The following is a 55,903-nucleotide window of genomic DNA, read 5'->3' on the forward strand; positions in this document are numbered from 1 at the left end:
CTGGATGCTGGGCAGCTGGCTGCCTGCCGAGGTGGCCGAGGAGTGGGTACCCAGGCTCGCCAGCGGCGAGCTGCTGGGCTCCTACTGCCTCACCGAGCCGGGGGCGGGCTCCGACGCTGCGGCCCTCAAGACCCGCGCCGTGCGCGATGGCGAAGATTACCTCCTCGACGGCAGCAAGGTGTTCATCTCGGGCGCCGGCAGCACCGACGTGCTGGTGGTGATGGCCCGCACCGGTGGCGAGGGGGCCAAGGGGATCTCTGCCTTCATGGTACCGGCCCAGACCCCTGGCGTGAGTTACGGCAAGGCGGAGGAAAAGATGGGCTGGAACAGCCAGCCGACCCGGGAGGTGAACTTCAATGCCGTGCGCATTCCCGCTCGCTTCCGGCTGGGGGAGGAGGGGGAAGGGTTCAAGTTCGCCATGCAGGCGCTCGATGGGGGGCGCATCAACATCGCCAGCTGTTCGCTGGGCACAGCCCAGCAGGCTCTCAACGATGCCCTGGCCCATGTGCAGCAGCGCCAGCAATTTGGACACCCGATCAGCGAATTCCAGAGCGTGCAGTTTCGCCTGGCCGACATGGCCACCGAGCTCGCCGCCGCCCGCCTGCTGGTGCGCCAGGCGGCCGCCAAACTCGATGGGGGCAGCCCGGACAAGAGCGCCTGGTGCGCCATGGCCAAGCGTTTTGCCACCGACGTGGGTCACCGCATCTGCGACGACGCCCTGCAACTCTTTGGCGGCTATGGTTATATCCGCGAGTATCCGCTCGAGCGCTATCTGCGCGACACCCGGGTGCACCGCATTCTGGAAGGGACGAATGAAGTGATGCGGCTCATCATCGCCCGCCGCCTGCTGGCCGACCCTGGCCTGTCGCTGGAGTAGCGGGAGGGGCCTGCTCTGAGGACGCAGTCGGCGCGTCCTCAGGCTTTGTGAGCCAGGTGCAGGTTGGCTCCATTCAACCCTGTCATCATGGGGCAGGTTTTTTGACAAGGACAACGCAATGACAAGGATCAGGCTCGAATATCACGGCCACGTGGCCTACATCACCCTCGATCACCCACCCGCCAACACCTGGACGCTCGCCAGCCTGAAAGCCTTCTTACAGATGATGGTGGAGCTGGATGGTCGCCCCGACGTGGTGGCCCTGGTGATCCGCGGTGCTGGAGAGAAATTCTTCTGCGCCGGCGCCGATCTCAAGATGTTCGCCGACGGCAGCCTGGCGCATGCCCGCGAGGTGGCCGAGGCCTTTGGCCACGCCTTCGAGGCGCTGGCCCGCTTTCACGGGGTCAGCATCGCCGCCATCAACGGCTATGCCATGGGAGGGGGGCTCGAAGTTGCGCTGGCCTGCGACATCCGCATCGCCGAGCAGCAGGCCAAGCTGGGGTTGCCAGAGGCCTCGGTGGGTTTGTTGCCCTGCGCCGGCGGCACCCAGCGCCTCACCGAGCTGGTGGGGCCGGGCTGGGCCAAGCGGATGATCCTCTGCGGCGAGAAGGTGAGCGCCACCCTGGCCTACGAGATGGGGCTGGTGGAGGAGGTGGTGACCGAGGGGCACGCCTGGGAGGCGGCGCAGCAGATGGCCCAGCTGGTGGAGCGCCAGAGCCCGAGCGCCCTGCGCGCCTGCAAACAGCTCATCAATCAGGGGCGAAGCACCCACAGGGACGCGGCGCTGCCACTCGAGCGCAGCCTCTTTCTCGCCCTGTTTGACGATGCCAATCAGCGCGAAGGGGTGGCGGCCTTCCTGGAGAAGCGGGCCCCGCGCTGGCGTTACGACCAATCCAAACCGAAAGAGTGAGGGAGCGAAGGATGAATGAGGTATTGATGGCGACCCGCCATGTCGCAGGGGCAGATACCCGGTCTACGGGGGCTGCCCATGAGTGAGCCCGTGCTCATCGAGACCCACCCCACGGCGGATGGCCGCCACATCGGCATGCTGACTCTGGACAGCCCCGCCTCCCTCAACGCCCTGAGCCTTGAGATGATCCAGTTGTTGCAGGGGGCGTTGACCCGCTGGGAGCAGGATCCGGCCATCGTCTGCGTGTTGTTGCAAGGGGCCGGCGAGAAGGCATTCTGCGCCGGTGGTGACATCCGCTCCTTTTATTACCGCAAGCAGGAGGCGAGCCACTCTGAATTGTTCGGCTATGCCCGCGACTTCTTCCTGCAGGAGTACCGGCTCGATCATCACATCCACTGCTACGGCAAGCCCCTTGTCTGCGTGGCGGACGGCATCTGCATGGGGGGCGGCATCGGCCTCTTTGCCGGGGCCGCTTTTCGGGTGGTGACAGAGAAGAGTCTGTTCGCCATGCCGGAGGTGACCATAGGCCTCTATCCGGATGTGGGGGCCAGCTGGTTTTTGAGCCGGATGCCGGGGCGGCTCGGACTCTGGCTCGGCCTCACCGGTGCCCGCTTCAACGGGGCGGACGCCATCGGCCTGGGGCTCGCGGATCACGCCATGGGGAGCCGCGAGCGGGTGGAGCTGCCGGCGCGCCTCGCCGCCCTCGACTGGTCCGCAGGCGACCCCTGCGAGCAGATCGAGGTGCTGCTTACCGATTTGCAGGAGGTCCCTGGTCAGGCATTGCCCCCTCCCGTACTGCTGCCCCACCAGGCCCGCATCGATGCGCTGTTGGCTGGCCGCTCTCTGCAAGGGGTGCTGGCACGCCTCGAGGGCGCCGAGCTGGACGAACCGGCGCTGACTCAGGGGCGGGAGACCTGCCTTCGCGGCAGCCCCATCAGCCGCGCCATCCTCTGGCGCCAGTTCTGGCAGGCACGGCGCCAGTCCCTGGCCGAGGTGTTTGCCGACGAGCTGACCCTCTCGGTCAATTGCGTGCTCAGAGGGGACTTCGTGGAAGGGGTGCGGGCTCTGCTCATCGACAAGGACAAATCCCCTCGCTGGCAGGCCCCGCAGGCGGGCGAGGCCTGGCTGGATGCCTTCTATCGCTGGCCCGAGGGGGACAACCCCTTGCGCCTCCGCTGACGCGTGATCACACACAAGGAGCACACCATGACAAGGATTGGGTTTATCGGGCTTGGCAACATGGGGGGCCCCATGGCCGCCAACCTGGCCAGGGCGGGGCACAGGATGCAGGTGTTTGATCTGGTGCCCGAGAGCCTGAGCCGGGCCATCGAGGCTGGCTGCATTGCCGCCGGGAATGCCCGGGAAGCGGTGAGCGGCTGCGAGCTGGTCATCAGCATGCTGCCAGCGGGGGAGCACGTGCGCAGCCTCTGGCTGGGGGAGAGTGTCGGTGAGCGGGGTGGCCAGGATCTGCTGGCGGCCCTGTCGCCCGGCACCTTGGTCATCGACTGCTCCACCATAGACGTGGCCTCGGCCCGTCAGGTGGGGGCGGCGGCGAAGGCGAGCGGCATCCGTTTTCTCGATGCCCCCGTCTCGGGAGGGGTGGCCGGTGCGGCGGCGGGCACGCTCACTTTCATCGTCGGCGGCGAACAAGCGGATTATGAAGCGGCCAGACCCGTGCTCGCCTGCATGGGGCAGAACCTGTTTCACGCCGGGGCGCTTGGCGCCGGCCAGATCGCCAAGATGTGCAACAACATGCTGCTCGCCATCCACATGGCGGGCACCGCCGAGGCGCTGGCGCTCGGGGTCAAGGAGGGGCTGGATCCCGTCGTGCTCTCCACCATCATGGGCAAGAGTTCGGGCAACAACTGGAGCCTGGAGCGCTACAACCCCTGGCCCGGTGTGATGGAGAACGTGCCGGCGTCCCGTGGGTATGCAGGGGGCTTTATGACCCGGCTGATGGTCAAGGATTTGGGGCTCGCCATGGCGTTGGCGGAACATGCCCACAGCGCCGTGCCCATGGGGGCCCTGGCCCGCAACCTCTTCAACCTGCACGCGAGCCTGGGCCAGGAGAACAAGGATTTTTCCAGCATCCTCGAGCTCTATCGGGACAAGACAGCGCCGGGTTAAGGGCCGCTATCTACCTATTTACCCGATAGTCTTTGACTCGACAGTCACCGGCCATCTCACCAGGAGCATTTATGGATATCACACGGAAAGTCATCGCCATCACGGGGGCGGGTAGGGGGCTGGGCCGCGCCATCGCTCTGAGTCTGGCGGAGCAGGGGGCCGTGCTTGCGCTCATCGATGTCAACCGCACCGATCTGGAGGTGACCGAGGCAGAAGTGCGCAGCCGTGACGGCCGCTGCGCCCTGTTCGTCTGCAACGTGGCAAGCGAGCCAGAGGTCGAGGCGACCTTCGCCGCCATCAAGGATCAGTTCGGTGCGCTGCACGGCCTCGTCAACTGTGCCGGCATCCTGCGCGACGGCATGCTGATCAAGGTGAAGGAGGGGGCACTGACGGAGAAGATGAGCCTGGCCCAGTGGCAGAGCGTCATCGACGTCAATCTCACCGGCACTTTCCTGTGCGGGCGCGAGGGGGCGGCGCTGATGGCCACCGGCGGGGAGGGGGGCGTCATCATCAACATCTCCTCCATCGCCCGGGCCGGCAACATGGGCCAGAGCAACTATGCCGCCAGCAAGGCGGGGGTGGCCTCTCTGGTGGTCACCTGGGGGAAGGAGCTGGCCCGTCACGGCATCCGGGTGATGGGCATCGCCCCCGGCGTCTTTGCCACCGACATGACGGCGGCGATGAAGCCCGAAGCCATGGCCCGCATGCAACAGGCCATCCCGGTGGGCACCCTGGGGCAGGCGGCGCAGCTGGCCCAGACGGTGCAGTTCATCCTTGCCAACGACTATCTGTCCGGGCGGATGATCGAGCTGGACGGCGGCTTGAGGCTCTAGTCCCCCCTGCATATACCCTCTCTGACGCCCCTCCTGCAGGGGCGTTTTTGCAGGGGAAAGGCCCCAGTGCAAGGGTGCATAGCCATGCAGGTCCGGCTTTTGAAAAGCGGGGCGACATCATGAAAAGTCGTGAAATATCAACGGGTCTTTCTTAATTTGAACCAGCTCACAGGCACCCCGGGTCAGTGCTGTAAAATTGCGCGCGGTCAAGGCGGCTCATGATTGACGGCAAGAGGGATTGCGGCCGGAATAGTCATGCAATATAGTTGCCGCCTTTTTCACGGGGTACGGATTTCTAGCCCCTCCCATGTCGCGCGCTGTATGAATACGGATGCTCAGCCGCCGCCTAATAAAACAGGTTTGAGATGGACAAGAAACTGGGGCTGGGTGCCCTCATTTCGCTGGTGATCGGCTCCATGGTCGGTGCCGGGGTTTTCAGTCTGCCGCAAAACATCGCAGCGCACGCCAGTGCCGGGGCAGTCGCCCTGGGATGGGCCATCACGGGGATCGGCATGATCTGCCTCGCCCTGGTCTACCAGAATCTCTCCATGCGTCGACCGGATCTCGATGGCGGCATCTTCAGCTACGCCAAGGCGGGGTTCGGGGATTTCGTCGGCTTCAACGCCGCCTGGGGTTACTGGCTGTGCCAGCTGCTGGCCAACGTCTCCTACGCCATCGTGGTGTTCAGTGCGCTGAGCTACTTCTTCGACACGCCGGACAATGTCATCTTCGGTGACGGCAACACCCCGGTCGCCATCACGCTCGCTTCCCTGCTCATCTGGTCGGTGCATGCCCTGGTGCTGCGCGGCATCCAGGTGGCGGCGCTGGTGAACATCGTCACCACCATCGCCAAGATGGTGCCCCTCATCGTCTTCTGCGTGGCCATCCTGCTCGCTTTCAACATGGAGACCTTCACCCTGGATCTCTGGGGGCAGGGGAGTCCCGAGCTCGGCTCCGTGATGGATCAGGTGAAGTCCACCATGAAGGTGACCCTCTGGGTCTTCATCGGCATCGAGGGGGCCGTGGTGGTCTCCGCCCGTGCCCGCCATCGCAAGGACGTGGGCCGCGCCACCGTGCTGGCGCTGCTGGGGGCCCTGGCGCTCTACGTCATGGTGACCCTGTTCTCCCTGGGGGTCATGAACCAGCCGCAACTGGCGGCCCTCAAGAACCCCTCCACCGCCATGATCCTGGAAGCCGTGGTCGGCCCCTGGGGCGCCTGGCTCATCAACATCGGCCTGGTGATCTCGGTGATGGGGGCCCTGCTGAGCTGGACCGTGCTGGCGGCGGAAGTGCCCTACATCGCGGGCAAGACCGGGGTCTTCCCGGCCTGGTTCGCCAAGGAGAACAAGAACGGCTCCCCCAAGGTGTCGCTCTGGTGCTCCACCTGCCTGGTGCAGATCTTCCTCATCATCATCTACTTCCAGAACAGCACCTATCTGGCGTTGGTGAACATCGCCACCTCGGCGGCCCTGGTGCCCTATGTCTTCTCCGGTGCTTACGGCCTCAAGCTGGCGTTGAAAGGGGAGACCTACGCGGGCCAGCCCCATCAGCGCAAGCGCGACCTGCTGTTGGCCCTGGTGGCCACCGTCTATGGCTGCTGGCTGGTCTATGCCGCCGGGGTGGAGTACCTCTTGCTGGTGGCGCTGCTCTACAGCCCGGGGATCTTCATCTACTGGAAGGCGCGCCAGCACCACGGCCTGCGCAGCCTCAACCGGCTGGAGCAGGGGATGACGGCAGCCCTGCTCGGTTGCGCCGTGCTGGCGTTCTACAAGGTGATGGACGGTACCATTCCCCTGCATTAATCGGCACAATAAAGGGATGGCAAGATGCCATCTCTTTTTTTATGGGCAATGGCGGTCAAGTTGACCGCTGTTTCGTTATTGAAGGAATGTTTATGCTGTTTGTGGGCTATCTGGTGTTGGGGGCCTTCGCGGGCATGCTGGCCGGGCTGTTCGGTATCGGCGGCGGCCTCATCATCGTCCCCGTGCTGGTCCTGAGTTTTCACGCACAGGGCGTGGCGCCGGAGATCATCACCCATCTGGCCCTCGGCACCTCGCTGCCCACCATGATCTTCACCGGTTTCAGCTCCCTGCGTGCGCACCAGGAGGCAGGAGCGGTGGACTGGGGGATGATTCGGCGCCTGGGCGCCGGCATGCTGGTCGGTGCCTGGCTCGGCGGCATGACCGCCAATCTGCTGAGCGCCAGCACCCTCAACATCATCATCGGCTGCTTCGCCTGGACCATGGCCCTGCAGATGGGGCTCAATTTGAGGCCAAAAGCGGAGCGACACATGCCGGGCCCCCTTGGTACCGGGATCGCCGGCACCGTCATCGGCTGGATGTCGGCCTTGTTCGGCATCGGTGGCGGCTCGCTGACCGTGCCTTACCTCACCTGGAACTCGGTGCCCATGCGCAACGCCGTGGCCGCCTCCGCCGCCTGCAGCATGCCCATCGCCCTGGCAGGCAGCCTCAGCTACCTCTATGCCGGTTGGGGAGACGCCGATCTGCCCGAGTGGAGCGTCGGATTCATCTATCTGCCGGCCCTGCTTGGCATCGTGCTCACCAGCACCCAGTTTGCCCGTCTGGGCGCCAGACTGGCACACAGTATGTCACCCCGGCGGCTCAAGCAGGCCTTTGCCCTGCTCATGTTGCTGGTGGGTGCCAAATTCATGCTCTTTAGCTGAACCCTTGGCCAGATTGTTGAAAAATAAGGCGAACGGCTCGCGATGCGGTAGAAAGCCATTGCATTGAGGGGCCAGTTTGCCTATTCTCCTCGCCGGTGGTCCTATTGGTCCTCTCGCATTGATAACCCGTCGACCTGGTCAGGACCGGAAGGTAGCAGCCAAGGCGGGGGACTCGAGTGCCGGGATGTGGCTGGTAGGGCCACCACCTGTTTCTGCCATTCAACAAGTTACAGCTAATACCCCCTTCAGACCTCTTGGTAATCCACTTCATGTGGATGAATCAGGAGTCTTCAAAGTGCATTTTCAGCTCTCTTCACATGCTATTTGCTCTACCGCAAGGTGAGCCTGTGCCCTATGGGCGTTCATCAGGCTTCAGACCGCGCCTGGCTCAAACTTCCTCTTGATCTTCAGCACTGTCCCCTTGAGATCATGCTTTCCCTCAGTCACCTCCCGTGGCCTCTATGGCCCAGCCATCTTCTGACTTTCAGCACTGCAAGCTCTTGCAGTACGCCATCTGACGCCTCCTTTTGTTGGCGCCGGCAGAGCAGGTGAGGCCATGCGCTTGATGCGACACCATGCCGGGGCCACGCGGCAACGCGAACCCCTCTGGTGGCGGGAGCCCGGGCAGGCTATCTTGCCGTTACTGGAGACGCCGGGAACCGGTTTCATACCGTGCGACTCTCCCGTTCTGTTTTATGGATGGTGAGGCCCCGTGCAGGGGCTGCTCTCGACTCACCAGAGACCAGGCTGACAGGCGTGGCATGAATGCAGACCCCGTCAGCCTCTTTTCGCGCCCCTGAGGGGCGCCGTTTTCTGTGGTTGCTCAAAGGAGCCCTGATGATTGGCATGATCGCATCTCTACTCAAACCGGGCCTGCCCGAACACCCGGACTCCTCGCAATATCATGGGGGCCGGTTCAACAATGCCGTGACACCCCAGGCGCGAAGTCTGTGGGAAGGGGCCAGGCTCTGGTGGGACTTTCTGTTCGCCAAGCCTGAGGGCACGGTGCCGGATCGCGCCATTCCGGTACAGGTCATGACCCGGGAGGGGCTCATCGCGGCGCCGGACAACAGCGTGTGGCGCCTCGGCCACTCCACTCTGCTGCTGAAGTTGCAGGGCACGTTCTGGCTGACGGATCCCGTGTTCAGCGAGCGGGCCTCGCCGGTGCAGTGGTTCGGCCCCAAGCGCTGGCATCAACCGCCCATCACCCTGGAGGCGCTGCCCCCCATCGAGGGGGTGATCCTCTCCCATGATCACTACGACCATCTCGATCACGGGGCCATACTGGCGCTGCAGGAGAAGGTCGACCACTTCATCACGCCCCTCGGGGTGGGGGCGCGCCTCATGGCCTGGGGGATTGCGAAGGAGAAGATCCGCGAACTGGACTGGTGGCAGCAGACCCGGGTGGGCGGTGTCACCCTGGTAGCGACCCCGGCCCAGCATTTCTCCGGCCGTGGCCTCGGGGACGGCAACCAGACCCTCTGGGCCTCCTGGGTCATTCGCGGCGAGGGGGTCAACCTCTTCTTCAGCGGTGACAGCGGCTACTTCGACGGTTTCAAGGAGATTGGCAGGCGCTACGGTCCGTTCGACGTGACCTTCCTCGAGACCGGGGCCTACGACAAGCGCTGGGAGCTGGTGCACATGCTCCCGGCGCAGACGGCGCAGGCGTTTCACGATCTCGGGGGGAAATGGCTCTATCCGGTGCACAACGGCACCTTCGATCTGGCCATGCACCGCTGGAACGACCCGCTTGAGCAGATTGCCCGACTGGCTGCCGAGCAACAGATCCCCCTGACCACGCCTGTCATGGGGGAGCCTCTGGAGGTGCTGAGCCCCCATGAGGGTAGCCCCTGGTGGCGCGATTGACCTGAGTGCCTTCCAAAGACGGTGTCACCCCTCAAAGGGGCGTGCGGGAGGTTGGGGCCGGGCCCTGTGAGCGCCCCCGCTGCCTCCCCATCCTCTGCGCCGGACCCGCGACGGCCAGGCGGGGAGGGCGCACGGGAGCGCCTTGCCGCGTTATCTTCTGCCACCAGAGTCTTGCTGATACCTCACTCGGGCTGGGCGGCAACCTGGCGCTTGAAGGGACCTGGCTTGTTGGCCTTGCGGTGTTCCGAAACCAGGATCAGCAGGCGCTGCAGGGCGATGAAGCTGAACAGCAGCAGGCCGATGATGATCTTGGTCCACCAGGAGCTGAGGGTGCCGTCGAAGTTGATGTAGGTCTGGATCAACCCCTGGATCAGCACCCCGAACAGGGAGCCGAAGACGGTGCCCACCCCGCCGCTCAGCAGGGTGCCGCCGATGACAACGGCGGCGATGGCATCGAGCTCGACCCCGACGGCGGCGAGCGGGTAGCCCGCCGAGGTATAGAGCGCGAACACGATGCCTGCCAGGGTCGCCAGGGTGGTGGAGAGCAGGTAGATGCGAATGGTGGTGTGGCGCACCGAGATCCCCATCAGGGCTGCCGAGGTGGCGTTGCCGCCGATGGCGTAAACGTTGTTGCCAAAGCGGGTGCGGTTGGCGAGCAGGATGCCGAAGACCACCACCGCCAGCATGATGAGGGCCAGCAGGCTCAGGCGACCGCCCCCCGGTATCTTCCACGACAGGCTCGACAGGTAGGTGAAGGTGGGGTGATCGATGGGCAGGGACTGCTCGGAGATGAGAAAACTGGCCCCCCGCAGGAAGAACATGCCCGCCAGGGTGATGATGAAGGCGGGGATCTTCAGGGTGTCGATCAGCCAGCCCATGAGGGCGCCAAAGCCTGCCCCGAGCACCAGCACCAGAGGGATGGCCAGCACGGGGCTGACGCCCAGCTTCCCGATGAGGGTTGCCAGCAGCACGCCGGTGAAGGCGATGACGGCCCCCACCGACAGATCGATGCCCCCCGAGAGGATGACGAAGGTCATGCCCACCGCCACTATTCCCAGAAACGCGTTGTCCGTCAGGATGTTGCAGATGATGCGGGTGGACATGAAGGCTGGGAAGGAGGCCAGGCAGAGCAGATAGCCCAGCACGAAGACCATGATGGTCACCATCAGGGGGAGGTTGCGTTTAAACATGGCGAGTCCCTCGCTGGAAGAGGTGGTTGAGGGCCGGTGACTGCATGACCAGCACCGCCAGCACCACCAGGGCCTTGACGATCTGGTTCCACTGGGGCTGGTAGCCGGAGAGCAGGATCCCGGTGTTCACCCCCTGGATGATCAGTATGCCGATCAGGGAGAGGGCGAGGTTGAAGCGCCCCCCCATCAGGGAGGTGCCCCCTATCACCACCGCCAGAATGGCGTCCATCTCGAGCCAGAGTCCGGCGTTGTTGGCATCGGCACCCCGGATGTCGGCGGCGACTATCATGCCGGCGACGGCGGCCATCATGCCGCTCAGCAGGTAGGTGGCGATCACCACCATGGGGGTGTTGAGCCCGGCGTTCTTGGCGGCCTTGATGTTGATCCCCACCGCTTCGATGAAGAGGCCGAGGGCGGTGCGCTTGGTCAGCAGCCAGAGCAGCAGCGCCATGCCCAGGGTGATGATGACCGGGGTGGGCAGATAGAAGAGGGAGCCGCTGCCGATCCAGGCGAGTGCGTCGTTGTTGAAGGTGATGATCTGCCCCTCGGTGATGAGCTGGGCGATGCCCCGGCCCGCCACCATGAGGATCAGGGTGGCGACGATGGGCTGGATCTTGAACACCGCCACCAGCAGGCCGTTCCACAGGCCGCACAGAAGGCCCACCCCGATGACAGCGGCGAAGATGACCGGCAGGCTGTGACCGCCGGTGGCCAGGCTGGCCATGGTGGCCCCGCTGATGGCCATGACGGCTCCCACCGACAGGTCGATGCCGCCGGTGGCGATCACCAGCGTCATGCCGAGGGAGAGCAGGGCCACCGGGGCACAGCGGTTGAGGATGTCGATGAGGCTGCCAAACAGCCGCCCATCCTGGATGTGGATGGCGAAGAAGTTGTCGGCGACCAGGGCATTGATGAGCAGCACGCACACCAGGGCGGCGCACTGGGCCGAGCCCGTGGGCCACTCCCTGCGGGCGCGCGACCCCTTGGCGAGGGGGAGAATGGATGACGTCATATCAGGCCTCACATGCAATGGCGTTCATGATGGCAGGGACGCTCAGGGCGTCCGTCGCAAGCTCTGCCACCTGTTTTCTGTCACGAAGGACGATCACCCGATCGGCATAGCCCACCAGCTCCTCGAGCTCGGAGGAGATGACCAGCAGGGCCAGCCCGTTGGCGCAGAGGGATTCGATGAGGCGGATGATCTCGGCGTGGGCCCCCACGTCGATGCCCCGGGTAGGCTCGTCCAGGATCAGGAACTGGGGTTTGGTGAGCAGCCAGCGGGCGAGCAGCACCTTTTGCTGGTTGCCCCCGGAGAGAAACTGGATGGGCTGCTCTGGTCCCGGGGTCTTGATGGCCAACTGCTCGATGAGGCGGGCGGTGATCTCGTCCTGCTCCTTGCGAGACAGGGGATGCAACCAGCCCCGCTGGGCTTGCAGGGCCAGCACCATGTTCTCCCGCACCGAGGCCGAGGCGATGATGCCGGCGCTCTTGCGATCCTCCGGGCAGAAACCAAAGCCGTTGGCGGCCGCCTGGCGTGCAGAGCGGATGGTCACCGGCTTGTCCCGCACCCGGCACTCGCCGCTATCGCTCGGGACTATGCCGAACATCAGCTCGGCGGTCTCGGTACGACCGGACCCGAGCAGGCCGGCGAGGCCCACTATCTCCCCGGGCATGACGTCGAGACTGAAAGGGGTGATGACTCCCCGCTTGCCATAGTCCCTGAACGACACCATGGGCTGGTTGCTGCGCAGTGTTTTGCCCGCCCGCTTGAGGGCATTGTCGTCCAGCTCGCGTCCCAGCATCATCTTGACCAGCTCCAGTTGTGGCAGTGCCTGGGTGTCGCGGGTGCCGACCAGCTCGCCGTTGCGCAGCACTGTGATGCGATCGCTGATGGCGTAGACCTGATCGAGAAAATGGGTGATGAAGATGAGGCTCACCCCCTGATCCCGCAGGCGCGTCATCAGGGAGAAGAGCATCTGGACTTCGCTGGCATCCAGGCTCGCGGTGGGCTCGTCCAGGATCAGGATCCTGGCGGAGAGTGACACCGCCCGGGCGATGGCCACGATCTGCTGCATGGCGACCGAGTAGTGGTCGAGGGGCAGGGTGACATCCATCTCGAAGCCGTGGCTGGCCATGATGGCGCTGGCCTGCCGGGTCATGGCGCCCCGGTCGATGAAGCCGAAACGGCGTGGCTCGTGGCCGATGAAGAGGTTGTCCGCCACCGACATGTTCGGCAGCAGGTTGACCTCCTGATAGACGGTGCCTATCCCCAGACGCTGGGCATGGGCGGTGTCCGTCGGGGAGATGGGGACGCCATCGAGTTCGATACGGCCAGCGTCTCGCTGATAGACACCGGTGAGGGTCTTGATCAACGTGGACTTGCCGGCCCCGTTCTCGCCGAGCAGCGCCATGATCTCTCCCCGGCGCAGGGAGAAGTCCACCTGATGCAGGGCTCGTACTCCGGGAAACGCCTTGCATATTCCGCGGGCATTCAATACGACATCGTGAGTGTTCTCTGACATGAACATTGGCTCTCCGATATAGCGCGCCATACAAGTTCAATCACTTATATGGCGCGCTATGTGACAGTCTGGCGGGGGAGCGGGATTAATAACCCATGTCTTTTTTCAGCTCGAGCTGCGTCTCGGCACTCCCGGGCTCAAACAGTTTGGACTCCGTCTTGATATGTTTGGGGGGCAGGGTGCCATCTTTCTTATAGGCCAGCAGGGCATCGAAGGCCGGTCCCGCCATATTCGGCGTGAGCTCCACCGAGGCATTGGCTTCGCCTGCGATCATCGCCTTGAAAATATCCGGCACGCCATCGATGGAGATGATCTTGATATCCTTGCCCGGTTTCAGCCCGGCCTCTTTAATGGCCTGGATGGCGCCGATGGCCATGTCATCGTTATGGGCGTAGACGGCGCAAATATTCTTGCCGCTATTTTCCGCCTTGATGAAGCTCTCCATCACCTCCTTGCCCTTGCTGCGGGTGAAGTCGCCGGACTGCGTGCGGATGATCTTGATGGTGGGCACGGCCGAGACGGTGTCGAGGAAGCCCTTCTTGCGATCCAGCGCCACGCTGGCACCCACCGTGCCCTGCAATTCCACCACGTTGCACGGTTTGCCATCCTGCTGCTTGATGAGCCACTGGGCTGCCACTTCCCCTTCGTGGACGCTGTCGGCGGCGACCCCGGTCATGAAGAGACCGTCATCTTTTACCGTGATATTGCGATCCAGCAGGAAGACCGGGATCTCGGCCTCTTTCGCCTCCTGCAATACTGGCTCCCAACCAGTCTGTACCACGGGGGCAATAAAGATGGCATCCACCCCCTGGGCAATAAAGGAGCGAATGGCCTTGATCTGGTTCTCCTGTTTCTGCTGGGCATCGGCAATTTTCAGGATGATGCCGCGTTTTTGGGCTTCGCTCTTGGCGACCGATGTTTCTGCAGCTCGCCACCCGGATTCAGAACCAATTTGCGAGAAGCCCACGGTCATCTCTGCAGAATATGCAGTGGCCGAGAGAATAAGGGTGCTGATAATGCTCGCCAGTTTCACTTTTTTATACATATGACACTCCTTTGTGATGCATGGTGAAATAAACTGGAACACGTCAGGTTTTTATTGTACGGGTCAAGGTTATAGGCTCTTGAATTAAACGGCGGGAGGTGGCTCACAGAAAATTTTTAGCAGCACGATGCTTCATACAAACAGCAGAAGAGTTCATATATCGAGCCCTGCCTGTATTGATTTTTATGCATATTTATTTAATTAGGCAACCATTGTGTCCAGAGTGCCACCTGCTTTTTGCCCCCGGTATCGGGGGCGCAGGCACGCAGATGAGGGGCCCTCGTCAACGAAGAGGGGGATATTCCCCTGGCACAGGCGACCCCTCTGGGTGCACCGCTGCCAGCAGATAATCCACGAAGGCCCGGACCCGGGCCGAGAGGTGACGGTGCTGTGGATAGAGGGCGTAGAAGGGGCGGGATCGCCCCGCAAAGGGGGTCATCACCTCGATCAGCTTGCCTTGCAACAGCGCCTCGGCTGCCACGAAATGGTAGATCTGGAACAGACCGCCCCCAGCCACCGCCCAGCCCAGGCCCGCCAGCACATCGTCAAGCACCCGCTGTCTGCTCTGGACATGAAGGTCGACAGGGTCCCCCTGCTCGTTCACGAACTGCCAGGGGAAGGGGCGACCCGTGCTCGGGGTGATGAACTGGATCAGATCATGTTGCGACAGCATCTCCAGGGAGGTTGGCGCGGGGCGGCGGGCGGCATAATCGGGGGTGCAGAAGACCCCGAGGCTGGCATCCTCCAGCTTGCGGGCGATGATCCGCCCATCGCGCGGCTCCCCCAGCCGGATGGCCAGATCGTAACCATCCTCCACGAAGTCGATGTTCCTGTTGGAGACATTGAGCTCCAGCTCGACCTCGGGATAGGCCGCCATGAAGCCTGGCAGCAGGGGCACCAGACGGTGGTGGGCATAGACGGTGCCCACGCTGATGCGCAGCACTCCTCTGGGGTGGCGCTGGCGGCCGGTGATGGCCCGCTCGGCCTCGGCGATCTGCTCGAGCGCCTGCTGGCACTGTTCCCGATAGAGCTCCCCGTCATGGGTGAGGCGCACGCTGCGGGTGGTGCGATGGAAGAGTTTGACGCCGAGCCTGGCCTCGAGACGCTGGATGGAGCGGCTCACCGAGGCGGGCGTTACCCCCAGTACCTGAGCCGTGGCGGTAAAGCTACCAAGTTCGGCTGCCTTGCAAAAGAGCTCTATGGTGCCGAGCTGGACGGGGTCGAAGGCACGGGACATATGTTCATCCATGTAAATAATCAAGTTCAATGGTGTGAGTTTATTCGTCCGTGTGTAATCAGTAAATTGCTCATCGAGGGCGGCCCGGTGGCCGCCCGATCGATCACTGCCATCAAAAGGAAGATCACGATGAAGAACACCCTCAAGGCCGTGCTGGCCTCACTGCTGCTGGCGACCTCCGCTGCGGCCAGCGCCTCCCCGAAAGGCGAGATCCTGGTGCTGCTCTCGAGCGAGACCGAACTGCCGCTGCAAGGGGGCAAGAGCCTGACCACCGGCTTCTACCAGAATGAACTGGGGGTGCCTGCCGCCGCCCTGCTGGAGGCCGGTTATACCCTGACCCCGGTGACCCCGAGAGGGAACCGGCCCGTTGTCGACAAACACTCCGTCGATCCCCAGTACTTTGGTGGCAACCCGCAGGAGATGGTGCGCATCGGCGCCGTCGTGGAGGGGCTGCTTGGCGCCGGCAAGGTGCTCTCCCTGAGGGAGGTGCTGGCATCCGGTCCCGAGCGCTATGCCGGCCTCTTCATTCCCGGCGGCCACGCACCCCTCATCGATCTTGCCAAGGATCCCGAGGTGGGGACCCTGCTTCGCCACTTCCATGACAACCACAAACCCACGGCCGCCATCTGCCATGGCCCCATCGCGCTGCTGGCGGCGCAGGCGGATCCGGCCGGGTTCGAGCAGTCGGTCATTGCAGGCAAGGCAGACGGCGCCAGAGAGTGGATCTACGACGGTTACAGGATGACCATCTTCTCCGACAAGGAAGAGGCGGTGTTTGAAGGCTCCCTTGGGGGTGACAAGCTGCGCTACTACCCGGCGAAGGCCATGGCCCAGGCCGGCGGCAGCATGCAGTTCGTGGCACCCTGGCAGCCTGGCGTTGTGATCGATCGCGAGCTCATCACAGGCCAGAATCCCTTCTCCGACCACGCCCTGGCGAGCGCCTTCATCGCGGCGCTGGACAAACAGCAAGGGGCAGACTGACGCCAGGAGAGGCGCAAGTTCCCCCCTTGATCAGTGCAGGCAGCCCCCATGGGCTGCCTTTTTCATGCCCCTGCCTTGGCGAGAAACGCCTTCATGGCGGGGGTGACACTGTGTTTTCGGGTGATGAAGGCGATGGTGCCTGCGCTCGCATCGCTCAAGGGGTGGCAGGGCAATTTGAAAAGCTGCTGGGCGGTGGCGGCGATGCCGGCGCTGACCACGGCGCAGCCCAGGCCGTGGCTCACCCCGTTGACCAGGTGGAACAGGGAGTCGGTCTCCAGCACCACCCGCAGGCTGATCTGCTGGCGGGCGGCGGCCTCGTCCAGGTAGCGGCGAAACTGCATGGTGGTGCTTGGCAGGATCAGGGGGAGATCTTGCAGGTCCGCCAGGGTCAGCGGCCCGGTCGGAGCGCAGTGGGCAGGCAGGGGGCCCAGCAGGGCCATGGGGTTGGGGTGGCGAAGCTGGACGTCGAGGGCCCGGCGCTGATGCTCGGTGAGCAACTCGTCAAAGCCGAGCCCGATGTCGATGCGATGCAGATCCAGCTGCTCCATCAGGGTGGCATGGGTCATCACGCAGAGGTGCAGGCCCACCTTGGGGTAGGCGTCGTTGAACCCCTTAAGCAGCGGCATGATGTCGATGCTCGACTGGGGCACGACGCCGATGCGCAGCGCGCCCGACAGCCCGCCCCGAAAGAGGCTGAGTTCCTGGCGCATGGCATCCTGTTCCTGCAGCATCCGCTCGGCGTGGTGCAGCACCACTTCCCCCGCCTGGGTCAGGGCCACGAACTGGCTGTTGCGCACCACCAGTTCGGTGCCAAGTGACTTCTCCAGAGCGGTGATGCTGGCTGACAGGGTCGGCTGGGTGATGAAGCAAGCCTTGGCCGCCTTGGCGAAGTGACGGTGCTGGGCCAGCTCGTAGAAATAGTGCAACTGCTTGATATTCATCGTGGTAATGGCAGCAGACAAAGGCAATGAGCGACAAATTTAATCAATCGACATCCCTATAGCAATAGAAGTTATCTATTGGTGAATAGATTTGTTTCATTGGTTTTGGCGCGGCGGCTTATCTAAACTTGAGGCCCGAATACAGCTTATAAGCGTCTCGCATGATCCCTTTCAATTCACGGTTGCCCAGTCTGGATGAGCTGGTGGAGGAGGTGGCCGTGTCCGTCAACATCAACGGCATCAACCATGCCGTCATGATGGCCACCCCGGACGATCTCGACGATTTCGCCATCGGTTTTCTGTTTGGCGAGGGGATCATCGGGGGCAACCACGATGTACACGATATCCAGAGCACCCCGTCCGAGCACGGCATCGTGCTCGATGTCACCATCGCCAACCGCTGTCTGGCTGTGCTGGGTCAGCGCAAGCGCCGCCTGGCCGGTGCCAGCGGCTGTGGCATCTGCGGGGTGGAGGCCATCGAACATGCGTTGCCCGTGCTCACCCCGCTGACCCCGGGCGCCCCCTTCGACACCGCCTCTTTGCAGGATCTGCGGGAGCGCATCGTCCCCTGGCAGAGCAAGGCCCGCCAGAGCGGCGCCCTTCATGCCGCCCTGGCGCTGGATGATCGCGGCGAGATCCTGGCCTGCCGGGAGGACATAGGGCGGCACAACGCCCTGGACAAGCTCATCGGCATGCAGCTGCGCCAGCCGGTGCAGGCCGCCACCCTGGCGATCACCAGTCGCTGCGGCAGCGAACTCATTCACAAGGCGGTGCAATTTGGCGCCGCTCACCTCATCAGCCTTGCTTCCCCCAGCCAGCTCGCGGTGCGACTGGCCCAAAAGTACAACCTGACCCTGATCCATGTGCCCCGATCCGATGCCCCGGTCTGCTATGCCAGCCCCCGCGCCCAGGATCACGTTGGAGACTCCCATGTCCAGTCATATTGAGAAACCGGCCAAGGCCGGCGGCTTTTCCTCCCTGCAGTCCACCTTCAAGCAGGTGCTGCGCAGCCAGAAGACCCGCCAGAACATCAAGAACCTGCTGCGGGTCAACCAGACCGACGGCTTCGACTGCCCCGGCTGCGCCTGGGGTGACAACAAGCAGGGGGCTTTCCAGTTTTGCGAGAACGGCGCCAAGGCGGTGGCCTGGGAATCCACCGGCAAGACGGTGGGGGCCGATTTCTTCGCCGAGCATTCGGTGCGCCGCCTCGCCACCCAGAGCGACTACTGGCTCGAATACCAGGGGCGACTGACCGAGCCCCTGCGCTACAACCCGGCCACCGATCACTATGAGCCGGTGAGCTGGGATCAGGCGTTTGCCCTCATCGCCGACAAACTCAAGAGCTTGGCCAGCCCCGACGAGGTGGAGTTCTACACCTCGGGACGCGCCAGCAACGAAGCCTCCTACCTCTATCAGCTGTTTGGCCGCCTCTATGGCACCAACAATTTCCCCGACTGCTCCAACATGTGCCACGAGGCGAGCGGGGTGGGGCTTATCCAGTCCGTCGGGGTGGGCAAGGGCACCGTGGTGCTCGATGATTTCGACGCCGCCAAAGCCATCTTCGTCTTTGGCCAGAACCCGGGCACCAACCACCCGCGCATGATGAACGCCCTGCGCAAGGCGGCGCGCCAGGGGTGCCAGATCGTCACCTTCAACAACCTCAAAGAGGTGGCCCTCGAGCGCTTCGCGAGCCCCCAGAGCCCGGCGGAGCTCCTGACCCCGGCGGCCACCACCATCAGCCACCAATACCTCACGCCAAAACTTGGCGGTGACATGGCAGCCATTCGCGGCATGGCGAAATACATCCTGGAAGAGGAGGGGGGGCGCATCGATCTCGCCTTCATCGAGCAGCACACCGCGCACTTTGACGACTACCTGGCCCAGGTGAAGGCTACGGAGTGGACGCAAATCGAGGCGCAATCCGGCCTCGGTCGGGAGGCGATCACCCGGGCGGCGCAGATCTTCGCAAGCAGCGAGAGCGTGATCAGCTGCTGGGCCATGGGGATCACCCAGCACAAGCATTCGGTCGACACCATTCGCGAAATCGTCAACCTGCACCTGATGTGCGGCCAGATTGGCAAGCCGGGGGCCGGACTCTGTCCGGTGCGCGGTCACAGCAACGTGCAGGGCAACCGCACCATGGGGATCAACGAGAAACCCAATGCCGCCTTCCTCGATCGCCTGGAGCGCCGCTTCCCGGTGGGCTTCAAGCGCACGCCGGGGCACAACGTCTACGAGGCCCTCAAAGCCCTTCATGGCGGCAAGAGCAAGGTGCTCATCTGCCTTGGGGGCAACCTGGCAGCCGCCGCGCCGGATACCGAGTTCACTTATGAAGCGATGCGAAGGAGCGAGCTCAATGTGCAGATCAGCACCAAGCTCAACCGCAGCCACCTCATGGTGTCAAAAGATGCCCTGATCCTCCCCTGCCTGGGCCGTACCGAGCTCGATCAGCAGCGTACCGGGGTGCAGAAGATCACCGTGGAGGACACCTTCAGCATGGTGCACGCCTCCACCGGGATGAACGAGCCGGTCTCGCCGCTCTGTCTCTCCGAGATAGACATCGTGGCCCGCATGGCCGAGGCAACGCTCGGCAGCGATCGGGTGGACTGGCTGGCGCTGCGGGATGACTACGGGCTGCTGCGGGATCTCATCGAGGAGACCATCGCGGGCTTTGGCGACTTCAACCGCCGCATCGAGGAGCCCTGCGGCTTCCATCTGGAGAACAGCGCCGCCCTGCTGCGCTGGAACACCGCGAGCGGGCGCGCCGAATTCAGGGCGAGCCGTTTGCCGGACTCCATCCTGCCCGAGTGCACCAGCCACGCGGAGCAGATGGTGGACCAGCCCGTGCTGCTGCTTCAGAGCCTGCGCTCCCACGATCAGTACAACACCACCATCTATGGCATGGATGACCGCTATCGCGGCATCAAGGGGCGACGCAACGTGGTCTTCATGAACGAGGAGGATGCCAGGAGGCTGGGGCTCGCCGAGGAGCAGCGGGTGGACATGAGTGCGGTGTGCAACGATGGGCGCGAGCGGGTGGTGCGGGGCTTTAGCGTCATCTTCTACGAGATCCCGAAGGGCAACATCGCCGCCTACTACCCCGAGACCAACCCCCTGGTGGCCATCGAGAGCATAGGGGAGGGCTCTTTCACCCCCACCTCCAAATCGGTGCCCGTACTGGTGACCCCGAACGCCGCCTCGGTCGAGAACCTGGCCGTCACGCTCTGATTCTTCATATGGATACCGTCCGACCCCTGCCATGGCAGGGGTTTTTTATGGCCGGGCGGTACCCGGCAAAGTCTGGGCCATCAGCCCAGGGCCACCACCACGCAGTTTCGGCCCTGGCTCTTGGCATCATAGAGCGCCTTGTCCGCCTCCTTGAGCACGGCGGCGATGCTGGTGGCATCCGCCCCCCAGTGGGCGACGCCAAGGGAGATGGTGATGTGGCCTGCTACCTCCATGTCGTGGCTCGCCACCCGGGTACGCAGGCGCTCGGCGATCTTCTGCGCCTGTGCAAGGGAGACCCCGGGCAGCAGCAGCAGGAACTCCTCGCCGCCGCTTCGACACAAGGCGGCATCGGAACGCAGATCCTGCTGCATCAGGGTGGCGAGGGAGACGATGACGGCATCCCCCACGTCGTGACCGAAGCGGTCGTTGATGGCCTTGAAGTGATCGATGTCCAGGGCAATCACCGTCAGGGGCTGACGCTCGACCTCGTACTCGTCCAGCATCTGCTGCATGGCCCGGCGGTTGAACAGGCCCGTCATGGGGTCGGTGTGGCTGTCGGTGTGCAGCTTGTCGATCTTGGTGTTGAGCAGCCCCAGCCCCTTGAGGATGGCCTGCTTCAACTGGGCCGCTTCGAAATACCAGGCGCGGATCCCCGAGATGCTGGTGGCGGCCCCCTGCTGATCCATGAGTCCGGCCCGGTTGGCCAGTTGTCGCAGGGGTCTGGCGATGATGGTGGCCGAGAGCCAGATGACGAAGAGAATGAAGAGGGTGACCGGGATCATCCCCTTGAGGATCTCCAGCATCTGTTCATCCAGACCGGCCAGGGTGGCGCTGCGGGGGCGCTGGGCCACTATCCCCCAGCCTGCGTCCGCCACCGGGGCAAAGCCTGCCAGCATCTCGCTGCCCCGGGAGTTGAGCACGCTTTGCGCGCCATCCTGTCCCTTGAGCACCGCATCCACCACCCGGTTCTTGCCAATCTTCTGGCCGATGCGCTCCGGGTTCGGGTGGTAGATGAGGGTGCGCTGGCGGTCCACCACATAAAGATAAGAACCATCCTGGTAGTAGTGCTGCCCCAGCAGGCTGGAGAGCACGCTGGCGGACCCCAGATAGATGGTGCCGGCGACATAGCCGAGGTAGCGCTTGTCTGCCGAGAAGATGGGGTGGGAGAGGCTGATGAGGTAGTTGCCGGAGAGGGAGACAAAAGGATCTGAGATGATCGGCTTCTGCTTCTTCAGGGTGTTTCTCGCATGGGCCGAGGTCAGTTTGGCCCCTTTCACATTCAGAGTCTCGGGGGAGACAGCAACAATGGTTGCCTCGGTGTTGACCACGACCACTGAGTTGAAGGTATTGGTACGTCTACGCAGTTGGGTTACCTCCTCCTCGAGCCCTGCGATGTCATCGGTCTGCAGCAGGGGGGCAAGTTGGCTAGCGCTGTAAGCCAGTTGTTCCTGGGCTGAGTGCAGCATGGTCTCGGCGGAGGCGGCGAGCTTGGCGGCATAGACCCGGTTCGCCTCTAGCGTGTTGTCGATGAGCAGTTGCCGTTGTGCCTGATAGATGGCGTAAAAGCTGTTGCCAAAGGTAGCCAGCACACCTATGACGGCCAGCGCAAGGATGAGGCGATGCAGATCAAACCTCAGCAGCCAGTGAGAGTGCATGAACGAAACGGATCCTTGTCATGGTGTCGGGTTAGGAGGGCATTTTAAGGGGGGCGGACTGCCTAATGCCATCGTTAATGTGATTTTCGAATGATTCCCTTTCATGGGGTGTCCCAGGTGGGAGCCCCGTCCCCTGTCGTCATGAGGCCGGTGAGGGCCGGATCCGCCAGCTCCGCCACCGTCTGCCAGAAGGGGGCGACGAGGGGATTGTCGTTGCCCGGCGGGCGAATGAGCCCGATGATCCAGCTCGCGTCGGCCTCCCCGAGGGGCAGGGTCAGCACATCGGGATGCTCAATGGTGGTGGAGGAGGGGACCAGGGTCCAGGCGATGCCGGCCGCCGCGGTGGCGATGCCGGCAGCGAAGTCGTTCACGTACTGGATGTCCTGAAAGCGCAGGCCGCTCTGGGCGAGGTAATGGATGAACTGATCGTAAAAAGAGGGGGCCTTGTCCCGGCGCAGGATGGCGAGCGGCTTCTCCTGCAGATCGGCGAGCCCTGCCACCCCCTGATAGCCTGCGGGCAGCACGGCGACGAAATGGGCGCACACCACGGGCAGCACCGGCCAGCCCTTGGGTGCGGGCAGGCGGCAGAAGCCAAGATCCAGGCGACCCTCCGCCAGTGCCAGCAACTGGTGATGGGTGGAGAGATCGTTGAGCTCGATGGCGACCCCGGGGCGGCTGGCCCGAAAGCGGGCGATGGCGGCGGGCACCAGCAGCTTGGTGGCGACCCCGAAGCCGATGCGCAGGGTACCCGCGTGGCCCGCCAGCACGTCGCGGGCGCTGCGGGCGAGCTGCTCGCTCTGGGCCACCAGGGTGCAGGCGTCGGCGTAGAGGGCGCGCCCGAGCACCGTCAGCCGGGTGCTGCCGGCGTTGCGCTCGAACAGCTCGCCGCCAAGGTCCGCCTCCAGCCGGCGGATCTGCTTGCTCAGGGCCGACTGGGTGACGTGCTGGCGCGCCGCCGCCTGACCAAAGTGCAATACCTCCCCCAGGGTGACGAAGGCTTTCAGGTCTCTCAACTCCATGGTGCCTCGCTTGATTCCAGATAGGAATGATAGGTGGCCATATTTGTCATTGGACGGAATTCTAGAAGTGTTGGATGCTGGTGCCAACTCATTTCGGGCCCCTGTACGGGGTCGACGTATCACGGGATGGCCCCCGCCATCCGCGCAGAAGGAGCAACACCAGATGCATCATCACAAGTTCAACGACTTCCCGAACGGTTTCCTCTGGGGCGCCGCCTCCGCCGCCTATCAGGTGGAAGGGGCCTGGAACGAGGAGGGCAAGGGCCCCTCGGTATGGGACAGCTTTACCAAATTGCCGGGCAAGACCTTTGAAGGGAGCAACGGAGACGTGGCGGTGGATCACTACCACAGGGTGGAAGAGGACGTGGCGCTGATGGCCGAGATGGGGCTCAAGGCCTATCGCTTCTCGGTGAGCTGGCCGCGCATCTACCCGACGGGGCGTGGCGAGGTGAACGAGGCGGGGCTCGCCTTCTACGACAGGCTCATCGACGCCCTGCTGGCCCACGGCATCGAGCCGGTGCTGACCCTCTATCACTGGGATCTCCCCCAGGCCCTGCAGGATGAGTACGGCGGCTGGGAAGACAGGCGCATCATCGACGACTTCGAGCGCTATTGCGTGACTCTCTATCAGCGCTTCGCCGGCAAGGTGAAGTACTGGGTGTCGCTCAACGAGCAGAACTACAACCTGACCAACGCCTACCAGCTTGGCACCCATCCTCCCGCGGTGCAGGACAGGAAGCGTTTCTTCGCCGCCAACCACATCGCGTTTCTCGCCAATGCCCGGGTCATCAAGGCGTTTCGCCAGCACGTGCCAAACGGCCTGATCGGGCCGAGCTTTGCATACTCCCCCGCCTATCCGGCCTCCTGCGCCCCGAGCGACATGCTGGCGTTCGAGAATGCCGAGGAGTTCACCAACCTCTGGTGGCTGGATGCCTACTGCTTCGGCCGTTACCCCCAGGCGGCGCTCGCCTATCTGCGGGAGACCGGCGAGGCGCCGGAGATCCTGCCGGGCGATCTCGAGCTCTTGCGCGAAGGCACCCCCGACTACATCGGGGTCAACTACTACTACACCCTGACCTTCACCGACAACCCCCTCGGCGGCCAGACGATGCAGCGCATCAACACCACGGGCAAGAAGGGCACTACGCCCTCCAGCGGCATTCCCGGCCTCTACAAGACGGCCCCCAATCCGCACCTTGAGACCAGCAACTGGGACTGGGCCATCGATCCCACCGGGATGCGCATCGCCCTGCGTCGGCTCTCCTCCCGCTACGCCCTGCCGCTGATGATCACCGAGAACGGCCTGGGGGAGTTCGACAAGCTGGAAGCCGGGGACAGGGTGAACGACGACTACCGTATCGCCTATCTGCACAGCCACCTCAAGGCGTGCCAGGAGGCGATGCAGGACGGGGTCGAGCTGATTGGATATTGCGCCTGGTCCTTCACCGACATCCTGAGCTGGCTCAACGGCTACCAGAAGCGCTACGGCTTTGTCTACGTGGACAGGGACGAGCAGGGAGGGTCTCTTCGTCGCATCAAGAAAGAGAGCTTCCACTGGTACAGCCAGGTCATTGCAAGCGGTGGCAAGACCCTGTAACGGGCCCGGTGCGCCGCACCTCGTCTGCCCAATGCCGGAAGGCCCCCTCATCGGAGGGGGCCTTCCTTGTTTGTGCAGCAGGCAATCATGACCGCCTAGATAAACATGCCGCCCGAGGCTTCGATGCGCTGGGCTGTGATCCAGCGGCAGTCATCGGAGAGCAGGGCGGCGATGGCGCCACCGATGTCGTCGGGCTGACCCACCCGGCCAAGGGCGGTCTGGCTCGCGAGAAAGTCGTTGACCCCCTTGTTGTCGCGCACCACGCCGCCGCCAAAATCGGTCTCGATGGCGCCGGGGGCCAGCACGTTGACCGCGATGCCCCTGGGGCCCAGCTCCTTGGCCAGATACTGGGTGAGCACCTCGACGCCCCCCTTCATGGCGGCGTAGGCGGCATAACCCGGCATGGCGAAGCGGGTGAGGCCGGTGGAGAGGTTGAGGATGCGACCGCCGTCTGCCAGGAGGGGCAGGAGCGCCTGGGTCAGGAAGAAGGTCCCCTTGAGGTGGATGTTGAGCAGGGTGTCGAACTGCTGCTCCGTGGTCTGCTCGAAGCTGGCATGAATGCCGATCCCGGCGTTGTTGACCAGGAAGTTGAAATGGGTGCGCTGCCACTCCCGGGCGAGCAGTTGCGTCACCTCCTCTGCAAAGGCCGCGAAGGTGGCGCTCTCGCCCACGTCCAGAGCCAGGGCATGGGCCCGAACGCCGAGGGCGCGGGCCTGGGTCACCACCGCCTCCGCCTCTGCGGCCTGGCTGCGATAGGTGATGATGAGGTCGACGCCTTTGGCGGCGAGGGCCAGGGCCCCGTGCTTGCCAAGGCCGCGGCTGGCCCCGGTGATGAGGGCGATGGGTCTGGTCATGGTATGACTCCTGTCAGGGTGGCGGACACAGGCTCGATACGAGCCGACCGGATCACTGTATTGTTCCTTTTAAACTGGATAAATAGCGTGATAATAGAATCACTGTTCCGTTTATCGAGACAATCAGGCCATGGATCAACTGGATGCGATGAGAGCCTTCGTGCGGGTTGCCGAGCTGGAGAGTTTTACCCGCTGCGCCGAGCAGACGGGCATCCCCAAGGCGACCCTCTCTGCCGCCATCCGTCGGCTGGAGGAGCGCATGGGGACCCGGCTCCTGCTGCGTACCACGCGGCGGGTGCAGCTCACCACGGACGGCCAGCTCTGCTATGCCAGATGCCGGGAGCTTTTGGCGGACATGGAGGAGTTTGACGGCCTGTTTCGCCAGGGGGGGCAGATCTCGGGACAACTGCGGGTCGACATGCCAAGCCGGATGGCCCGTCACCTGGTGATCCCGGCCCTGCCGGACTTTCTGGCGCAGCATCCCGCCCTGCAACTGATGCTGAGCAGCACGGACAGGCGGGTGGATCTGGTGCGCGAGGGGTTTGACTGCGTGGTGCGGGTCGGGGCGCTTGAGCCCTCCAGCCTGGTGGCCAGGCCCCTTGGTCACTATCGCCAGATCAACTGTGCCAGCGCAGGCTACCTGGCTCGCCACGGGGTGCCCCGCACCCTTGGGGATCTGGCGGGCCACCGGCTGGTGCACTATGGTTCCGGGTTTGGTGCCGGGCAGGGGCGCAGCGAGCCCGGCTTTGAATACCTGGCGGAAGATGGCCACCGCGCCCTGCTGCCCATGGCGGGGGCCCTCATGATGACAGCGAGACCTACCTGGCGGCGGCGCTGGCGGGGCTTGGCATCATCCAGATGCCGCGGGTGGGGGTCGAATCCCTGCTCGCGGGGGGCGAGCTGGTGAGCATCCTGCCCCAGTGGCAGCCGCCGCCGCTCCCCATCCACGCCCTCTATGCCCATCGCCGCCAACTGGCCCCCAGGGTCCAGCTCTTCATCCACTGGCTGGCGGGGTTGCTCGCCGCCCATCTCGGGGGCGCCTCAGAGGCGGCTGCGCCTTGAGCGAAACTCCCTCGGCGAGAGGGCAAACTCCTCGCGAAAGAAGCGGGTAAAGCTGCTCTGGCGGGCAAAACCCAGGCGCTCCCCCACTGTCTGCAGGGGGAGGGCGGGATCCTGCAACAGGCGGCAGGCCTCCTCCCGGCGCACCCGCTCCAGCAGGCCCGAGAAGTGGCACCCTTCCTCCCGCAGATGGCGGTTGAGGGTCCAGCGGGTCAGTTTGAGGTGCTCGCACACCCCATCGAGCAGAGAGGAGGCCTCGGCACTCTCTTGCCACAGCTGCTGGCGGATGAGTGTCATCACCCTGTCCCGGTAGCGGCTGCTTGGGCGAAGCTGGGCCATCTGCCGGTCGAGCTCCCCGAGCAGCAGGGGTTGCAGGGGCAGGTTGCACTGCCCGTGGGCGAGATCGAGCAAGGCGGCGGGAAAGCGCAGCTCGAAGTCCGCCCCCTGTTGCAACCGCCCTTCCAGCCAGCCTGCCAGCTCACGCCACAGCCTGGGGCGTACCGGGGTGGGCAGCACCAGCAGCCCCTGGCCCGGGTGGTAGAACTGGAGCAGGGCATAGAGGTGGCAGAGGTTGGCCAGGCTGCTCAGGGCGATGACGTCCGGGTGATCGGACTCCGAGTGGTAGCTGATCCTGGCCTGCCCCTCTTCTTCTTGCAGGCGGATCTCGTCGCTCTCGCCGATGAGGGGGCGGTAGGCGAGGAAGAAGTGCAGGGCCTGGCGAAGGGTGGCGGCGTTGCAGCACAGGCTCGCCAGCGACATGAAGTCGGCAAAGAGGCCGGGGAGGGCGGGGGGCGTCCAGTCGAGGGCCAGATCCACGTGGGGGGCTGCCCCGGCCAGCAGCCGGAAGTGGCGCCCGGTGTCGAGCCGCCCCTGGGGGATCAGCAGCTCTTCGTGAGCGATGCCGCAGGGGTGCAGGAGGGCAGCAGGATCCCGCCCGCGGGCCTGCCAGTGGTTGAGGCAGTGCAGGGCAATCCGGTTGGAGACGGTCTTCACGGCAAAAATCCTTGTCAGCGGTGGCCCACCATCATCGGCCAACGGCGGCGGATTGCCGTGAGCCAGCGCCGCTTTCATGTTTCAGATTTGTAACCAAGGGTAACCCTGCAACCCTTTTCACACTTTTCAATCCTGCTCCCAACCGGCAACTTCCTGCACCCGACGGGCAAGTGAGAGGGGCCGCTTTTGCATAGAGTGGCGACTCCTACACACACAAGGAAGATAACAACAATGAAACACCACTCGCTCTCCCGAACCCGTGTCGCCCTCGCCATCGGGGCCCTGCTGCTGGCAGGGTGCAACGACAACGATTCCACCCCCAAGCCCGAGCAGCCCGTTCTGGGCCACCGCACCGTCACCCTCATCGAGCAGGACGGCCTGCAATTCAAGGATCTCGATGGCAGCGGCACCCTGACCCCCTACGAGGACTGGCGCCTCGGCGCCGCCGAGCGGGCCCGGGATCTGGTGGGCAGGCTCACCCTGGCCCAGAAGGCAGGGCTGATGATGCACGGCACCCTGGTGCTGGACGGGGCGGGGCGGGTGAACCTCGCGGCCATGGACAAGATGCTGCGCGAGGACGGGGTCAACACCTTCATCACCCGCATGGCCGGTGATCCGGCGGCCATCGCCGCAGACAACAACACCCTGCAGGCCCTGCTGGAAGGGGTGGGATTCGGCATCCCCATGACGGTGAGCACGGATCCCCGCAACCACTTCACCCATGATCCGAACGCCACCAGCATCGGTGCCGGGGCCTTCTCCCAGTGGCCCGAGACCCTGGGGCTGGCCGCCATCGGCGATGCTGCCCTGGTGCAGCGCTTTGGCGACATCGCCCGTCAGGAGTACCGTGCCGTCGGCATCCACGAGGCCCTCTCGCCCCAGGCGGATCTCGCGACCGAGCCGCGCTGGGGCCGCATCAACGGCACCTTCGGGGAAGACAACCTGCTCGCCAAGTCCCTGGTCAAGGCCTACATCGAGGGCTTCCAGCAGGGGAGCGAGGGGATAGGCAAGGAGAGCGTGGTCACCGTGGTCAAGCACTTCGCCGGGGCCGGTCCCCAGAAGGACGGGCTGGATGCCCACAACCCCTGGGGCAAGGAGCAGGTCTACCCCGGCGGCCAGTTTGCTTACCACCTGGTGCCCTTCGAGGGTGCCTTCGAGGCCAGGGTGGCCGCCGTGATGCCCTATTACGCCATGCCCCTGGGCCTGACCCAGGATGGGCAGCCCGTCGAGGAGGTGGGGTTTGGTTTCAACCGCCAGATCATCACGGATCTGTTGCGGGGCCACTTCAAGTTTGACGGCGTGGTGCTGAGCGACTGGGGCATCGTCAATGACTGTGACAGCCGCTGCGAGCAGGGGCTGACCCAGGATGAAGTCAATGCCGGGGTGAGCCCCTGGACCGTGCCCTTTGGCATGTCCTGGGGCGTGGAGAAGCTCACCAAGGCCGAGCGTTATGCCAAGGCCATCGACGCCGGGGTGGATCAGTTCGGTGGCGTGGAAGATCCGGCTCCCCTGCTGGCGGCGGTGCAGAGCGGTCTGGTGACCGAGGCGGCCATCACCACTTCGGCCGAGCGGATCCTGGCCCAGAAGTTTGCCCTCGGGCTCTTCGAGAATCCCTATGTGGATGCCGAGGCCGCGGTGGCCCTGGTGGGCAAGGCCGAGTTCCAGCAGGAGGCCCAGGCCGCCCAGGCGGCGTCTCACGTGCTGCTGAAGAACGAGGGGGCCCTGCTGCCGCTGAAGGCGGACGGCAAGCGGGTCTATCTGCACAATGTCAACGCCGAGGTGGCCAGGGCCAACGGCTATACGGTGGTGACGAACCTGGCCGACGCGGAGCTTGCCATCGTGCGGGTCAACGCCCCGGGCGAGCAGGACCCCCGCTTCCCGTTTGGCAGCATCCACTTCGGCCAGCTCGGCTTTGCCAGCAATGCTCAGGTGGTGCAGGAGACGGCCCACGAAGGGGTCTACCGCGGCGCGGATGACTATGCCGCCATCCAGGCCATCGAGCAGGCCGGGGTGCCCCTGGTGCTCTCCGTCTATCTGGACAGGCCCGCCATCCTGACCGAGGTGGCCCCGGCGGCCCGGGTGCTGCTCGCCAACTTCGGCGCCCTGGATCAGGCCCTGTTCGATGTCATGAGCGGCACCCAGAAGGCACGCGGCAAGCTCCCCTTCGATCTGCCCTCGAGCTGGCAGGCGGTGCTGGCCCAGTCCCCGGACGTGGCCAAGGACTCACAAAGCCCGCTCTATCCCTACGGGGCCGGTCTGGCCTATTGACGGACAGGGATGTTCTGTCTCTCATCAAGGCGCCTTCGGGCGCCTTTTCCATTGCCCCCATCGACAATCCCGGTTTGGCGCAAGGGGTTGGCTTGGGCATAATGGCGCCCCGGCAACGGGTGCGGTGGCCAGTGTGGCAGGCACCCGGTCACAGTGCACAGGAGATGAGATGAAATTTATCGGAGCCCACGTCAGTGCGGCGGGCGGGGTGGAAAACACCATCGCCCGGGCCAAAGCCATCGGGGCCAACGCCTTCGCCCTGTTTACCAAGAATCAGCGCCAGTGGCAGGCGGCGCCCCTCTCCGAGGCCAGTATTCGCGCCTTCAAGGCCGCCTGCGAGAAGGAGGGCTTTCGTCCCGAGCAGATCCTGCCCCACGACAGCTACCTCATCAACCTGGGTCATCCCGACCCCGACGCCCTCGCCAAGTCCCGGGATGCGTTTCTGGACGAGATGAAGCGCTGCGAGCAACTGGGGCTGTGCTACCTGAACTTCCACCCGGGCAGCCATCTCAAGCAGATCCCCGAGGCGGTGAGCCTCAAGCTCGTGAGCGAGTCCATCAACTGGGCGCTGGAGCGCAGCGAAGGGGTGACGGCGGTGATCGAGAATACCGCCGGCCAGGGCACCAACCTCGGCTGGTCGTTCGAGCACCTGGCCACCCTCATCGACGGGGTAGAGGACAAGAGTCGGGTCGGCGTCTGCTTTGACACCTGCCACGCCTTCGCCGCCGGTTACGATCTGCGTACCCCCGAGGGGTGCGAGGCGGTGTTTGCCGACTTCGACCGCATCGTGGGGTTCGAGTACCTCAAGGGGATGCATATCAACGGCGCCAAGTGTACCTTCGGTAGTCGGGTCGACCGTCACCACAGCCTGCGGGAGGGCAACCTCGGCGAGGCGGTGTTCCACCACATCATGAACGACGACCGTTTCGACGGCATCCCGCTTATCCTCGAGACCATCGACGAGTCCATCTGGGGCGAGGAGTTAAGCTGGCTGCGCAGCCTGGCCGGGAGCCCGCGCCCGGCGTGATGCCGGGGTCCACCATTGGGTAGCAAGGAGAGACGATGCACGACGAGACAAGGGCGCCCCTGCGCTTTGGCATTGCCGGGGCGGGGGCCATCGCCCGGCGTTTTTGCCGCGATGTGAACGGGCACGCCAGGGGAGCCGAGGTGGTGGCCATCGCCGCCCGGGACCAGGGACGGGCGGACGAGTTCGCCCGGGATCTGGGGCTGCCCCACGCCTATGGCAGCTATGAGGCCCTGGCCGCCAGCCCCGAGGTGGAGGCCGTCTATGTGGCGGTCATCCACCCGGAGCACGCGGGCCTGGTGAGGCAGATGCTGCTGGCGGGCAAGCACGTACTGGTGGAAAAACCGGCGGTGACCCGGGTGGCGGATTGGGACGCCCTGGTGGCGCTCGCCCACGCACGGGGCCTGCTGCTGCTCGAGGCCATGAAGGTGATGTGCTTCCCCGCCATGCGCGCCCTGTTGCAGCGCCTGCCCCTGCTGCCGCCGCCGCGCGAGCTGCGGGCGGCGTTCGGTTCGACCCAGCCCAGGGTGGGCAAGCTGTTCGATCCTGCCCTCGACGGCGGCGCCGCCTGGGACGTGGGGGTCTATCCCCTCTGGCTCCATGCCGCCCTCTGCCATCGGCTGGGGCTGGGCTGCCCCGCCCCCGAGGTGACGCTGACGCGGGCTCCGGGGGAGGTGGATCTCACCGCCAGCTTCACGTTCGATGAGCCGTTTCGGGCCGAGCTCGGGGCCTCCATCATCGAGGATCTCGAGCGGGAAGCGTCCTTGTCCGGGGAGGGGTGGCGCCTGGTCATCGAGGGCAAGTGGTGGAATCCCCAGCACATTCGCTGGCAAGGGGGGCCTGCCCCCGTCATCTGGCCGGCGGACATCTATCTGCCGGTGGAGGGGGGCGGCATGCAGCACGAGGCGGATCACTTCGCCGATTGCCTGCGCCACCGGCTGCTGGACTCCCCCTGGGTGCCCCAGGCCGTGACCCGGCAGGTGCTCGGCTGGATTGAAGGGGGACTCGCCGGCTGAGGCCGGGGAAGGGCTGAGGGTCGAGGGGAGCATCGGCTGAACGACAAGGGCGCCAATGGCGCCCTTGTCGTATCCGAAGGGGTTCTCACGCCAGGGTCTGGGCGCGGCAGAAGGCCAGGAAGCGGCGCAGGGCGACGGAGTGGAACTTCTGCTTGTGCCAGACGAGGGAGAGCTGGCGGGGGAAGCGGCGACTCGGGGTGAGGGCCACCAGGCGCCCCTGTGCCAGCCGGTCCGCCACCGCGAGGCGGGAGATGAAGGAGATGCCGAGCCCCTTCTCCACCGCCAGCATCACCGCCTCCAGGGTATTGAGCTCTATCCCCGCCTGCCAGCGGGGCAGGTGGGGCTGGAGCTGCTGCTCGAACTGCTCGCGGCTGCCGGATTGCGCCTCGCGCAGCACCCAGGTTTCCCCGGCAAGCCGGCGCAGGGGCAGCTCGAGCTGATCCGCCAGGGGGTGACCGGGGGCGGCGATGATGAGCATCTCGTCCTCCAGCCAGGGTTCGCTCACCAGGTCCGGGTGGTGGTTCTCCCCCTCGATGAGGGCGAGATCCAGCTCGAAGTGGGCGAGGGCATGGCACAGGAGGTGGGTGTTGGCGATGGTGACCCTGGGGGCGGCTCCCAGCTCCTGGGCCCCCTCCGCCAGCAGGGCGGGCAGCAGGTAGTTGCCGATGGTCTGGCTGGCCCCGAGGTGCAGCTGGCCGCTCGGCTCGGCATCGGGGCTGAAGAGCTGCTCTATCTCCTGCATCCGGGTCAGCAGCTCCTCGGCGGCCGGTTGCAGCAGGCGCCCCTCGCTGTTGAGCTGAAGCCTCGGGTGCACCCGGTCGAACAGGGGCGTGGCGAGCTGGCGCTCCAGCTCCTGCAGCGACTGGGAGACGGCCCCCTTGCTCAGGCAAAGTTCATTGGCGGCGCCCCCCAGGTTGCCGTGGCGGGCGATGGTGGCAAACACCTTGAGTTGTTGCAGGGTGAGCTTCATATCGTTTGATTTTCCTAAATGCTAAGTTCAATTCATTTAGATATCGTAAACGATAGACCCCCTTTATCCTATGCCCATCGTCATCATCAAGAGGGTATTCGCCATGATCGCAAGAACCCGCCGCTCCCTGGCCGCCGCCCCGACCCCCATGGCCGGTCTGGCTCTGGGGATCGCCAGCCTCGGCTGGTGCTGGGAAAATGCCGGTCAGTTCGATGGCCGTCTGCAACTGCTGGGGGCCGCCATCGCCGCCGTGCTGCTCCTCGTCCTGACCTTCAAGTTTCTGATCCACCCGCGCCTGCTGTGGCAGGATCTCGCCCATCCCGTGGTGGGCAGCGTGGTGCCCACCTACGCCATGGGGACCATGGTGGTCTCCAAGGCGGTCGGCCTGCTCGCCCCGACCCTGGGGCAGGGGCTCTGGCTGTTTGCGGTCATCATCCACCTCGTCTTCCTCGCCACTTTCGTCTGGCACAGGGCCAGAGCGTTCGAAATCCATCACATGGTGCCGAGCTGGTTTGTGCCGCCGGTGGGGATCATCGTGGCTGACGTGGCCTACCCGGGCGGTCCCTTCGCATCCCTGGCCACCGGCCTGCTCTGGTTCGGCATGGCCTGCTACGGCCTGATGCTGCCGCTGATGCTCTATCGCCTCATCTTCAGCCACGAGGTGCCGGATGCCGCCAAGCCCACTATCGCCATCCTGGCCGCCCCGGCGAGCCTGTCGCTGGCCGGCTACCTCACCGTGAGCCAGGATCCCTCCCTGCTGCTGGTGGCGGTGCTGCTCGGGATCGCCGTGCTGATGACCGGCATCATCTACCTGGCCTTCATCAAGCTGCTGCGCCTGCCGTTCTCGCCGGGTTACGCCGCTTTCACCTTCCCCCTGGTGATCGGGGCCACCGCCCTGTTCAAGGTGAGTCACCTGCTGTCGCAGTGGCCGGAGGCGGCCCGCTATGCCGAGCAGCTCCATCAGCTGGCCTATCTGGAGCTGGGGGTGGCCACCCTGGTGGTGGGTTACGTGGCCCTGCGTTACCTGATGTTCTTCCTGCCGGCGGTGCAGGATGACCTGCCGGGGCAGCCCGCACGCCGCTAGGCACAAGGTTTTCATCCCCCCTCGTCATCGACCCCGCCCGTGCGGGGTCTGCCGTTCGTGATGCAGTGACACAGAGGGGAATCAAATGAAGCAGATTAATTTTGTCAATCCGTGAAGTGGCTTAAATAGTTGCCCATACAGGCGACATTCAGTTGGCGTTAACTGGTAATACCTGTCACGATGCGCGCCACTTTATCTTCCCATTGTTTTGTCGTGCCCCATGTCCTCATCTGATCCCGTGTTTGACGCCCGATTCCAGCCTCGTCTGCTGCACCCCCGTTACTGGTTGAGCTGGCTCGCCCTCGGCGCCATCGGTGTGCTCGCCTTCGTGCCCCCGCGCTGGCGGGATCGCCTGGCCGATGCTCTGACGCCCCTGGTATGCGCCATCTCGAAGAAGCAGATCTACATCGCCAGGACCAACCTCGCCATCTGCTTCAAGGAGAAGAGCGAGGCCGAGCGGGAGGCCATCCTGATGACCTCCATCCGGGTCGGCCTCAAGAGCCTGCTGGGCTTTGGCGAGTTCACCTGGCGCAGCCCCGCCCACGTGATGGGGCGGATCCAGGTCAGCGGCTGGGAACATATCGAGGCGGAGCAGGCCGCTGGCCGACCGGTGATCCTGGTGGTGCCCCACAGCTGGCCCATCGACGCGGCGGGCTACTACTTTGCCCAGCGGGGCCTGCCCATGTGCACCATGATGAAGAGCGCCCGCAACCCGGTGTTCGACTGGCACATCAACGGCGCGCGGGCCCGGCACGGCTGCCGCGTCTATGAGCGCAGTGCCGGCATCAAGCCGGTGATCAAGGCGGTGAAATCCGGTCTGAGCTTCTTCTATCTGCCGGATCAGGATCACGGCCGGGAGGCAAGCCTGTTCGCCCCCTTCTTCAACCACCCCAAGGCGACGTTGCCGGCCCTGCCACGGCTGGTGAAGCTGACCGGCGCCCGGGCCCTGCCGGTGCTGGCCTGCTATGACGAGCAGGCGCACGGCTACCGGTTGGAGGTCGAGGCTCCCTACGCCGACTACCCGAGCGGGGATCTGATGGCGGATACCTGCCGCATGAACGACAGCGTGGAGCGCCAGCTCTGCCGCCACCCGGGCCAGTACATGTGGTTCCTCAAGATCTTCGACACCCGTGAGGATCAGGTGGGGCCGGATGGCCTCTACGAAGAGGGGATCCGGCGCATCCGCCGGGGCCTTGCTCCTCACCCCTGAGCCTTGCGCTCACCCGGTGCAAAAATGTGGCCCCAAGCGGGCCACTTTTTATTTCTAACTTGTCTGATCAGTGACTTGGCGCGGGGGCGCTGTGCAGGGCAGGGTAGAAAAAGTTGTCAGGATCACTAAAATGACGCTCTGTTTTGATGATTCGATGGCGACCATGTCCGCACAAGATCCGGTGTTTGACACCTCTTTTCATCCGCGCCTGCTGCACCCCCGTCTGTGGGGCAGCTGGCTGGCCGTCGCTCTGCTCTCCCTGCTGGCCTGGGTGCCGGCAAGGGCACGGGACAAGCTGGCCGACTACCTGGCCCCCCTGCTGCTGCGCGTCTCCAGGAAGCAGGCCTACATCGCCGACACCAACCTCAAGATCTGCTTCCCCCATCTCGACGAGGCGGGCCGTCAGGCCCTGCTGCTGAAATCCATCCGGGTGGGGCTCAAGACCTTCCTGGGCTTTGGCGAGCTGACCTGGCGCAGCCCCGACTTCCTCAAGGGGCGCGTCAAGGTGAGCGGCTGGGAGCACGTGGAGGCTGAGCGGGCAGCCGGTCGCCCCATGATCTTCGTGGTGCCCCACACCTGGGCGGTGGACATGATTGGCCGCTACTTCCCCCTCCAGGGGATCAAGATGTGCACCATGATGAAAAGCCCCAAGGATGCGGTGTTCGACTGGTACATCAACCGCGAGCGCAGCAAGGGTGGGCGTATCTACGAGCGCAGCGTCGGCATCAAGCCCGCCATCAAGGCCCTGCGCAGCGGCGACAGCTTTTTCTATCTGCCGGATCAGGATCACGGCCGGGAGGCGAGCCTCTTCGTGCCCTTCTTCAACCACCCCAAGGCGACCCTGCCGGCCCTGCCCAAACTGGTGAAGCTGACCGGTGCCCGCGCCGTGCCCATTCTGGCCTGCTACGACGAGGATCAGGGGTGCTACCGGCTGGAGATCGAGGCGCCGTTCGACCCTTATCCCACCGCGGATCTGGTAGCGGACGTCAACCAGATGAACCGCATGGTGGAGCAGCAGCTTGGCCGCTTCCCCGAGCAGTACATGTGGTTTCTCAAGATCTTCGAAACCCAGGAGCACGATCAGGGCGAAGACGGTCTCTACGAGGCGGGGATCCGCCGCATCCGCCAGGGGCTGCCACCGGAACCTTGATCGACACGGCCCCCTTGCGGGCCGTTTCTGACAGGGGTGGCAGGCCACCAGCAAACAGGTGCAAACAAGGTGCAAATAGGGTAAAAGGGCGGTCATGAAAATTCCAAATCGAATCCAACCTCTGGTTGATGACGGCCTGGTGGACGATGTCATCAGCCGGCTGATGAGCGGCAAAGAGGCCGACGTCTATGTGGTGCGCTGCGGCGACGAGATCCGCTGCGCCAAGGTCTACAAAGAGGCGTCAAAGCGCAGCTTCAAGCAGGCCGTGGTCTATCAGGAAGGGCGGCGGGTACGCAGCAGCCGCGATGCCCGCGCCATGGAGAAGGGCTCCAAGTACGGTCGCAAGCAGCACGAAGAGGTGTGGCAGAACACCGAGGTGGATGCCCTGTTCAAGCTGGCGGCGGCCGGGGTGCGGGTTCCCAGGCCCTATGTCTGCCTCGATGGCGTGCTGCTGATGGAGCTCATCACCGACGCCGACGGCAACGTCGCTCCCCGTCTCAACGATGTGGCCCTGACCCGTGAGCAGGCTCTGGTGGATCATGGCAAGGTGATCCGCTACGTGGTGCGCATGCTCTGCGCCGGTCTCATTCACGGGGATCTCTCGGAGTTCAACGTGCTGGTGGACGAAGAGGGGCCCGTCATCATCGACCTGCCCCAGGTGGTGGATGCCGCCGCCAACAACCAGGCCAGGGCCATGCTGGAGCGGGATGTCGACAACATGCGCAACTACTACGGCATGTATGCCCCCGAACTGCTCAAGACCCGGTATGCCCGGGAGATGTGGTCCTTGTTCGAGGATGGCAAGCTGGGCCCCGAGACCGAGCTCATCGGCCTGTTCGAAGAGAGCCGGGAGGCCATCGATCTGGATGGCGTGCTGCACGAGATAGAAAGTGCCCAGGAGGAGGCCATGGCCCGCCGGGCCAGGTTGCAGGCGGAGCAGGAAGAGGAGTCCTGACGGGCCTTCATTCCAATCAACAAGAGCGCCATGGGCGCTCTTTTGTTTTGGACCCTGGCTCAGAGCCCGGTCAGGGGGGGCGCCTTGAGACGGGGCCCCTGGTAACCCGTCACCTCGCCAAAGCGCGGATGACCGCTCTCCCAGTCGGCGGCGGCGGTGCGAATGGCCTCCTTGTCGACGCTCACGAAGTTCCACCAGATCTGCAGCGGTCTGGGCAGGGGTTCGCCGCCAATGAGCAGCAGCCGGGCACCCGGGCGCAGGGTCAGCGCCACCTCCCGGTTGCCGGGGGGCAGGTAGAGCAACTGCTCCGGGGCCAGGGCCTCCCCTGCGATGATGGTCTCCCCCGCGAGGGGAAAGAGGCCGTGCTCGAAGGCGAGGTCCAGGGGGAGGGTGATCTCGCCTCCCTCGGGGGCGTGCAGATCCAGCCCCAGAATGGGGGAGAAGTGCAGGGTGGGGGCGCGCTGGCTGCCGTGCTCGCCGATGAGCAGAGTGAGGGTGATCTCCCCTTGCTGCCAGCGGGGGAGCGTCGGGTAGTGATCGAAGCGGGGCGGGGTATGCTGATCCGCCTCTGGCAGGGCTATCCAGAGCTGGGCGGCGTGCAGATCGGGCTGGTTTGGGACCGACTCCTCGGTGTGGGCGATGCCCCGTCCTGCGGTCATCAGGTTCACCTGGCCCGGACGGATTACCTGCTTGCTGCCCAGGCTGTCCCGGTGGAGGATCTCCCCCTCCAGCATCCATGTGAAGGTCTGCAGGGCGATGTGGGGGTGGGGCCCCACATCCATGCCGGGGGCGCCGGGGGCAAAGCGGGTCGGGCCGATATGATCGAGAAAACACCAGGGCCCGATGGTGCGCCGCTCCTTGACCGGGATGGCGCGAGCCACCGGGATGCCGCCCACATCGGTGAGGCGGGAGGCAATGCGTTGCCACTGTTGTGTCATGGGGTGCTCCTTGTCGAGGAAAAGGTTGGCGCGCGCGCAGGCCGCAGCGTCTGCCGGGAGTTGGACATGCCGTCTCGCCCGGTGCCGGTGAGTGATGCCGAGGTTACTATGCCCCAATCCGGCGCCGGATGGCAAAGAGGGGGCACAGCGCCTGCCCTGAGGGCCCAGCCCGGCAATTGCAGCCGGGTACTGTATGAACGTACAATAGTCCCATTCCACTTTTGAGCCCGACCACCTGCATGACCGACATCCAGCCCCTTCCTCCCGTGACCCCGCCGCTCGACGGCTTCATCCTGACCCGCCATGGTCGGGATGTGCAGGGGCGTACCGAGATCGTGATGTGGCTCTGGAGCGCACAGGGACCGGTACGGGTGGTGGTGCCGGGGCAGGAGCCGGTCTTCTTCCTGCCGGAACGCCACCTGGAGGAGGCGGCCGAGCTCTTCAAGGGGGCTGGGGTGAGGGGGCGTTTTCGCCGCCTCCCCATGCACACCTTCGAGGGGAGCCGGGTGGTGGGCTGCTACTTTGCCACCCTGAGCGCCTTTCACCGCGCCATCGAGCTGCTGCTCATCCGCGGATTGGAGCACTTCGAGGCGGATATCCGCCTGCCCGAGCGCTTTCTCATGGAGCGCTTCATCACCGCCGGGATGCGCTTTGACGGCAAGGCGAGGCGAAAGGGGGGCAGGCAGGGTTACTGGGAGGTAAACGAGGCGCGCTGTGCGCCGCAGGCGGTGACGCCGACCCTCTCCTGGGTCTCCCTGGACGTGGAGTGCGCCATGGATGGCACCCTCTTCTCGGTGGGGCTCCATAGCGAAGAGGACGCGCGGGTCATCATGATTGGCTCCCCGGAGCCGGGCTCGCAGGACTGGGAGACCCACGTCGAGTGGGTGGCGGACGAGCCCGCCCTGCTCGCTGCCCTGGAGGGCTGGTTCAGCCTGCACGATCCCGATCTCGTCATCGGCTGGAACGTGGTGAATTTCGACTTTCGCCTGCTGCTGCGCCGCGCCGAACTCCACAAGCGGCGGTTGCGGCTCGGGCGCGGGCGGGAGCTCTGCTTCTGGCGCTCGTCCCGAAACGACCCCCAGAGCGGCAACGTCATCATCCCGGGGCGCATGGTGCTGGACGGCATCGATACCCTCAAGAGCGCCACCTGGCAGTTCCCGAGCTACAGCCTGGATGCGGTGGCGAGCGAGCTGCTCGGGCGGGGCAAGGACATTGAGGACGTGGCCAACCGGGGGGAGAAGATCACCGAGCTGTTCCACTCCGACAAGGAGGCGCTGGCCCGCTACAACCTGGAAGATTGCAGGCTGGTGTGGGAGATCTTCGATTTCTGCCACCTCATCCCCTTCGCCATCGAGCGCGCCTCCCTCACCGGTCTCGAGCTCGACCGGGTGGGCGGGTCGGTGGCGGCGTTCACCAACCTCTATCTGCCACGGCTGCACCGCGGTGGCTACGTGGCGCCCAACCTGCCGGCAGACGGCGGGCTCGCCAGCCCCGGCGGCTATGTGATGGACTCCAAGCCGGGGCTCTATCGCCACGTGCTGGTGCTCGACTTCAAGAGCCTCTATCCCAGCATCATCCGCACCTTCTGCATCGACCCCATGGGGCTGGTGGAGGGGCTCAAACACCCGGATAACGCCATTCCAGGCTTTCGCGGCGCCCTGTTCTCCCGAACCCGTCACTTCCTGCCGGATCTCATCGCCACCCTCTGGGCGGCGCGGGATCGGGCCAAGGCCGCCAGTAACAAGGCCCTCTCCCAGGCCATCAAGATCATCATGAACTCCTTCTACGGGGTGTTGGGGTCGGGGGGTTGCCGCTTCTACGACCCGAGGCTCGCCTCCTCCATCACCTTGCGGGGCCACGGCATCATGCAGCAGACCCGGGAGTGGATAGAGGCAGAAGGGTTCGAGGTGATCTATGGGGACACCGACTCCACCTTCGTGCACCTGGGGAGCGATATCCGTCTCGAACAGGCGGACGAGATTGGCCAGCGACTGGCGAAGATGATCAATGACAACTGGGCCGCGCTGATCAGGCGGGAGTTCGACCTGCCGAGCCATCTGGAGATCCAGTACGAGACCCACTACCGCCGTTTCCTGATGCCCACCATTCGCGGGCTGGAGAAGGGAAGCAAGAAACGCTATGCGGGACTGGTGGGCGAAGGGGAAGGGGAGCACCTGGTGTTCAAGGGGCTAGAGACGGTGCGCACCGACTGGACCCCCCTTGCCAAGGCATTCCAGACCCGGCTCTACGAAATGGTGTTCCACGACCAGGATCCCAGCAGCTATGTGCGCACCATGGTGGACGAGACCCGGGCCGGCCGTCACGACGATCTGCTCATCTACCGCAAGCGGCTGCGCCAGAAACTCGAGGAGTATCAGAAGAACGTGCCACCCCATGTGCGGGCGGCGCGCCTGGCGGACGAGGAGAATCTGCGCCGCGGCCTGCCCCAGCGTTATCAGCACAGGGGCACCATCGCCTACCTGATGACCCTGAACGGCCCCGAGCCTTTGGAGTACCGGCGCAGCGCCGTCGACTACGAGCACTACATCGACAAGCAGCTCAGGCCCATCGCCGACGCCATCCTTCCCTTTGTGGGGGAGTCGTTCGAGCGGATCTGCGGCCAGCAGCTCGATCTCTTCTGACGAAGCGAGGTAAACGCGGCCGCCATGGCACGACAATGGCGGCCCGCGGGCCAGAGGGGACAGGAGGCAGATGACGGGGGAGAGCGGATGTCAGAGCCGACCAATGCAAAAAGCCCGCTATCAAGCGGGCTTTTCAAATCTGGTGCGTCCTAGTGGATTCGAACCACCGACCCCCACCATGTCAAGGTGATGCTCTAACCAGCTGAGCTAAGGACGCAGGGTGCGCAAGGCGACTTTGTGTGTCATTGCAGGGGAGTGGTGGGTTTAATTGGATTCGAACCAACGACCCCTACCATGTCAAGGTAGTGCTCTAACCAACTGAGCTATAAACCCACATCTGCGTTCAACCGGATTCGAACCAACGACATTGCCTACGCCATGTCAAAGTACTGTTCTAACCGACTGAGCTATAAACCCACATCAAATTCATATCTGCAATTTATTCAAACTGTTATGGTGCGTCCTAGTGGATTCGAACCACCGACCCCCACCATGTCAAGGTGGTGCTCTAACCAGCTGAGCTAAGGACGCATCACGAAAAGTGGTGGGTTTAATTGGATTCGAACCAACGACCCCTACCATGTCAAGGTAGTGCTCTAACCAACTGAGCTATAAACCCACTTCATAAACCGGGTTGAAAACCCGTTTTATCCCGCCAGCACTGCTGGCGTGGTCGGCATACTACCCATGGCCCCCAAGGCTGTCAACAAGGGACATGCACAAAGGAGACTGTTTGCCCAGTTCTTGTGCAGCCTGTTGATTTTACAGGCGAGCCGCCCCAAAAGTGCGGCTCCCCGTGCCCCTGGCCGCGCCCTATTGCGCCCGGGAGAGGGCGGTGCAGGCCGCGGGGCTGGCGAAGCGGCCATAGATGACGCGCAGCCGTGCGCCCAGCATCAGGGCGGCGGAGGTGAGACCGACGATGAAGCCTATCCAGAAGCCCTGCGGGCCCATGCGCGGTACCACCCAGTCGGTCAGCCCCAGGATCATGCCGGTGGGCAGACCCAGCCCCCAATAGGCGACGATGGTGACGTAGAAGATGGCCTGGGTGTCCTTGTAACCGCGCAGAGCCGCCGCGGCCACCACCTGTACCGAGTCGGAGATCTGGTAGATGGCGGCGAAGAAGAGCAGGGTGGCGGCGAGGCCGATCACCTGCAGGTCGTCGGTGTAGATCCCCGCGATGGGGTCGCGCAGCAGCACGGTGAGGGCGGCGGTCGCGGCGGCGACGCCCATGCCCAGCATCAGGCCGGTGCGGGCGGCGACCCTGGCCTGATCCGGTTGACCTTCCCCTATGTTGTGACCGACCCGGATGGTCACACCGACACCGATGGAGAGGGGCAGCATGAAGACCAGGCTGGAGAAGTTGAGCGCAATCTGGTGACTCGCCACCGTCTCCGCACCGAAGGGGGCCAGCATCAGGGCCACCACGGTAAACAGGGTCACCTCGCAGAAGATGGCCATGGCGATGGGGAACCCCAGGCGGAACAGGCGCCAGATCCGGCTGCCGTTGGGGCGTGCCAGCTGGGCGAACAGGTTGATGCGCTTGAAGTGGGCAGAACACTTCACATAGACGATCATCGCCAGCAGCATGGCCCAGAGCACGATGGCAGTGGCCACGCCGCAGCCGACGCCGCCGAGTTTCGGCATGCCAAAGTGGCCGTGAATGAAGATGTAGTTGGCGGGGATGTTGACCGCGAGCCCCACGAAACCGATAACCATGGTCGGCATGGTGTGGGAGAGCCCCTCACTGAAGTTGCGCAGCACCTGGAACATCACGAAGGCGGGCAGGCCCCACAGGATGGCGTGCAGGTAGCCGGCAGTCTTGGCCGCCATGACGGGATCCACATCCATGAACTGCAGTGCCAGGGGGCTGAAGTAGAGTGCCACCATGGCGATGGGCGTGACGATGAGGGCGAGCCAGAAGCCCTGGTGCACGGCGGGGCGCACCTCATCCTGCTTGCGGGCGCCGTTGAGCTGGGAAACGATGGGGGTGAGGGCCATGATGATGCCCTGCACCAGCAAGATGATCGGCAACCAGAAGCTGGACGCCACCGACACGGCGGCCAGATCCACGGCGCTCACCTGTCCCGCCATCACGGTATCGACGAAGTTCATGGCGATCTGGGCCACCTGGGCGACCAGAATGGGGCTGGCTAGACGAACGAGCTGCTTCGCCTCGGACCAATAACGTTGCACTGACACCTCCGAGTGGATCAGATAAAAGAGAAAGAGCGGGCAAGAGAGATGGGCTTTTGCCTCCTCGTCCTGAGGAGACAAAATGCGGGGGTGTCATTCTAGCCTGAAAAACCGCCAACGGGGAAGGTCGGCGGCAGATTTGTAGCCGGGATCAGGCGTCTTCGTGATCGCTGATCAGCAGGTTGGCCGCGGCATAGGCCGCCTGCTCGCGCAGATCCGCCGGTACCCGTTCGTCGGAGGCCACGGCGTTGAGCGCCCGTATGCTGGCGGCAATGGCCTGGGGCACATAACCCTGCTCACCGGAGCCAATCTGGTTGTAGGCGATGCGAATGGCTTCACAGCATTGATATACCTGCATTTTTGTTTCCTCGTTCAGTCTGGATTGATTGGGGTCACTATAGCGATCGCGCTTCTCCTTGTCAGCCGGCACCCTTGTCTTGCAAGGTGGCCGGGGGTAACCTGCCGACAATTTTCACAGCTTGGAGAGACTCATGTTCACCGGCATCGTACAAGGGACCGCCGAACTGGTGGCCATCGATTCACTGCCCAATTTTCGCACCCACGTGATCCGCATGCCGAGCCCGGCCTGGGGCGAGGGGCTGGCCCTGGGGGCCTCGGTGGCCCACAACGGCTGCTGCCTGACCGTCACCCGGGTGGAGGGGGATCTGGTCAGCTTCGATCTGATGCAGGAGACTCTGCGCCTCACCAACCTTGGGCAACTGGTGGTGGGTGACAAGGTCAACGTGGAGCGGGCCGCCCGCTTTGGGGACGAGATTGGCGGCCATGCCATGTCCGGCCATATCATGGGGACGGCCGAGGTGACCTCGGTCATCGACACCCCCAACAACCGCCAGGTGTGGTATCGCCTCGATCCTGCGCTTATGAAGTACGTGCTGACCAAGGGCTACATCGGCATCGACGGCATCAGCCTCACCGTGGGCGAGGTACGCGCCAGGGAGTTCTGCGTCAACCTGATCCCCGAGACCCTGGCCCGCACCAACCTGGGCTGGGTCAAGGCCGGCTGGCAGACCAACATCGAGATTGACCCCCAGACCCAGGCCATCGTCGACACGGTGGAGCGGGTGCTGGCGGCGCGCCAGTAACCACCTGAGCGCTGCCCCCAGGGTTCGAAGAGGAGGGCGGCATCACGGGAAAGGTGCCCTCTTGTGGAAGAGGCGCCGCCCCAGAGCCTTGGAGACTTCTCTATGTTTGTCGTGACATTGACTTATGTGAAACCGCTGGCGGAGATCGATGCCCTGATCCCGGCCCACATTGCGTGGCTGGAGCGGCAGTATGCCGCAGGCCATTTTCTGGCATCCGGGCGTCAGGTACCCCGAGTCGGGGGCGTCATACTGGCGCAGGGAGTGAGCCGAGACGCCCTGGAGGCGATGCTGGCAGAGGATCCCTTTAAGCAGACAGAGGCGGCCGATTATCAGGTGGTGGAGTTTGTTCCGACCATGACGTCGGCGAAGGCGGCGTGCTTGAGGGAGGCGTGACCCAGCCTGACGATGGCACCAGAACAAACGGGACCCACAGGGTCCCGTTTGTTTTTGTCTGTGTCTGGACAGGGTGATTCAGAACAGCTGCTCGTCGTCGGCATCCACGAAGAGTTGCAGGCAGTCGCGGGCTTCATCCCGGTGCAGCCGCAGATGGATGGGGTTGCAGCAGGCCATGCAATCTTCGTAGAACTCCTGATCCCCCTGGCTGGCATCCAGCTCGACCCGGGTGTGGTGGCCGCAGTGGGGGCAGACGATACGCTTGCTGGTGTATTCGATCATGGTGACCTCCTCGGGCCCGTGGGCCGTCTCTGTGCTCCTGCTGATTCTAGTCGCCACAAGGCGGCGCAACCGCGAGCAAGCGCACGTTTATGAGCGGGCTCAAGGGAGGCAGGAGGTCAGTCCGTGTTGCCTACTTGACCCAGTCGGCCAGCATCTCTGCGTTCAGCTCGGCAAGAGAGCGCAGCTCGTGGTTGGCGATGGCCAGACGGGGATCGCCGACCAGCGCCGGGTCCGGCACGATCAGCGCCGTCATGGAGGCTGCCTTGGCCGCCAGCAGGCCGGTGAAGCTGTCCTCGATGGCGAGACAGTGCACAGGCTCGACGCCGAGCTTCTCGGCGGCGTGGATATAGACATCCGGGTGGGGTTTGCCAAAGCGCTCCACCTCGGCGGAGTGGACCGCCATGAAACGGTCCTGGATGCCGAGTTTGCCGAGCACCGCCTCGACCATGGCAAACGGGGAGGAGGTGGCGAGCCCGATCTTGAGCCCTTGGGCCTCGATGAGGTCGAGGGCTTCCAGCACCCCGGCCTTGGGTTGTCCCTCTTGCAGGATGAGCGCGATCACCTGATCCAGAATGCGCTGTACCACCTCTTCCTGGCTGGGGCTGCTCCAGGGGCGGATCCGGTACCAGTGGGCCACCAGCTGATCGATGCGCACCCCTATGGTGGAGTTGCAGTCCTCCTCGGTGTGGAAGTGGCCCAGTTCGGCGAAGACGGCCATCTGGGCCCGTTGCCAGAAGGGTTCCGAGTCGATCAGAACACCATCCATATCGAAGATCACGGCAGTTAACATCTTGTACTCCTGACATAGGTGAAGGGGGGATTATAAGCCCGGTGCTTCAATGGGAAAGGGGCAGTCACCTGCCCCTTGCGTCGGATCACGCAGATAAACGTTTGTTTTTGCGTGGTAAAGCGGAGTGCCTAGAACAGTACCTCGACCCGGGCTGCCACCGTCTTGGCCTGCTCCACGGCTTCCTGGCAATCCTGCCCACGGGCGAGCGCCACCCCGAGGCGACGACGACCTGCGATCTCCGGCTTGCCAAAGAGACGCAGCTGGGCACCCGGCACCAGGGCCAGTGCCTCGCCAATCCCCTGATAGCGGATATCCTGGCTGTGGCCTTCCCGCAGCACCACGGCAGAGGCGCTCGGGCCGTACTGGGTGATGGTGCCGACGGGCAGCCCCAGGATGGCGCGCACGTGCAGGGCGAACTCGGAGAGATCCTGGGAGATCAGGGTCACCATGCCGGTGTCGTGGGGGCGGGGGGAGACTTCGCTGAACCACACCTCGTCACCCCTGATGAAGAGCTCGACCCCGAACAGACCGTAGCCGCCAAGGGCTTCAACCACCTTGGCCGCCACCTCCTTGGAGCGGGCCAGGGCCAGCTCGCTCATGGCCTGGGGCTGCCAGGATTCGCGGTAGTCACCATCCTCCTGACGATGGCCGATAGGCTCGCAGAAGTGGATGCCATCGACCGCGCGCACCGTGAGCAGGGTGATCTCGTACTCGAAAGGAACGAAGCCTTCGACAATCACCTTGCCACGACCGGCACGGCCCCCCTCCTGGGCATAGGTCCAGCTTTCATCCAGCCTGGCGAGATCGCGCAGCAGGCTCTGCCCCTTGCCGGAGGAGCTCATCACCGGTTTGACCACGCAGGGGAGGCCGATGGCCTCGACGGCGGCCACAAACTCCTCCTTGCTCTGGGCAAAGCGGTAGGCAGAGGTGGGCAGCCCCAGGGTTTCGGCGGCGAGGCGACGGATCCCCTCCCGGTTCATGGTGAGCTGGGTGGCGCGGGCATTGGGCACCACCTTGACCCCTTCCTGCTCGAGGGCGGCCAGGGTGTCGGTGGCGATGGCTTCAATCTCGGGGATGATGAGGTCGGGCTTGACCTCGGCCACCAGGGCGCGCAGGGCGGCACCATCCAGCATGTCCAGCACACGGGCCTGGTGGGCCACCTGCATGGCGGGGGCGTTGGCATAGCGGTCGGCGGCGATCACCTCGATACCGAGCCGCTGCAGCTCGATGGCGACCTCCTTGCCGAGTTCGCCTGATCCCAGCAGCAGGGCGCGGGTCGCAGTGGGGCGGGTGGCGGTTCCAAACATCTGATCTCTCCTGAGGTCGGTGGTCAGCAGGGCTGATCCGGGTGAGCAAAAAAAGAGGCACGCATGGCGTACCTCAGGAAGTGGGTGGGTGGGCGCGCTGCTCCAGATGGGTGAGCAGGGTGATGGCGCCGATGATGATGGCCGCCCCCAGCCACAAGCGACCGGGGGGCGCCCAGCCAAATACCAGCCAGCCGGCCAGCACGTTCATGGGCAGCTTGGCAAAATCAAAAGGTTGCACGAAGGAGGCCTCCGCCACGCTGTAGGCGCGGGCGATGGACATCTGGGCCAGTGCCGACAGTACGCCCGAGGCGGCCACCAGCAGCCACTGGGTTTCGCTCGGCCACTGCCATTCAGGGATCGCCAGCATGGCGTTGAACGGGGTGCTGAAGACGAGCAGGTAGACGACGATGGTGTGGGACGACTCGCTGGCCGCCTGATAGCGCACCAGCAAGGAGTAGCCTGCCCAGAAGAGGGCGGCCGCCACCGGCAGCAGGGAGGCCAGGGTGAAGTCGTCGGTCCAGGGGGCCAGGATCAGCATGGCGCCGACAAAGCCGGCCAGGGTGGCCAGGATGCGGGCCCGGCTCACCTGCTCTTTGAGAAAGAGGGCTGATCCCAGGGTGGCAAACAGGGGGGAGGTCATCAAGAGCGCGATCCCCTGCCAGATGGGGACGGGGACCGCCAGGGCCCAGAGCCAAAACTGGATGCCGGTCACCGCAAGGGCGACCCGCAGCAGGTGCAGGCGCAGCTGGTTCGTCATCAGGGACTGGCGCAGACCGTGGCGCACCAGCCAGGGCAGCAGGCAGACCAGGGCGATCAGATATTGGTGAAAGGCGACCTGGGTCGAGGGGAGGCCGAGCTTGAAGCTGACATACTGGCTCAGGCTGTTGACGGCGGCGAAGCAGAGGCCTGCCACCATCATCCAGACGGCGCCGGCAAAGGGGGAGTGCCTGCGGGAGGAGGTCATGAGATCCGGATCACGTACAAAAAGTGCGGCGGATCATAACGGCAATCGTTTGTCATGCCAAGGGTGCGGAGTTTGATGAGCCCCTCTCCGCCGAGGAAATGCACAGACATCAAATTTTTTGAATGACTTGAGCATCTATTTTCGCTATCAGGCTTTAATGCCAGTCTTTATAGTGACCTCCATCGACAGCCTGGCTGTTCAATTGACAATCAAATGGAGTTTCACCATGGCCAATATCCTCGTTCTGAAGTCCAGCATCCTGGGCCAGTATTCCCAATCCAACGCCCTGATCGACGGCTACCTGGCCGAGCGCCAGGGTGACACCATCCAGGTACGCGATCTGGCGACCCTGAACCTGCCGGTGCTGGACGGCGAGCTGGCCATGGGCCTGCGTGGTGGCGAGAACCTGAACGAGCGTCAGCAAGCGGTGCTGGCCCAGTCCGACGAGCTGGTCGCCGAGCTCAAGGCGAGCGATCTGGTGATCATCGCGGCCCCCATGTACAACTTCAACATCCCGACCCAGCTGAAAAACTGGATCGATCTGGTGGCCCGTGCCGGCGTAACCTTCCGTTACACCGAGACCGGCCCGGTCGGCCTGGTGGAGAACACCCGCGCCCTGGTGGTCAGCCCCCGTGGCGGCATGCACGTGGGCAATGCCACCGACCTGGTGACCCCCTACATGCGTACCGTGCTGGGCTTCATCGGCATCAACGAAGTGGACTTCATCTATGCCGAAGGCATGGGCATGGGGCCGGAGGCGCAAGCCAAGGGGATCGAGCAGGCCAAGGAGCAGCTGGAAACCCTGGCTTACTGATGCCACTCGGGGTCTTGGCCCCCAGTATCCTGAAACAACAACGCAGCCCTCGGGCTGCGTTGTTGTTTTTGCGCAGGCATCACGCTCTAGCGTCGTTATTCGCGCAGGAAGTGGCGACAGCCGCTGCCGACCATCAGAAAGACCGCCACCAGGGAGGCCAGCAGCAGGGTGGTGAGCCACTGCTCGGCGCTGCTGGGGACCTGGGGAAAGAAGAGGCTGATCACCAGCAATGTGCAGAGGGTGATCAGGCTGGTTGGTCGAATGAGGCGCATCATGGGTCATCCTTGGCTGCGGGTGGTGAACGAGAGGCTAACCGCGGTCTGTGACAACAAGATGTATCCATACCTCTTGCGAACATCAACGGACCGGGTAGCCACCACCTTAGCAGTTTTTGCCGACGGAGCCAGCGGCATGGGTCGGGTTGTGATCCGGATCCCTATCTGAACTGCTTCTGATCTTCCTGATAGTGAAAATCGCCACTGGCCAGCCTGGCAACCAGGGCCTCTTGATCGAGATCCTGCGCCCGGCAGAGATCATCGAGATCCTCGTAGTGATCACGCAACTGCATGTTGACCAGGCTCAGCAGCATGTTGACATCCATGGTGGCAAAGTTGTTCAGCTTCATGAGGGTTGCTCGTTGTCCAGCAGGTGAAGTTGTTCGATGGCATCGCTGACGCTCTGCAGCTGCAGGCGAATGCTCTGACGCGCCTCGGCCGGCAGATAGTCGGTGAGGGTGTGCTGCCAGCTTCCCGCCTCCGTCTTGAGCTGCTGGAACAGGGTGAGCCCCGCCGGGGTGAAGGAGACCAGGCTGATGCGCTTGTCCTGCACGCTGTTCTCGGTGAACAGGATGCCTTTCTCCACCAGACGATGGATCTCGCGGGAGATCCGTACCTTGTCCATGCCGCTCGCCTCCACCAGTTCCTTCTGGCTGATGGGGTAGTGGGGGCCGAGCACCATCATCAGGCGCCACTGGGGCACGGTGAGTTGGTACCGCTGCTGATAAAACTGTTCAAAGGTATCGCGCACCATCTCAGCGGCGTGAACCAGCTGATAAGGAGGGTAGTGCGCGAGCAGCTCAATGATCTTCGACATATGACATCCTGCTGTGGCGGCTGCATCGGGTGCAGTTTCTCTTGATACTTTGGCCTTGATGATACGTAACACAGGGGCATTTGTCTGACCAGTCACCAGAAAAATGTGCGTTTGCGCACGTGTTCTGTCATCGAATCGGCAATTGGGGTCTCAACTGGCCTGCTTGCCCGCACTCTTTCGCAGCCATATCAAGGCGTTGTGGGTCAGCCAGGCCTCGCGACTCTGCAAGGCGTAGAGCGCCGCCTCGTCACGGCTGCCTCCCTGCCAGCGGCGAGGCTCCTGCTTGGGCAAGCGGCGCTGGCCCAGCAAAGTGGCGGGTACATGTGGATTGACCCCGATTGCCGCCGCCAGATGAGGGCGCGCCGCCGCTTCCCCTTCGCAGACAAAGCTCATCAAGGCCTTGTTGTAGAGCAGCCAGCAGGAGGCTTCATCAAAGCGCACCAGCAGTTGTTGCAGGGCATCCCACTCCCCTTGCCAGGCATAGAGGGTGGAGAGGGGGTGGCGGCAAGCGGGCTCGTCGGCGCGGCAGAGGGCGAGCAGGGACAGGTACTCATCCCGTGCCTGCCCAAGCTGCCCAAGTCGCAGCAGGCAATCGGCTCGACCGGCCCTGGCCGCGATCAGTGGGCGTGCCTCGGGGACCTGCCAGCCATGGCCCGCGTGGGCTTGCCAGAATGCCTCATCGAACAGGAGGTTGGCATCGGCAATGATGCGCTCGAACCAGCCAAGGCGAGGGAGGGGATCGCGGCTCTCTGCCGCCAGCTCGAACCACTGCTGCCACTGGCGAGTCTGCTCGTTGTCCAGGGACGGGCTCTCTTCAGGCTCGGCCTCGTAGTGATCCTGGCCGAGCAGGAGGTTGAGGGCCGTCTTCATCTGCTGGCGTTGACGCTTGCAAAAATCGAGGAAGGGGAGCTCGCTGGCCGCAGCCTGGTGCAGCATCATGGCCATGGGCTTGTCGCGAAACAGGCAGAGCTCGGCCACCAGGCTACCCCCTGACTGAAGCCATAGCTCCATTGGCCCAGAGGATGGCGCTTGTCAAACACCTGCTCCGGGTTGTCGGTAGAGAGGCGACACTGGCTCGGCAGGGCTAGCTGCGCGTCGTCGGCCTGGGCTTCCAGCTCGGCGATCAGGTGATGCAGCGCCTCGGCACTCTTCTCGTCCAGCGCCGTATCATGAGGCAGCAGGCCGGCCAGCGGATCTTGCCAGTCTGGGGCTACGGGCCCCGTCAGACGGGCGCACAGGAAGCCGTGCAGGGCGGGGTAACTCATCTCCTGCTGGCTGTGGGTCTGGATCCATTGAGTGAGATGACGGGTTCGAGTGGCTGGGTTCATCGACGCTTCCTCTGGATTTGACGGCCGCGAAGTCTACCTAAAAGTGGGGTTATTTGCAGCAAAGGGGGAACTGAATGCTGCTAATATCGTCAATCTGGCCGCCCGGGAGCGGGAAAAGAGGTCAGACACAGGGGGGAGGGGCTAGGTCCTGCTGCCGCTCTGGGGTAACATGCGCGCCTGCATGACATAAATCGGCCCCGTCCTCTCTCATCCGACGGCGGCGATGCACCTCTATATGACGGGTCTTCCATGAGATGGGCCCATCCGGATATTGAAAGAAGAGATCACCATGTTACAGATTGGCAAGATGAACACCCTGACCGTCGTCGAGATCGAGGAGCGCGGCGCCTGGCTGGCGGCGGGGGAATACGGCGAGCTGCTGCTGCCCAGGCGCCAGTTGCCGGAAGGTGTCGCCGAGGAGAGCGAGGTGTCCGTCTTCCTCTATCTGGATGCGGATTGCGAGCCGGTGATCACCACCCACAAGCCCTTCGCCATGGTGGGGGACATCGTCGGTCTCAAGGTGGTCAACGCCAACAAGATTGGTGCCTTCCTCGACTGGGGCATGAAAAAGGATCTCTTCGTACCAAGCCGCGAGCAGAACAAGCCGATGCAGGTGGGCCATGTCTATCTGGTGCACCTGATGCTGGACAACGAAGGGCGCATGGTCGGCACCAGCCGTCTGGAGCGCTTCCTGCGCATCGACCCTCCTTTCAAGAGCGGTGACGAGGTGACGGTGCTGCCGGGGGAGCACACCCCCCTTGGCATCAAGGCCGTGGTCAATGGCCAGTACGCCGGCATGCTGTTCAAGAACGAGGTGTTCGGCCGCGTGATGACGGGCCGACCGCTGACCGCCTGGGTCAAGCAGGTGCGCGAAGATGGCAAGCTGGACCTGACCCTGCAAAAGCCGGGGCTGGCCCGGATGGATGACGCCGGTGCGCGCATCCTGCTGCGCCTGCAAAAGCAGGGGGGCAGCCTTGCGGTGGGAGACAAGAGCGATCCTGACGTCATCTACAAGATGTTCAGCATGAGCAAGGGCACCTTCAAGAAAGCGATCGGCGGCCTCTACAAGCAGGGCAAGATCGTCATCGAGGAGCACAGCATCCGCCTCGTGGGCTCCGACACGCCGGCAGGGGACGAATAAGGTGCCGAGTCCCTGCATCGGTGACTGCCGGGCCAAGGAGGGGCTCTGTCTCGGCTGTGGCCGCACCCTGACCGAGATAGGCCAGTGGTCCGTCATGGACAGCGAGGCCCAGCTGGCCCGCATGGCCGAGATCGATGGCTCGAAGAGCACCCATGCCTGCCCGGGCTGCGGCGAGCCGGCGTTCTGCGCAGTGTCGGCGGGGGAACCCATCGAGCGCTGCTGGTGCAGCCAGCTTCCCGCGCTGCCCATGAGCGATGCCAGCGCCTGCTGGTGTCGCCGCTGTCTGGCCAAGGCCATCGCGGCACGCCCCTGACTCGGGCATCGCAAAAAACGAAAAAGGCGCCTGGGGCGCCTTTTCTTATGCCTGTTGCTGGCGGTGCCAGCGGATATGCACGTCGTGCTCGCTCTGATCCCGTGGGAGGAGGAAGGTGGCGTAGATCACCTCGAACTCGTCCTGATGATCCAGCAAGCCGACCCAGACCTCGGCCCAACGTGCCATGTCCACCGGCTCGCCGAGTTCGGTCGACCAGTCGGCATTGGGCAGGGTTGCCTCCACCGCGCCACGTTGCTCGAACTCGAGGGTGATGTCGACGATTTGTTCGGGTGCCAGCATGTCGGCGGCCTGCTCCAGAAACTGATCATAGGCCCACTCGACCAGCTGATCCGGGCTACGTTGTTCCATGAAATCACTCCAGATACGTCCAGGTTCGCCACTTTAACAAGTATTGGGATGGGCAGCCAGCCCGGGGGCGGTGACGCCGTGCTGTCAAATGGCGGGATCAGGGGATAAGGTTAACAGAGCCGCCAGCAGGGGCGGCGTGACGGGGCGGCCTGGCAAGATGAAGCGACGACAGTACAGAAGGCAGATCAAGCGGCGGCGCGAAACCTGGTGGTGGCACTATCTGCCCCTTCATCGGGAAACCGTCGGCGGCCATCTGGGGCCCGCCTCTGATCCGCAGGATGGCGCTACTCTGTGCCGTGGACCCGGTTCAGGGTGACTTGCCCGAGTTGACCCATCTGACGACGGATCCAGGCCGAGCGCTGTTGCACATAGGGTGAGGGGGGCTTGACCCGATAACGCCAGGGATTGGGCAGGGCGGCGGCGAGCAGGGAGGCCTCGTAGCGGGTGAGGCGTATCGCCGGTTTGCCGAAGTAGTGCCTGGCGGCCGCCTCGGCGCCATAGATGCCGGGTCCGAACTCCACGATGTTGAGATACACCTCGAGAATGCGGGACTTGTCCCAGCCCAGCTCCATCAACAGGGTGAACCAGGCCTCTATCCCCTTGCGCAGGAAGCTGCGATCGCTCCACATGAAGAGGTTCTTGGCGGTCTGCTGGCTGAGGGTGCTGGCACCGCGCACCCGCCCGCTTTGCTGGTTGTGCCTGAGGGCCGAGCTGATGGCGTCCATGTCAAAACCGTGATGTTCGGCAAAGCGCTGATCCTCGGCGGCGATCACCGCCAGTTGCAGCTCCCGGGAAATCTGCTCAAGCGGCACCCAGTCGTGCTTCACCTCGGCCACCTTGGCAGGGGGAAACAGGGCGCGTTCGAGGCGCCAGGTCCACATGGGAGGGTCGATGAAGCGCAGCAGCGCGACCGAGACGATGGTGCTCGCAAAGGCGGCCAGCAGCAGCTTGCCGAGCCAGCCCAGCAGTCGCCGTCTGCGCGAAGGCCTCACGGGCTCGGGCCCGCCGTCCCAGTCATAGTGGCCAGGATCATCGGGATCCGGAATTATTGGGGCAGCCATTCGATGTGGCAGAACTTCTCGTCGACGCGGCGGGAGAGCAGCATGCGGGCAAACAGGTGCTCGTACTCTTCTTGTTCGTTGCCAAGGCCGACCCAGATCTCGGCATAGTCGGCGTCGCTCACCTCAAATCCCACGTCGGCCGCCCAGTCGTCGGCGGGATCGGTCTCCGCCAGCAGGCCGCGGTCGTTGAACTCCTGATTGAAGCGGACGATCTCCTGCTCGGGCAGGTTGTCGGAGGCCAGCTCCATGAAGAGTTCGAGGGCGGTGTCGAGCAGTTCCTCGACGCTGTGCATTTCGTCATTCAAAGACATAAGAGCCGTGTTCCAGATAAGGGGGGAGGGAAAGCCCGTCGGCAGCGCCTCGGGGTGCGCGGTATTCTAGCTGGCCCTGATGCCCTTGGCGAGATGCCGGGACGCCAGGCATTAAAAAACCGGATCCTGGGAAAGGATCCGGTCTTCATTGGGGGAAGGGGTCGCGCATGGTGCGTCAGCTCATCCCTTCTTCTGGTCGTCGGCGAAGGTGATGTTGAGCTCCAGCACCGACAACTCGTCACTCTTCTGATCAAGCTGGACGGTGATCTTGTCCGGGTCGATCTGCACGTATTTGCGGATCACGTCGAGGATGTCCTGCTTGAGCTGGGGCAGGTAATCCGGCCCCCCTCTGGATGAACGCTCGTGAGCCACGATAATCTGCAACCGCTCTTTGGCCAGTTGTGCGGTGTTCTGTTTCTTGTTGGAACGAAAATAATCCAATAATGACATGCTTAACTCCCGAACAGTCGGCTAAAGAAGCCCTTCTTCTCTTCTTCCAGAAAACGGAAATCCTTGGTGTCACCCAAGAGGCGGGCGACGGCGTCCTCGTAGGCCTGACCGGCATCGGACTCCTTGTCCAGAATGACCGGCTCGCCGGAGTTGGAGGCGCGCAGCACCGCCTGGGACTCCGGGATCACCCCGAGCAGTTTGATGGCCAGGATCTCCTGTACGTCCTGCACGCTCAGCATGTCGCCGCGGTTGACGCGGGTCGGGCAGTAGCGGGTCAGCAGCAGGTGCTCCTTGATGGGATCCTCACCGCGCTCGGCACGGCGGGACTTGGAGGCCAGGATACCGAGGATGCGATCCGAGTCACGCACGGAAGAGACTTCCGGGTTAGTGGTGACGATGGCCTCGTCGGCGAAATAGAGCGCCATCAGGGCACCGGATTCGATACCGGCGGGGGAGTCGCAGACGATGTAGTCAAACTGCATCTCCGCCAGCTGATCCAGGATCTTCTCCACCCCTTCACGGGTCAGGGCATCCTTGTCCCGGGTCTGGGAGGCGGGCAGGATGAACAGGTTTTCGCAACGCTTGTCCTTGATGAGGGCCTGGTTGAGGTTGGCTTCCCCGTTGATGACGTTGACGAAGTCATAGACCACGCGCCGCTCGCAACCCATGATGAGGTCCAGGTTTCTCAGACCAATGTCAAAATCGATGACCACGGTCTTGTGGCCACGCTGGGCCAGACCGGTGCTCAGTGCCGCGCTGGTTGTCGTCTTGCCAACGCCACCCTTGCCCGATGTAACGACTATGATTCGCGCCATTCTCGCTTCCTTGTAACTCTATTTGATTCGGTCTATACGAAGTTGTTCATTGTCGAGCCGGATATGGACCGGCTCTTGTATCACGCCTGCAGGCAATGCATCGCTGAGCTGGAAGGTGCCCGCGATGGAGAGCAGTTCGGCCTGCAATTGCTGGCAATAAATGCGGGCCTTGGGATTGCCCTTGGCCCCTGCGATGGCTCGGCCACGCAGGGCACCATAAACATGGATGCTGTCATCGGCGATGACTTCGGCGCCAGGGCTCACCGAGCCCAGCACCACCAGCGAGGTGCCGGCTGCATAGAT

Annotated in this window: 52 protein-coding genes, 4 tRNA genes, 1 other RNA gene and 2 pseudogenes (2 of these 59 only partly in view); 27 read left to right on the top strand and 32 right to left on the bottom strand. The window is 64.0% G+C overall.

What is annotated here, in order from left to right:
- The 9 genes from PG879_RS07795 to PG879_RS07835 all read left to right on the top strand — a co-directional run.
- Positions 1–877 carry the 3' portion of an acyl-CoA dehydrogenase family protein gene (locus PG879_RS07795; protein WP_010674595.1) on the top strand. The gene continues 281 nt to the left of window position 1, outside the view, so the window shows 877 of its 1,158 coding nt (coding positions 282–1,158); its start codon lies off the left edge, out of view; the stop codon is at positions 875–877.
- A 118-nt stretch (positions 878–995) separates the two neighbouring features.
- Positions 996–1,787, top strand: a complete 792-nt coding sequence (locus tag PG879_RS07800) for an enoyl-CoA hydratase (protein WP_010674596.1) — start codon at positions 996–998, stop codon at positions 1,785–1,787.
- A gap of 78 nt (positions 1,788–1,865) precedes the next feature.
- The gene (locus tag PG879_RS07805) at positions 1,866–2,966 is read left to right on the top strand and encodes an enoyl-CoA hydratase/isomerase family protein (protein ID WP_029314467.1); all 1,101 of its coding nucleotides are present in this window, start codon (positions 1,866–1,868) and stop codon (positions 2,964–2,966) included.
- A 27-nt stretch (positions 2,967–2,993) separates the two neighbouring features.
- Positions 2,994–3,914 (top strand): 3-hydroxyisobutyrate dehydrogenase, encoded by a 921-nt coding sequence (mmsB, locus tag PG879_RS07810; RefSeq protein WP_104452897.1) that lies wholly within the window; start codon positions 2,994–2,996, stop codon positions 3,912–3,914.
- 71 nt (positions 3,915–3,985) lie between these two features.
- Complete coding sequence (locus PG879_RS07815) at positions 3,986–4,747, top strand: SDR family oxidoreductase (protein ID WP_010674599.1); 762 nt, start codon at positions 3,986–3,988, stop codon at positions 4,745–4,747.
- Between the two features lie 365 nt (positions 4,748–5,112).
- Positions 5,113–6,549, top strand: coding sequence for an arginine-ornithine antiporter (arcD, locus tag PG879_RS07820; RefSeq protein WP_010674600.1), 1,437 nt, complete (start codon positions 5,113–5,115; stop codon positions 6,547–6,549).
- 92 nt (positions 6,550–6,641) lie between these two features.
- Entirely contained in the window at positions 6,642–7,430 is a 789-nt protein-coding gene (locus PG879_RS07825; RefSeq protein ID WP_010674601.1) for a sulfite exporter TauE/SafE family protein, read from the top strand.
- A gap of 102 nt (positions 7,431–7,532) precedes the next feature.
- An RNA gene (ffs, locus tag PG879_RS07830) (signal recognition particle sRNA small type) lies at positions 7,533–7,629 on the top strand.
- 647 nt (positions 7,630–8,276) lie between these two features.
- Positions 8,277–9,296 carry an MBL fold metallo-hydrolase gene (locus PG879_RS07835; protein ID WP_232097984.1) on the top strand — a complete coding sequence of 340 codons (1,020 nt, stop codon included), beginning with the start codon at positions 8,277–8,279 and terminating at the stop codon, positions 9,294–9,296.
- A 182-nt stretch (positions 9,297–9,478) separates the two neighbouring features.
- Here the strand turns inward: PG879_RS07835 and yjfF are convergent, their stop codons facing one another.
- The 5 genes from yjfF to PG879_RS07860 all read right to left on the bottom strand — a co-directional run bounded on the left by yjfF (position 9,479) and on the right by PG879_RS07860 (position 15,290).
- A complete protein-coding gene (gene yjfF, locus PG879_RS07840; RefSeq protein WP_010674604.1) occupies positions 9,479–10,486 on the bottom strand; it encodes a galactofuranose ABC transporter, permease protein YjfF in 1,008 nt (335 codons plus the stop codon).
- Positions 10,479–11,498 (bottom strand): galactofuranose ABC transporter, ATP-binding protein YtfT, encoded by a 1,020-nt coding sequence (gene ytfT, locus PG879_RS07845; protein ID WP_010674605.1) that lies wholly within the window; start codon positions 11,496–11,498, stop codon positions 10,479–10,481. The genes yjfF and ytfT overlap by 8 nt, the downstream gene beginning before the upstream one ends.
- A gap of 1 nt (position 11,499) precedes the next feature.
- The gene (gene ytfR / locus PG879_RS07850; protein WP_010674606.1) at positions 11,500–13,008 is read right to left on the bottom strand and encodes a galactofuranose ABC transporter, ATP-binding protein YtfR; all 1,509 of its coding nucleotides are present in this window, start codon (positions 13,006–13,008) and stop codon (positions 11,500–11,502) included.
- Positions 13,009–13,093: 85 nt separating this feature from the next.
- Positions 13,094–14,053, bottom strand: a complete 960-nt coding sequence (ytfQ, locus tag PG879_RS07855; protein WP_270829993.1) for a galactofuranose ABC transporter, galactofuranose-binding protein YtfQ — start codon at positions 14,051–14,053, stop codon at positions 13,094–13,096.
- Positions 14,054–14,336: 283 nt separating this feature from the next.
- Positions 14,337–15,290 carry a LysR family transcriptional regulator gene (locus PG879_RS07860; RefSeq protein WP_010674608.1) on the bottom strand — a complete coding sequence of 318 codons (954 nt, stop codon included), beginning with the start codon at positions 15,288–15,290 and terminating at the stop codon, positions 14,337–14,339.
- Positions 15,291–15,419: 129 nt separating this feature from the next.
- On the opposite strand from PG879_RS07860, the gene PG879_RS07865 reads away from it, so the two are divergent.
- Positions 15,420–16,271 (top strand): type 1 glutamine amidotransferase domain-containing protein, encoded by an 852-nt coding sequence (locus PG879_RS07865; protein WP_041211380.1) that lies wholly within the window; start codon positions 15,420–15,422, stop codon positions 16,269–16,271.
- 62 nt (positions 16,272–16,333) lie between these two features.
- Here the strand turns inward: PG879_RS07865 and PG879_RS07870 are convergent, their stop codons facing one another.
- A complete protein-coding gene (locus PG879_RS07870; RefSeq protein ID WP_048208684.1) occupies positions 16,334–17,212 on the bottom strand; it encodes a LysR family transcriptional regulator in 879 nt (292 codons plus the stop codon).
- A gap of 161 nt (positions 17,213–17,373) precedes the next feature.
- Between PG879_RS07870 and fdhD the strand changes: the two genes are divergently transcribed.
- Entirely contained in the window at positions 17,374–18,159 is a 786-nt protein-coding gene (fdhD, locus tag PG879_RS07875) for a formate dehydrogenase accessory sulfurtransferase FdhD (protein WP_182953712.1), read from the top strand.
- Complete coding sequence (locus PG879_RS07880; RefSeq protein ID WP_182953710.1) at positions 18,143–20,440, top strand: FdhF/YdeP family oxidoreductase; 2,298 nt, start codon at positions 18,143–18,145, stop codon at positions 20,438–20,440. Before fdhD ends, PG879_RS07880 begins: the two co-directional genes overlap by 17 nt.
- 80 nt (positions 20,441–20,520) lie before the next feature.
- Here PG879_RS07880 and PG879_RS07885 read toward each other — a convergent pair whose 3' ends face one another.
- Both PG879_RS07885 and PG879_RS07890 read right to left on the bottom strand, forming a co-directional pair.
- Positions 20,521–22,095, bottom strand: a complete 1,575-nt coding sequence (locus PG879_RS07885) for a sensor domain-containing diguanylate cyclase (protein WP_182953707.1) — start codon at positions 22,093–22,095, stop codon at positions 20,521–20,523.
- Positions 22,096–22,196: 101 nt separating this feature from the next.
- Positions 22,197–23,114 carry a LysR family transcriptional regulator gene (locus PG879_RS07890; protein ID WP_182953703.1) on the bottom strand — a complete coding sequence of 306 codons (918 nt, stop codon included), beginning with the start codon at positions 23,112–23,114 and terminating at the stop codon, positions 22,197–22,199.
- Between the two features lie 163 nt (positions 23,115–23,277).
- Here PG879_RS07890 and PG879_RS07895 point away from each other — a divergent pair, with 163 nt between their 5' ends.
- Positions 23,278–24,711: a glycoside hydrolase family 1 protein gene (locus tag PG879_RS07895; RefSeq protein ID WP_010674614.1), complete on the top strand. Its 1,434-nt coding sequence runs from the start codon at positions 23,278–23,280 to the stop codon at positions 24,709–24,711.
- A 95-nt stretch (positions 24,712–24,806) separates the two neighbouring features.
- On the opposite strand, the gene PG879_RS07900 is transcribed toward PG879_RS07895, so the two are convergent.
- Positions 24,807–25,565, bottom strand: coding sequence for an SDR family NAD(P)-dependent oxidoreductase (locus tag PG879_RS07900; RefSeq protein WP_010674615.1), 759 nt, complete (start codon positions 25,563–25,565; stop codon positions 24,807–24,809).
- Positions 25,566–25,695: 130 nt separating this feature from the next.
- Between PG879_RS07900 and PG879_RS07905 the strand changes: the two are divergent.
- Positions 25,696–26,627: pseudogene (locus PG879_RS07905) on the top strand (LysR family transcriptional regulator).
- On the opposite strand, the gene PG879_RS07915 reads toward PG879_RS07905, so the two are convergent.
- Positions 26,607–27,617 (bottom strand): helix-turn-helix transcriptional regulator, encoded by a 1,011-nt coding sequence (locus tag PG879_RS07915; RefSeq protein ID WP_010674617.1) that lies wholly within the window; start codon positions 27,615–27,617, stop codon positions 26,607–26,609. The pseudogene PG879_RS07905 and the gene PG879_RS07915 sit on opposite strands and share 21 nt — an antisense overlap.
- Before the next feature lie 231 nt (positions 27,618–27,848).
- Here PG879_RS07915 and PG879_RS07920 point away from each other — a divergent pair, with 231 nt between their 5' ends.
- The 3 genes from PG879_RS07920 (at position 27,849) to PG879_RS07930 (ending at position 31,925) form a co-directional block, all read left to right on the top strand.
- Positions 27,849–29,885 carry a glycoside hydrolase family 3 protein gene (locus PG879_RS07920; RefSeq protein WP_270829995.1) on the top strand — a complete coding sequence of 679 codons (2,037 nt, stop codon included), beginning with the start codon at positions 27,849–27,851 and terminating at the stop codon, positions 29,883–29,885.
- 169 nt (positions 29,886–30,054) lie between these two features.
- Positions 30,055–30,912 carry a deoxyribonuclease IV gene (gene nfo / locus PG879_RS07925; RefSeq protein WP_010674619.1) on the top strand — a complete coding sequence of 286 codons (858 nt, stop codon included), beginning with the start codon at positions 30,055–30,057 and terminating at the stop codon, positions 30,910–30,912.
- Between the two features lie 35 nt (positions 30,913–30,947).
- Complete coding sequence (locus tag PG879_RS07930) at positions 30,948–31,925, top strand: Gfo/Idh/MocA family protein (protein WP_010674620.1); 978 nt, start codon at positions 30,948–30,950, stop codon at positions 31,923–31,925.
- Between the two features lie 85 nt (positions 31,926–32,010).
- Here the strand turns inward: PG879_RS07930 and PG879_RS07935 are convergent, their stop codons facing one another.
- Entirely contained in the window at positions 32,011–32,895 is an 885-nt protein-coding gene (locus PG879_RS07935; RefSeq protein WP_010674621.1) for a LysR substrate-binding domain-containing protein, read from the bottom strand.
- 103 nt (positions 32,896–32,998) lie between these two features.
- On the opposite strand from PG879_RS07935, the gene PG879_RS07940 reads away from it, so the two are divergent.
- From PG879_RS07940 to PG879_RS07955, 4 genes are all read left to right on the top strand, one after another.
- Positions 32,999–33,979: a TDT family transporter gene (locus tag PG879_RS07940; protein ID WP_029314475.1), complete on the top strand. Its 981-nt coding sequence runs from the start codon at positions 32,999–33,001 to the stop codon at positions 33,977–33,979.
- 220 nt (positions 33,980–34,199) lie between these two features.
- A complete protein-coding gene (locus PG879_RS07945) occupies positions 34,200–35,189 on the top strand; it encodes a lipid A biosynthesis (KDO)2-(lauroyl)-lipid IVA acyltransferase (RefSeq protein ID WP_010674623.1) in 990 nt (329 codons plus the stop codon).
- A gap of 154 nt (positions 35,190–35,343) precedes the next feature.
- The gene (locus tag PG879_RS07950; RefSeq protein WP_041215911.1) at positions 35,344–36,339 is read left to right on the top strand and encodes an LpxL/LpxP family acyltransferase; all 996 of its coding nucleotides are present in this window, start codon (positions 35,344–35,346) and stop codon (positions 36,337–36,339) included.
- Positions 36,340–36,433: 94 nt separating this feature from the next.
- Complete coding sequence (locus PG879_RS07955; RefSeq protein ID WP_182953695.1) at positions 36,434–37,294, top strand: PA4780 family RIO1-like protein kinase; 861 nt, start codon at positions 36,434–36,436, stop codon at positions 37,292–37,294.
- Between the two features lie 59 nt (positions 37,295–37,353).
- Here PG879_RS07955 and PG879_RS07960 read toward each other — a convergent pair whose 3' ends face one another.
- Entirely contained in the window at positions 37,354–38,232 is an 879-nt protein-coding gene (locus PG879_RS07960; protein WP_143237492.1) for a pirin family protein, read from the bottom strand.
- A gap of 239 nt (positions 38,233–38,471) precedes the next feature.
- Here PG879_RS07960 and PG879_RS07965 point away from each other — a divergent pair, with 239 nt between their 5' ends.
- Positions 38,472–40,874, top strand: a complete 2,403-nt coding sequence (locus PG879_RS07965) for a DNA polymerase II (protein ID WP_113977341.1) — start codon at positions 38,472–38,474, stop codon at positions 40,872–40,874.
- A 140-nt stretch (positions 40,875–41,014) separates the two neighbouring features.
- Here the strand turns inward: PG879_RS07965 and PG879_RS07970 are convergent.
- The 6 genes from PG879_RS07970 to PG879_RS07995 all read right to left on the bottom strand — a co-directional run bounded on the left by PG879_RS07970 (position 41,015) and on the right by PG879_RS07995 (position 43,425).
- Positions 41,015–41,091, bottom strand: a tRNA-Val gene (locus PG879_RS07970).
- A 39-nt stretch (positions 41,092–41,130) separates the two neighbouring features.
- Positions 41,131–41,207 (bottom strand) — tRNA-Val (locus PG879_RS07975).
- Positions 41,208–41,328: 121 nt separating this feature from the next.
- Positions 41,329–41,405 (bottom strand) — tRNA-Val (locus PG879_RS07980).
- Between the two features lie 11 nt (positions 41,406–41,416).
- Positions 41,417–41,493: transfer RNA gene (locus PG879_RS07985), tRNA-Val, on the bottom strand.
- Positions 41,494–41,687: 194 nt separating this feature from the next.
- Positions 41,688–43,067 (bottom strand): MATE family efflux transporter, encoded by a 1,380-nt coding sequence (locus PG879_RS07990; RefSeq protein WP_029314480.1) that lies wholly within the window; start codon positions 43,065–43,067, stop codon positions 41,688–41,690.
- Between the two features lie 151 nt (positions 43,068–43,218).
- Positions 43,219–43,425, bottom strand: coding sequence for a YaeP family protein (locus PG879_RS07995; protein ID WP_010674629.1), 207 nt, complete (start codon positions 43,423–43,425; stop codon positions 43,219–43,221).
- A 133-nt stretch (positions 43,426–43,558) separates the two neighbouring features.
- Here PG879_RS07995 and PG879_RS08000 point away from each other — a divergent pair, with 133 nt between their 5' ends.
- Together PG879_RS08000 and PG879_RS08005 are read left to right on the top strand one after the other, a co-directional pair.
- On the top strand, positions 43,559–44,170 hold the full coding sequence (locus PG879_RS08000; RefSeq protein WP_010674630.1) for a riboflavin synthase: 612 nt from the start codon (positions 43,559–43,561) through the stop codon (positions 44,168–44,170).
- 102 nt (positions 44,171–44,272) lie between these two features.
- Complete coding sequence (locus PG879_RS08005; protein ID WP_113978641.1) at positions 44,273–44,563, top strand: YciI family protein; 291 nt, start codon at positions 44,273–44,275, stop codon at positions 44,561–44,563.
- A gap of 78 nt (positions 44,564–44,641) precedes the next feature.
- Here PG879_RS08005 and PG879_RS08010 read toward each other — a convergent pair whose 3' ends face one another.
- From PG879_RS08010 to PG879_RS08025, 4 genes are all read right to left on the bottom strand, one after another.
- On the bottom strand, positions 44,642–44,845 hold the full coding sequence (locus tag PG879_RS08010; protein ID WP_005336871.1) for a CPXCG motif-containing cysteine-rich protein: 204 nt from the start codon (positions 44,843–44,845) through the stop codon (positions 44,642–44,644).
- A 130-nt stretch (positions 44,846–44,975) separates the two neighbouring features.
- Positions 44,976–45,635: a hexitol phosphatase HxpB gene (gene hxpB / locus PG879_RS08015; protein ID WP_069785071.1), complete on the bottom strand. Its 660-nt coding sequence runs from the start codon at positions 45,633–45,635 to the stop codon at positions 44,976–44,978.
- A gap of 128 nt (positions 45,636–45,763) precedes the next feature.
- Positions 45,764–46,942 carry a formate-dependent phosphoribosylglycinamide formyltransferase gene (gene purT, locus PG879_RS08020; protein WP_041211381.1) on the bottom strand — a complete coding sequence of 393 codons (1,179 nt, stop codon included), beginning with the start codon at positions 46,940–46,942 and terminating at the stop codon, positions 45,764–45,766.
- Positions 46,943–47,015: 73 nt separating this feature from the next.
- Positions 47,016–47,906: a DMT family transporter gene (locus PG879_RS08025; protein ID WP_104455889.1), complete on the bottom strand. Its 891-nt coding sequence runs from the start codon at positions 47,904–47,906 to the stop codon at positions 47,016–47,018.
- A 226-nt stretch (positions 47,907–48,132) separates the two neighbouring features.
- Between PG879_RS08025 and PG879_RS08030 the strand changes: the two genes are divergently transcribed.
- Positions 48,133–48,720 (top strand): FMN-dependent NADH-azoreductase, encoded by a 588-nt coding sequence (locus PG879_RS08030; protein ID WP_039039094.1) that lies wholly within the window; start codon positions 48,133–48,135, stop codon positions 48,718–48,720.
- Positions 48,721–48,815: 95 nt separating this feature from the next.
- Here the strand turns inward: PG879_RS08030 and PG879_RS08035 are convergent, their stop codons facing one another.
- The 4 genes and pseudogenes from PG879_RS08035 to PG879_RS08050 all read right to left on the bottom strand — a co-directional run bounded on the left by PG879_RS08035 (position 48,816) and on the right by PG879_RS08050 (position 51,140).
- Positions 48,816–48,995, bottom strand: coding sequence for a hypothetical protein (locus tag PG879_RS08035; protein WP_182953690.1), 180 nt, complete (start codon positions 48,993–48,995; stop codon positions 48,816–48,818).
- A gap of 161 nt (positions 48,996–49,156) precedes the next feature.
- Positions 49,157–49,345 (bottom strand): DUF4250 domain-containing protein, encoded by a 189-nt coding sequence (locus tag PG879_RS08040; RefSeq protein ID WP_010674638.1) that lies wholly within the window; start codon positions 49,343–49,345, stop codon positions 49,157–49,159.
- Positions 49,342–49,812, bottom strand: coding sequence for a MarR family winged helix-turn-helix transcriptional regulator (locus PG879_RS08045; protein ID WP_182953687.1), 471 nt, complete (start codon positions 49,810–49,812; stop codon positions 49,342–49,344). The genes PG879_RS08040 and PG879_RS08045 overlap by 4 nt, the downstream gene beginning before the upstream one ends.
- Before the next feature lie 150 nt (positions 49,813–49,962).
- Positions 49,963–51,140 (bottom strand): annotated as a pseudogene (locus PG879_RS08050) (UPF0149 family protein).
- 271 nt (positions 51,141–51,411) lie between these two features.
- Here PG879_RS08050 and PG879_RS08060 point away from each other — a divergent pair.
- Both PG879_RS08060 and PG879_RS08065 read left to right on the top strand, forming a co-directional pair.
- Entirely contained in the window at positions 51,412–52,281 is an 870-nt protein-coding gene (locus tag PG879_RS08060) for a CvfB family protein (RefSeq protein WP_270829997.1), read from the top strand.
- Position 52,282: 1 nt separating this feature from the next.
- Entirely contained in the window at positions 52,283–52,594 is a 312-nt protein-coding gene (locus PG879_RS08065; protein WP_182953683.1) for a DUF1289 domain-containing protein, read from the top strand.
- Positions 52,595–52,639: 45 nt separating this feature from the next.
- Here the strand turns inward: PG879_RS08065 and PG879_RS08070 are convergent, their stop codons facing one another.
- From PG879_RS08070 to minC, 6 genes are all read right to left on the bottom strand, one after another.
- A complete protein-coding gene (locus tag PG879_RS08070) occupies positions 52,640–52,963 on the bottom strand; it encodes an HI1450 family dsDNA-mimic protein (protein WP_010674643.1) in 324 nt (107 codons plus the stop codon).
- A gap of 284 nt (positions 52,964–53,247) precedes the next feature.
- Positions 53,248–53,955, bottom strand: a complete 708-nt coding sequence (mtgA, locus tag PG879_RS08075) for a monofunctional biosynthetic peptidoglycan transglycosylase (RefSeq protein WP_080767838.1) — start codon at positions 53,953–53,955, stop codon at positions 53,248–53,250.
- 53 nt (positions 53,956–54,008) lie between these two features.
- Positions 54,009–54,335, bottom strand: a complete 327-nt coding sequence (locus PG879_RS08080; protein ID WP_029314491.1) for an HI1450 family dsDNA-mimic protein — start codon at positions 54,333–54,335, stop codon at positions 54,009–54,011.
- A 180-nt stretch (positions 54,336–54,515) separates the two neighbouring features.
- Positions 54,516–54,785 carry a cell division topological specificity factor MinE gene (gene minE / locus PG879_RS08085; RefSeq protein ID WP_010674646.1) on the bottom strand — a complete coding sequence of 90 codons (270 nt, stop codon included), beginning with the start codon at positions 54,783–54,785 and terminating at the stop codon, positions 54,516–54,518.
- A 2-nt stretch (positions 54,786–54,787) separates the two neighbouring features.
- Positions 54,788–55,600, bottom strand: coding sequence for a septum site-determining protein MinD (gene minD, locus PG879_RS08090; protein ID WP_010674647.1), 813 nt, complete (start codon positions 55,598–55,600; stop codon positions 54,788–54,790).
- Between the two features lie 18 nt (positions 55,601–55,618).
- A protein-coding gene (gene minC / locus PG879_RS08095) for a septum site-determining protein MinC (protein WP_039039101.1) crosses the window boundary here: on the bottom strand, positions 55,619–55,903 show its end. It continues 441 nt past the right edge of the window; only the last 285 of its 726 coding nucleotides appear in the window; its start codon lies off the right edge, out of view; it ends in the stop codon at positions 55,619–55,621.

The sequence above is a fragment of the Aeromonas sp. QDB63 genome (assembly GCF_027707425.1).
In the GTDB taxonomy this organism is placed as follows: Bacteria; Pseudomonadota; Gammaproteobacteria; order Enterobacterales; family Aeromonadaceae; genus Aeromonas; species Aeromonas caviae.

Bases quoted from the DNA above. Each gene is read 5' to 3' on its own strand.
- ytfT (WP_010674605.1), bottom strand. From the start codon at position 11,498: ATGACGTCATCCATTCTCCCCCTCGCCAAGGGGTCGCGCGCCCGCAGG.
- PG879_RS07940 (WP_029314475.1), top strand. From the start codon at position 32,999: ATGATCGCAAGAACCCGCCGCTCCCTGGCCGCCGCCCCGACCCCCATG.
- nfo (WP_010674619.1), top strand. From the start codon at position 30,055: ATGAAATTTATCGGAGCCCACGTCAGTGCGGCGGGCGGGGTGGAAAAC.
- PG879_RS07870 (WP_048208684.1), bottom strand. From the start codon at position 17,212: ATGAATATCAAGCAGTTGCACTATTTCTACGAGCTGGCCCAGCACCGT.
- PG879_RS07885 (WP_182953707.1), bottom strand. From the start codon at position 22,095: ATGCACTCTCACTGGCTGCTGAGGTTTGATCTGCATCGCCTCATCCTT.
- PG879_RS07945 (WP_010674623.1), top strand. From the start codon at position 34,200: ATGTCCTCATCTGATCCCGTGTTTGACGCCCGATTCCAGCCTCGTCTG.
- hxpB (WP_069785071.1), bottom strand. From the start codon at position 45,635: ATGTTAACTGCCGTGATCTTCGATATGGATGGTGTTCTGATCGACTCG.
- minE (WP_010674646.1), bottom strand. From the start codon at position 54,785: ATGTCATTATTGGATTATTTTCGTTCCAACAAGAAACAGAACACCGCA.
- PG879_RS07815 (WP_010674599.1), top strand. From the start codon at position 3,986: ATGGATATCACACGGAAAGTCATCGCCATCACGGGGGCGGGTAGGGGG.
- PG879_RS08005 (WP_113978641.1), top strand. From the start codon at position 44,273: ATGTTTGTCGTGACATTGACTTATGTGAAACCGCTGGCGGAGATCGAT.
- minD (WP_010674647.1), bottom strand. From the start codon at position 55,600: ATGGCGCGAATCATAGTCGTTACATCGGGCAAGGGTGGCGTTGGCAAG.
- PG879_RS07935 (WP_010674621.1), bottom strand. From the start codon at position 32,895: ATGAAGCTCACCCTGCAACAACTCAAGGTGTTTGCCACCATCGCCCGC.
- PG879_RS07805 (WP_029314467.1), top strand. From the start codon at position 1,866: ATGAGTGAGCCCGTGCTCATCGAGACCCACCCCACGGCGGATGGCCGC.
- PG879_RS07960 (WP_143237492.1), bottom strand. From the start codon at position 38,232: ATGACACAACAGTGGCAACGCATTGCCTCCCGCCTCACCGATGTGGGC.
- PG879_RS08030 (WP_039039094.1), top strand. From the start codon at position 48,133: ATGGCCAATATCCTCGTTCTGAAGTCCAGCATCCTGGGCCAGTATTCC.
- PG879_RS07860 (WP_010674608.1), bottom strand. From the start codon at position 15,290: ATGTCCCGTGCCTTCGACCCCGTCCAGCTCGGCACCATAGAGCTCTTT.
- PG879_RS08010 (WP_005336871.1), bottom strand. From the start codon at position 44,845: ATGATCGAATACACCAGCAAGCGTATCGTCTGCCCCCACTGCGGCCAC.
- mmsB (WP_104452897.1), top strand. From the start codon at position 2,994: ATGACAAGGATTGGGTTTATCGGGCTTGGCAACATGGGGGGCCCCATG.
- PG879_RS07835 (WP_232097984.1), top strand. From the start codon at position 8,277: ATGATCGCATCTCTACTCAAACCGGGCCTGCCCGAACACCCGGACTCC.
- PG879_RS08080 (WP_029314491.1), bottom strand. From the start codon at position 54,335: ATGTCTTTGAATGACGAAATGCACAGCGTCGAGGAACTGCTCGACACC.
- PG879_RS07920 (WP_270829995.1), top strand. From the start codon at position 27,849: ATGAAACACCACTCGCTCTCCCGAACCCGTGTCGCCCTCGCCATCGGG.
- fdhD (WP_182953712.1), top strand. From the start codon at position 17,374: ATGATCCCTTTCAATTCACGGTTGCCCAGTCTGGATGAGCTGGTGGAG.
- PG879_RS07950 (WP_041215911.1), top strand. From the start codon at position 35,344: ATGGCGACCATGTCCGCACAAGATCCGGTGTTTGACACCTCTTTTCAT.
- PG879_RS08035 (WP_182953690.1), bottom strand. From the start codon at position 48,995: ATGATGCGCCTCATTCGACCAACCAGCCTGATCACCCTCTGCACATTG.
- arcD (WP_010674600.1), top strand. From the start codon at position 5,113: ATGGACAAGAAACTGGGGCTGGGTGCCCTCATTTCGCTGGTGATCGGC.
- PG879_RS08045 (WP_182953687.1), bottom strand. From the start codon at position 49,812: ATGTCGAAGATCATTGAGCTGCTCGCGCACTACCCTCCTTATCAGCTG.
- purT (WP_041211381.1), bottom strand. From the start codon at position 46,942: ATGTTTGGAACCGCCACCCGCCCCACTGCGACCCGCGCCCTGCTGCTG.
- PG879_RS08040 (WP_010674638.1), bottom strand. From the start codon at position 49,345: ATGAAGCTGAACAACTTTGCCACCATGGATGTCAACATGCTGCTGAGC.
- PG879_RS07895 (WP_010674614.1), top strand. From the start codon at position 23,278: ATGCATCATCACAAGTTCAACGACTTCCCGAACGGTTTCCTCTGGGGC.
- PG879_RS07800 (WP_010674596.1), top strand. From the start codon at position 996: ATGACAAGGATCAGGCTCGAATATCACGGCCACGTGGCCTACATCACC.
- PG879_RS08000 (WP_010674630.1), top strand. From the start codon at position 43,559: ATGTTCACCGGCATCGTACAAGGGACCGCCGAACTGGTGGCCATCGAT.
- PG879_RS07995 (WP_010674629.1), bottom strand. From the start codon at position 43,425: ATGCAGGTATATCAATGCTGTGAAGCCATTCGCATCGCCTACAACCAG.
- PG879_RS07930 (WP_010674620.1), top strand. From the start codon at position 30,948: ATGCACGACGAGACAAGGGCGCCCCTGCGCTTTGGCATTGCCGGGGCG.
- PG879_RS08025 (WP_104455889.1), bottom strand. From the start codon at position 47,906: ATGACCTCCTCCCGCAGGCACTCCCCCTTTGCCGGCGCCGTCTGGATG.
- PG879_RS07900 (WP_010674615.1), bottom strand. From the start codon at position 25,565: ATGACCAGACCCATCGCCCTCATCACCGGGGCCAGCCGCGGCCTTGGC.
- yjfF (WP_010674604.1), bottom strand. From the start codon at position 10,486: ATGTTTAAACGCAACCTCCCCCTGATGGTGACCATCATGGTCTTCGTG.
- PG879_RS07880 (WP_182953710.1), top strand. From the start codon at position 18,143: ATGTCCAGTCATATTGAGAAACCGGCCAAGGCCGGCGGCTTTTCCTCC.
- PG879_RS07865 (WP_041211380.1), top strand. From the start codon at position 15,420: ATGAAGAACACCCTCAAGGCCGTGCTGGCCTCACTGCTGCTGGCGACC.
- PG879_RS07965 (WP_113977341.1), top strand. From the start codon at position 38,472: ATGACCGACATCCAGCCCCTTCCTCCCGTGACCCCGCCGCTCGACGGC.
- PG879_RS08070 (WP_010674643.1), bottom strand. From the start codon at position 52,963: ATGGAACAACGTAGCCCGGATCAGCTGGTCGAGTGGGCCTATGATCAG.
- PG879_RS07955 (WP_182953695.1), top strand. From the start codon at position 36,434: ATGAAAATTCCAAATCGAATCCAACCTCTGGTTGATGACGGCCTGGTG.
- ytfQ (WP_270829993.1), bottom strand. From the start codon at position 14,053: ATGTATAAAAAAGTGAAACTGGCGAGCATTATCAGCACCCTTATTCTC.
- ytfR (WP_010674606.1), bottom strand. From the start codon at position 13,008: ATGTCAGAGAACACTCACGATGTCGTATTGAATGCCCGCGGAATATGC.
- PG879_RS07890 (WP_182953703.1), bottom strand. From the start codon at position 23,114: ATGGAGTTGAGAGACCTGAAAGCCTTCGTCACCCTGGGGGAGGTATTG.
- PG879_RS07825 (WP_010674601.1), top strand. From the start codon at position 6,642: ATGCTGTTTGTGGGCTATCTGGTGTTGGGGGCCTTCGCGGGCATGCTG.